This window comes from Vibrio sp. R12-SW3-ISO1 (genome assembly GCF_059834005.1).
This window is the reverse complement of the sequence record NZ_JCBDGK010000018.1, coordinates 230685-288355: the sequence shown is the minus strand read 5'-3', so window position 1 is coordinate 288355 and position 57671 is coordinate 230685. Positions and strand designations below refer to the sequence as shown.

The 57671-nt window shown below is 49.3% G+C and carries 51 protein-coding genes (2 of these 51 cut by a window edge); 16 read left to right on the top strand and 35 right to left on the bottom strand.

The features are described 5' to 3' along the window. The 5 genes from AC6R0R_RS06595 to AC6R0R_RS06575 form a co-directional block, all read left to right on the top strand. A protein-coding gene (locus AC6R0R_RS06595) for a PilZ domain-containing protein (protein ID WP_500626126.1) crosses the window boundary here: on the top strand, nt 1-43 show its 3' end. 524 nt of this gene lie to the left of the window's left edge; only the last 43 of its 567 coding nucleotides appear in the window; the start codon falls outside the window, past its left edge; it ends in the stop codon at nt 41-43. Nucleotides 44-51: 8 nt separating this feature from the next. Continuing rightward, nucleotides 52-3507: a transcription-repair coupling factor gene (mfd, locus tag AC6R0R_RS06590; protein ID WP_500626125.1), complete on the top strand. Its 3456-nt coding sequence runs from the start codon at nt 52-54 to the stop codon at nt 3505-3507. A gap of 99 nt (nt 3508-3606) precedes the next feature. After that, nucleotides 3607-4395: a peptidoglycan binding protein CsiV gene (locus AC6R0R_RS06585; RefSeq protein ID WP_500626124.1), complete on the top strand. Its 789-nt coding sequence runs from the start codon at nt 3607-3609 to the stop codon at nt 4393-4395. Nucleotides 4396-4428: 33 nt separating this feature from the next. Next, nucleotides 4429-4968: a GNAT family N-acetyltransferase gene (locus AC6R0R_RS06580; RefSeq protein ID WP_500626123.1), complete on the top strand. Its 540-nt coding sequence runs from the start codon at nt 4429-4431 to the stop codon at nt 4966-4968. Nucleotides 4969-5112: 144 nt separating this feature from the next. Beyond that, on the top strand, nt 5113-5385 hold the full coding sequence (locus tag AC6R0R_RS06575; protein WP_500626122.1) for a DUF4282 domain-containing protein: 273 nt from the start codon (nt 5113-5115) through the stop codon (nt 5383-5385). 65 nt (nt 5386-5450) lie between these two features. Here the strand turns inward: AC6R0R_RS06575 and AC6R0R_RS06570 are convergent, their stop codons facing one another. The 7 genes from AC6R0R_RS06570 to hinT all read right to left on the bottom strand — a co-directional run bounded on the left by AC6R0R_RS06570 (nt 5451) and on the right by hinT (nt 11546). Beyond that, nucleotides 5451-6740, bottom strand: coding sequence for an NAD(P)/FAD-dependent oxidoreductase (locus AC6R0R_RS06570; protein WP_334552508.1), 1290 nt, complete (start codon nt 6738-6740; stop codon nt 5451-5453). 390 nt (nt 6741-7130) lie between these two features. Beyond that, complete coding sequence (gene ycfP / locus AC6R0R_RS06565) at nt 7131-7670, bottom strand: alpha/beta hydrolase YcfP (protein WP_500626121.1); 540 nt, start codon at nt 7668-7670, stop codon at nt 7131-7133. A 106-nt stretch (nt 7671-7776) separates the two neighbouring features. Then, nucleotides 7777-8628: a phosphotransferase gene (locus tag AC6R0R_RS06560; RefSeq protein ID WP_500626120.1), complete on the bottom strand. Its 852-nt coding sequence runs from the start codon at nt 8626-8628 to the stop codon at nt 7777-7779. A gap of 21 nt (nt 8629-8649) precedes the next feature. Further along, the gene (gene lpoB, locus AC6R0R_RS06555; RefSeq protein ID WP_334552511.1) at nt 8650-9240 is read right to left on the bottom strand and encodes a penicillin-binding protein activator LpoB; all 591 of its coding nucleotides are present in this window, start codon (nt 9238-9240) and stop codon (nt 8650-8652) included. 36 nt (nt 9241-9276) lie between these two features. Continuing rightward, nucleotides 9277-9666 (bottom strand): YcfL family putative periplasmic lipoprotein, encoded by a 390-nt coding sequence (locus AC6R0R_RS06550; protein ID WP_334552512.1) that lies wholly within the window; start codon nt 9664-9666, stop codon nt 9277-9279. After that, the gene (locus tag AC6R0R_RS06545; protein WP_500626165.1) at nt 9663-10991 is read right to left on the bottom strand and encodes a COG3014 family protein; all 1329 of its coding nucleotides are present in this window, start codon (nt 10989-10991) and stop codon (nt 9663-9665) included. Before AC6R0R_RS06545 ends, AC6R0R_RS06550 begins: the two co-directional genes overlap by 4 nt. A gap of 204 nt (nt 10992-11195) precedes the next feature. Then, complete coding sequence (gene hinT / locus AC6R0R_RS06540; protein ID WP_500626119.1) at nt 11196-11546, bottom strand: purine nucleoside phosphoramidase; 351 nt, start codon at nt 11544-11546, stop codon at nt 11196-11198. A 232-nt stretch (nt 11547-11778) separates the two neighbouring features. Between hinT and AC6R0R_RS06535 the strand changes: the two genes are divergently transcribed. Both AC6R0R_RS06535 and AC6R0R_RS06530 read left to right on the top strand, forming a co-directional pair. Continuing rightward, nucleotides 11779-13770, top strand: coding sequence for a HAMP domain-containing methyl-accepting chemotaxis protein (locus tag AC6R0R_RS06535; protein ID WP_500626118.1), 1992 nt, complete (start codon nt 11779-11781; stop codon nt 13768-13770). A 139-nt stretch (nt 13771-13909) separates the two neighbouring features. After that, nucleotides 13910-15106 carry a DUF1887 family protein gene (locus AC6R0R_RS06530; RefSeq protein ID WP_500626117.1) on the top strand — a complete coding sequence of 399 codons (1197 nt, stop codon included), beginning with the start codon at nt 13910-13912 and terminating at the stop codon, nt 15104-15106. Nucleotides 15107-15184: 78 nt separating this feature from the next. On the opposite strand, the gene fadR is transcribed toward AC6R0R_RS06530, so the two are convergent. Then, the gene (gene fadR, locus AC6R0R_RS06525) at nt 15185-16024 is read right to left on the bottom strand and encodes a fatty acid metabolism transcriptional regulator FadR (protein ID WP_334552516.1); all 840 of its coding nucleotides are present in this window, start codon (nt 16022-16024) and stop codon (nt 15185-15187) included. A gap of 674 nt (nt 16025-16698) precedes the next feature. Between fadR and nhaB the strand changes: the two genes are divergently transcribed. Further along, a complete protein-coding gene (nhaB, locus tag AC6R0R_RS06520; RefSeq protein WP_487901129.1) occupies nt 16699-18288 on the top strand; it encodes a Na(+)/H(+) antiporter NhaB in 1590 nt (529 codons plus the stop codon). Nucleotides 18289-18398: 110 nt separating this feature from the next. Beyond that, on the top strand, nt 18399-18911 hold the full coding sequence (dsbB, locus tag AC6R0R_RS06515; protein ID WP_334552518.1) for a disulfide bond formation protein DsbB: 513 nt from the start codon (nt 18399-18401) through the stop codon (nt 18909-18911). A gap of 200 nt (nt 18912-19111) precedes the next feature. Here the strand turns inward: dsbB and AC6R0R_RS06510 are convergent, their stop codons facing one another. After that, nucleotides 19112-21988, bottom strand: a complete 2877-nt coding sequence (locus tag AC6R0R_RS06510) for a DNA translocase FtsK (protein WP_500626116.1) — start codon at nt 21986-21988, stop codon at nt 19112-19114. 170 nt (nt 21989-22158) lie between these two features. After that, on the bottom strand, nt 22159-22653 hold the full coding sequence (gene lrp / locus AC6R0R_RS06505; RefSeq protein WP_284190498.1) for a leucine-responsive transcriptional regulator Lrp: 495 nt from the start codon (nt 22651-22653) through the stop codon (nt 22159-22161). Nucleotides 22654-22809: 156 nt separating this feature from the next. Between lrp and ald the strand changes: the two genes are divergently transcribed. Beyond that, the gene (gene ald / locus AC6R0R_RS06500) at nt 22810-23934 is read left to right on the top strand and encodes an alanine dehydrogenase (RefSeq protein WP_500626115.1); all 1125 of its coding nucleotides are present in this window, start codon (nt 22810-22812) and stop codon (nt 23932-23934) included. Between the two features lie 114 nt (nt 23935-24048). Here ald and yfbV read toward each other — a convergent pair whose 3' ends face one another. After that, complete coding sequence (gene yfbV, locus AC6R0R_RS06495) at nt 24049-24501, bottom strand: terminus macrodomain insulation protein YfbV (RefSeq protein WP_500626114.1); 453 nt, start codon at nt 24499-24501, stop codon at nt 24049-24051. Nucleotides 24502-24846: 345 nt separating this feature from the next. Between yfbV and AC6R0R_RS06490 the strand changes: the two genes are divergently transcribed. Further along, nucleotides 24847-26043 carry an acetate kinase gene (locus tag AC6R0R_RS06490; RefSeq protein ID WP_334552522.1) on the top strand — a complete coding sequence of 399 codons (1197 nt, stop codon included), beginning with the start codon at nt 24847-24849 and terminating at the stop codon, nt 26041-26043. A 157-nt stretch (nt 26044-26200) separates the two neighbouring features. Beyond that, nucleotides 26201-28345 carry a phosphate acetyltransferase gene (gene pta / locus AC6R0R_RS06485; protein WP_487901124.1) on the top strand — a complete coding sequence of 715 codons (2145 nt, stop codon included), beginning with the start codon at nt 26201-26203 and terminating at the stop codon, nt 28343-28345. A gap of 62 nt (nt 28346-28407) precedes the next feature. On the opposite strand, the gene AC6R0R_RS06480 is transcribed toward pta, so the two are convergent. Continuing rightward, the gene (locus AC6R0R_RS06480; protein WP_500626113.1) at nt 28408-29679 is read right to left on the bottom strand and encodes an MgtC/SapB family protein; all 1272 of its coding nucleotides are present in this window, start codon (nt 29677-29679) and stop codon (nt 28408-28410) included. Between the two features lie 102 nt (nt 29680-29781). Beyond that, nucleotides 29782-30732, bottom strand: a complete 951-nt coding sequence (locus AC6R0R_RS06475) for a glutathione S-transferase family protein (RefSeq protein WP_500626112.1) — start codon at nt 30730-30732, stop codon at nt 29782-29784. A 409-nt stretch (nt 30733-31141) separates the two neighbouring features. Between AC6R0R_RS06475 and AC6R0R_RS06470 the strand changes: the two genes are divergently transcribed. After that, entirely contained in the window at nt 31142-31927 is a 786-nt protein-coding gene (locus tag AC6R0R_RS06470) for a hypothetical protein (RefSeq protein WP_487901121.1), read from the top strand. Nucleotides 31928-32016: 89 nt separating this feature from the next. Here the strand turns inward: AC6R0R_RS06470 and ptsG are convergent, their stop codons facing one another. The 14 genes from ptsG to yceD form a co-directional block, all read right to left on the bottom strand. Further along, nucleotides 32017-33447: a PTS glucose transporter subunit IIBC gene (ptsG, locus tag AC6R0R_RS06465; RefSeq protein WP_500626111.1), complete on the bottom strand. Its 1431-nt coding sequence runs from the start codon at nt 33445-33447 to the stop codon at nt 32017-32019. A gap of 444 nt (nt 33448-33891) precedes the next feature. Beyond that, a complete protein-coding gene (locus AC6R0R_RS06460) occupies nt 33892-34659 on the bottom strand; it encodes a TatD family hydrolase (RefSeq protein WP_500626110.1) in 768 nt (255 codons plus the stop codon). Beyond that, complete coding sequence (holB, locus tag AC6R0R_RS06455) at nt 34650-35612, bottom strand: DNA polymerase III subunit delta' (protein WP_500626109.1); 963 nt, start codon at nt 35610-35612, stop codon at nt 34650-34652. Before holB ends, AC6R0R_RS06460 begins: the two co-directional genes overlap by 10 nt. 1 nt (nt 35613) lies before the next feature. Continuing rightward, nucleotides 35614-36264, bottom strand: coding sequence for a dTMP kinase (gene tmk, locus AC6R0R_RS06450; RefSeq protein ID WP_500626108.1), 651 nt, complete (start codon nt 36262-36264; stop codon nt 35614-35616). Continuing rightward, nucleotides 36261-37277 carry an endolytic transglycosylase MltG gene (gene mltG / locus AC6R0R_RS06445; RefSeq protein ID WP_500626107.1) on the bottom strand — a complete coding sequence of 339 codons (1017 nt, stop codon included), beginning with the start codon at nt 37275-37277 and terminating at the stop codon, nt 36261-36263. Before mltG ends, tmk begins: the two co-directional genes overlap by 4 nt. Then, nucleotides 37274-38077, bottom strand: a complete 804-nt coding sequence (gene pabC, locus AC6R0R_RS06440) for an aminodeoxychorismate lyase (RefSeq protein WP_500626106.1) — start codon at nt 38075-38077, stop codon at nt 37274-37276. Before pabC ends, mltG begins: the two co-directional genes overlap by 4 nt. Before the next feature lie 84 nt (nt 38078-38161). Beyond that, the gene (gene fabF / locus AC6R0R_RS06435) at nt 38162-39406 is read right to left on the bottom strand and encodes a beta-ketoacyl-ACP synthase II (protein ID WP_334552533.1); all 1245 of its coding nucleotides are present in this window, start codon (nt 39404-39406) and stop codon (nt 38162-38164) included. Between the two features lie 91 nt (nt 39407-39497). Then, nucleotides 39498-39731 (bottom strand): acyl carrier protein, encoded by a 234-nt coding sequence (gene acpP, locus AC6R0R_RS06430; RefSeq protein WP_004406112.1) that lies wholly within the window; start codon nt 39729-39731, stop codon nt 39498-39500. Nucleotides 39732-40036: 305 nt separating this feature from the next. Further along, nucleotides 40037-40771, bottom strand: a complete 735-nt coding sequence (gene fabG / locus AC6R0R_RS06425) for a 3-oxoacyl-ACP reductase FabG (RefSeq protein ID WP_500626164.1) — start codon at nt 40769-40771, stop codon at nt 40037-40039. 26 nt (nt 40772-40797) lie between these two features. Beyond that, nucleotides 40798-41724 carry an ACP S-malonyltransferase gene (gene fabD, locus AC6R0R_RS06420; protein ID WP_500626105.1) on the bottom strand — a complete coding sequence of 309 codons (927 nt, stop codon included), beginning with the start codon at nt 41722-41724 and terminating at the stop codon, nt 40798-40800. 107 nt (nt 41725-41831) lie between these two features. After that, complete coding sequence (locus tag AC6R0R_RS06415; protein WP_334552535.1) at nt 41832-42812, bottom strand: beta-ketoacyl-ACP synthase III; 981 nt, start codon at nt 42810-42812, stop codon at nt 41832-41834. A gap of 5 nt (nt 42813-42817) precedes the next feature. Next, complete coding sequence (gene plsX / locus AC6R0R_RS06410; protein ID WP_334552536.1) at nt 42818-43858, bottom strand: phosphate acyltransferase PlsX; 1041 nt, start codon at nt 43856-43858, stop codon at nt 42818-42820. Nucleotides 43859-43867: 9 nt separating this feature from the next. Beyond that, complete coding sequence (rpmF, locus tag AC6R0R_RS06405; protein ID WP_014232495.1) at nt 43868-44038, bottom strand: 50S ribosomal protein L32; 171 nt, start codon at nt 44036-44038, stop codon at nt 43868-43870. Nucleotides 44039-44086: 48 nt separating this feature from the next. Then, entirely contained in the window at nt 44087-44611 is a 525-nt protein-coding gene (yceD, locus tag AC6R0R_RS06400) for a 23S rRNA accumulation protein YceD (protein WP_334552537.1), read from the bottom strand. A 149-nt stretch (nt 44612-44760) separates the two neighbouring features. On the opposite strand from yceD, the gene AC6R0R_RS06395 reads away from it, so the two are divergent. Further along, nucleotides 44761-45342 (top strand): Maf family protein, encoded by a 582-nt coding sequence (locus tag AC6R0R_RS06395; RefSeq protein WP_500626104.1) that lies wholly within the window; start codon nt 44761-44763, stop codon nt 45340-45342. 46 nt (nt 45343-45388) lie between these two features. On the opposite strand, the gene rluC is transcribed toward AC6R0R_RS06395, so the two are convergent. Further along, nucleotides 45389-46330, bottom strand: a complete 942-nt coding sequence (rluC, locus tag AC6R0R_RS06390; RefSeq protein ID WP_500626103.1) for a 23S rRNA pseudouridine(955/2504/2580) synthase RluC — start codon at nt 46328-46330, stop codon at nt 45389-45391. A gap of 571 nt (nt 46331-46901) precedes the next feature. On the opposite strand from rluC, the gene rne reads away from it, so the two are divergent. Further along, nucleotides 46902-49919, top strand: coding sequence for a ribonuclease E (rne, locus tag AC6R0R_RS06385; RefSeq protein ID WP_500626102.1), 3018 nt, complete (start codon nt 46902-46904; stop codon nt 49917-49919). Between the two features lie 256 nt (nt 49920-50175). Further along, nucleotides 50176-51735, top strand: coding sequence for a SulP family inorganic anion transporter (locus AC6R0R_RS06380; RefSeq protein ID WP_500626101.1), 1560 nt, complete (start codon nt 50176-50178; stop codon nt 51733-51735). A gap of 74 nt (nt 51736-51809) precedes the next feature. Here AC6R0R_RS06380 and rnd read toward each other — a convergent pair whose 3' ends face one another. From rnd to yoaA, 7 genes are all read right to left on the bottom strand, one after another. Beyond that, on the bottom strand, nt 51810-52925 hold the full coding sequence (rnd, locus tag AC6R0R_RS06375) for a ribonuclease D (RefSeq protein WP_500626100.1): 1116 nt from the start codon (nt 52923-52925) through the stop codon (nt 51810-51812). A gap of 110 nt (nt 52926-53035) precedes the next feature. Next, nucleotides 53036-54727: a long-chain-fatty-acid--CoA ligase FadD gene (gene fadD / locus AC6R0R_RS06370; protein WP_334552543.1), complete on the bottom strand. Its 1692-nt coding sequence runs from the start codon at nt 54725-54727 to the stop codon at nt 53036-53038. A 108-nt stretch (nt 54728-54835) separates the two neighbouring features. Beyond that, a complete protein-coding gene (locus tag AC6R0R_RS06365) occupies nt 54836-55693 on the bottom strand; it encodes an alpha/beta fold hydrolase (RefSeq protein WP_500626099.1) in 858 nt (285 codons plus the stop codon). Continuing rightward, nucleotides 55690-56226, bottom strand: coding sequence for a Slp family lipoprotein (locus AC6R0R_RS06360; protein ID WP_500626098.1), 537 nt, complete (start codon nt 56224-56226; stop codon nt 55690-55692). Before AC6R0R_RS06360 ends, AC6R0R_RS06365 begins: the two co-directional genes overlap by 4 nt. A 32-nt stretch (nt 56227-56258) precedes the next feature. Next, nucleotides 56259-56561: a chromosome partitioning protein ParA gene (locus AC6R0R_RS06355; protein ID WP_500626097.1), complete on the bottom strand. Its 303-nt coding sequence runs from the start codon at nt 56559-56561 to the stop codon at nt 56259-56261. Between the two features lie 38 nt (nt 56562-56599). Next, nucleotides 56600-57301 (bottom strand): tRNA (adenosine(37)-N6)-threonylcarbamoyltransferase complex dimerization subunit type 1 TsaB, encoded by a 702-nt coding sequence (tsaB, locus tag AC6R0R_RS06350; protein ID WP_500626096.1) that lies wholly within the window; start codon nt 57299-57301, stop codon nt 56600-56602. A gap of 23 nt (nt 57302-57324) precedes the next feature. Further along, on the bottom strand, nt 57325-57671 hold the 3' portion of the coding sequence (yoaA, locus tag AC6R0R_RS06345) for a DNA repair helicase YoaA (RefSeq protein ID WP_500626095.1). 1570 nt of this gene lie beyond the right edge of the window; the window shows 347 of its 1917 coding nt (coding positions 1571-1917); the start codon falls outside the window, past its right edge; its stop codon occupies nt 57325-57327.

The following is a 57671-nucleotide window of genomic DNA, read 5'->3' as shown; positions in this document are numbered from 1 at the left end:
ACAAAAGCTGCTGCGCCAACGCTCCATCAATCGAGAAAAATAACGACTGCTATGCCACAACTATCTTTATTGAACTTAGCATCAGCACAAGGTGCTGGGGACAAGAAACGGATTGGTAACCTCAAGGGCGCCAGCTTACCACTTGCGATTGCTGAGTTGGCGAATCAACACTCAGGCCATACACTGTTAGCCGTGCCTGATCCACAAACGGCGCTGAGACTACTACAAGAAATCGAGCAGTTTACTCGCGAGTCGGTCGCCCTCTTCCCCGATTGGGAAACCTTGCCTTACGACAGCTTCTCGCCCCATCAAGAAATCATCTCGGACCGCATAGCGCACCTGTATCAAATGCCAACGCTGAACGCGGGCATCACCATTGTGCCAGTGAACACCTTGCTGCAGCGCCAATCGCCGCGTGAGTTTTTGCTTGCCCACACCTTGATGGTCAAAACTGGAGACTTGTACTCACTCGACAAACTGCGCCTGCAACTCGAGAAGTCCGGCTATCGCCACGTTGAGCAAGTGTTTGGACCCGGCGAATACGCCAGTCGTGGTTCGATTTTAGACCTCTTCCCAATGGGCTCAAGCGATCCTTACCGAATTGATTTCTTTGATGATGAAATCGACACCATCCGTACCTTCGATCCAGAGAACCAACGCTCGATTGAAGAGCGCAAAGAGATCCGCCTGCTGCCAGCGCATGAGTTCCCCACTACCGAAGCCGCGATTGAAGATTTTCGCGTCCGATGGCGTCAGCGCTTTGAAGCGCGCCGCGAGCCCGAGTCTGTCTACATGCAAGTCTCTAAAGGTACTTGGCCTGCGGGGATAGAGTATTGGCAGCCACTCTTTTTCGATCACACCGAAACCCTGTTTGACTACCTACCAGAGGGTAGCCAACTGTTGACGGTGGGCAATATTGAGCAAGCCATCGATACCTTCTTAACCGATGTCGACTACCGCTATGATCAGCGCAAAGTTGATCCTTTGCGCCCGTTATTGCCACCACAAGAGTTGTGGCTGAAAAAAGACGAACTGTTTAGCCAATTTAAACCCCTTGCCCAAGTCGAGCTCTCTGTCGAGCCCATCACCGCCAAGCAAGGCCGAGCCAATGTAGACATTGAGCCTTTACCCGATCTCTTTGTGCAGCATCAGCACAAAGAACCTTTAGCCGCATTGAGGCATTTCGTCGAACACTATCGCGGTAAGATTGTCTTTTCGGTGGAGTCAGAAGGTCGCCGCGAGGCACTGCTTGAGTTATTGCAACGTATCAAGTTGCGCCCTGAACTTAAGCACAGTTTTTCCGACGCGCTAGAGAGTAAGGACAAACACACCTTAGTCATCGGCGCCTCTGAACATGGCTTTTTGTTTGGCGATGAGCAAGTCGCTCTCGTCTGTGAAAGCGACTTATTGGGCGATCGCGTCATACAGCGCCGCCGCAAAGATCGCAAAGCCACCAACAGCGATGCGGTCATTCGCAACCTAGCCGAATTGAAAGAGGGTCAACCTGTGGTACACATCGACCACGGGATCGGCCGCTACATCGGTCTGCAAACCCTTGAAGCAGGTGGGATGGTCACTGAATACGTGACGCTTGAGTACCAAAACGAAGCCAAACTTTACGTTCCCGTTGCCTCGCTTAACCTTATCAGCCGCTACTCTGGCGGTGCCGAGGATGGGGTGCCTCTGCATAAACTCGGTGGCGATGCTTGGAGCAAAGCGCGGCGTAAAGCCGCAGAGAAAGTGCGTGATGTTGCCGCCGAATTGCTGGATGTTTATGCCAAGCGCGAGCTCAAACCCGGGCATAAATTTGCCCTTGACCGTGAACAATATGCAACGTTTAAAGCGGGCTTCCCATTTGAGGAAACCGACGATCAAGCGATGGCGATTAACGCGGTACTGTCTGACATGTGCCAAGCCAAAGCGATGGATCGTTTGGTCTGTGGTGACGTTGGCTTTGGTAAAACCGAAGTCGCCATGCGTGCGGCGTTTGTTGCCACGGACAACGCCAAGCAAGTTGCGGTGCTCGTACCAACCACCCTACTGGCGCAGCAGCATTTTGAAAACTTCCGTGACCGCTTTGCCAACCTGCCGATTCGCGTTGAAGTGCTGTCGCGCTTTAAAACCGCCAAAGAGCAAAAGCAAGTGCTACAAGATGTCAAAGATGGCAAAGTGGACATTGTAGTCGGAACGCACAAATTGCTCTCAAATGATATTGTCTTCAACGATTTAGGCCTATTGATTGTCGATGAAGAGCACCGCTTTGGTGTGCGTCAAAAAGAGAAAATGAAAGCGATGCGCGCGGATGTCGACATACTAACGCTGACCGCAACGCCTATCCCTCGCACCTTGAACATGGCGATGAGTGGCATGCGCGATCTGTCAATCATTGCCACGCCACCCGCTAGACGCTTAGCGATCAAAACCTTCGTCCGTCAAAATGACGATGCGACGATTCGAGAGGCCGTGCTGCGTGAAATCATGCGTGGTGGTCAGGTGTACTTCTTGCACAACCAAGTCGAGACCATCGATAAAGTGGCGGCGGATCTTGAAAAGCTTATCCCGGAAGCGCGTATTACTACTGCACACGGTCAAATGCGTGAGCGCGAGCTTGAGCGCATTATGAATGACTTCTACCATCAGCGCTTCAACGTTTTAGTCTGTACCACCATCATTGAAACTGGTATCGACGTCCCGACAGCCAACACCATCATCATGGACCGCGCGGACAACCTAGGTCTTGCGCAGTTGCACCAATTACGCGGCCGTGTCGGACGTTCGCATCACCAAGCGTACGCCTACTTGCTGACCCCTCACCCTAAAGCCATGACCAAGGACGCCGTCAAACGTCTTGAAGCCATCGCCTCGCTGGAAGATTTAGGCGCAGGCTTCACCCTAGCCACCCATGACTTAGAGATCCGCGGTGCAGGTGAATTACTGGGTGATGAGCAAAGTGGCCAAATTCAATCGGTTGGCTTTACTCTCTACATGGAAATGCTCGAACAAGCGGTCGAGGCGCTCAAGGAGGGCAAAGAGCCTTCGTTGGATGATCTACTGCGCGAGCAAACCGAAGTGGAAATGCGCCTACCCGCCTTACTGCCGGATGACTACTTGCCTGACGTTAATACGCGCCTGTCGATGTACAAACAGATCGCCAGCGTCAGCAGTCAAGATGAGTTAGATGAGCTAAAAGTTGAGCTAATAGACCGTTTTGGTCCACTGCCCGATGCCACCAAAAACCTGCTTTCGGTAGCCGCGTTAAAAATTGAAGCGGCGCGACTCAAAGTGAAGAAGATCGAAGCGCATGAAAAAGGCGGTTTTATCGAGTTCTATCCGGATGCTGACATTAACCCCGTCTATCTGGTTAAACTACTGCAATCACAACCGCAAAAATTCGCAATGGATGGCCCAACCAAATTCAAGTTTACGCTACCATTAGTCGACAGACGCAAGCGAATTCAGTTTGTTAGTGATATGCTAGGCGAATTCAAGCAAAATCGACTGCCCTAAGCATTCGGCATCAGGGCTTGAATTAAGAAACAGCAATGCGCGCCGCTTGCGGACTATGAACAATTTTGAGGTACACGCTACCTCTTCAATGGAGTTGGAATGAAAAAGCTGATTACCCTGCTGCTTTTTTTCGTCGCGATGCCTTCTTGGGCCGAGCGTCAATTTGATATTGAAGTGATCATCTTTAAACGTGCCGTCAACCCAGAAATGACTGCGGAATCTTGGCCGAATAACCCGCCAGAGATCAGTCTTGAGCGCGCGGGCAAATTTTCTGATGCCAGTTTCAGAGCCAGTAAGCAGGTCACGTTACTGCCTTACTCACAGTATGAACTTGGTGAGCAAGTGCAAAAGCTGAAACGTCACGCGGGCTTTGATGTACTGATGCACACCGCTTGGCGTCAAGGCGACCAAGGCCGTTTCGGTGCGCCGGTGTTTCACATTCAAGCAGGAAAAGATTACTCCAATCAGTTTAATGTTGATGGCTCACCTGCGGGCAGTAATGCCACCTCCAGTGTCATTGATGGGGTAACCGAAGAGAGCATTCCAGCGCCGCTGTTTGAACTCGACGGTACGTTTCAAGTGTATGTTGAGCATTACCTTTACGCCGATATCGAGCTGGATTTAAAAGCGCCAAGCGTACGTGAAGTGGTTCTTGATGCACCGACCCAAACCAACGTTGCCACACAAGATGCTGCACAAGATAGTATGCAAGATAATGCTGTGGTCCAAGCGGGCTTGATGGAAGACATCACGCCAACCGTCGAAACCCAGGCATTCTTGAAGTCTTACCGTTTCGACCAAAAGCGCCGCATGCGCAGTACCGAAACGCACTACTTAGATCACCCTCTCATGGGCGTGATTATCCAAGTTCGCCGCGTCGCGCAGTAATCTTGTCAGCCCTCCTCGTGAGGGCTGTTGTTTATGTCACCCGATTACCAAATCATCACCCCGAACCTGCGACTTGGCTTGATTGACGCTGAGCATGCTGAGATTTTTCAGCATCTGATTGTGCACTCTGCAAGCCTGCACCAATGGATTGACTGGTGCCACCCCGAGTTCTCCCTAGAGGACGCAGAAGCCTTCTTGTTGCAAACCCGACTCAACTGGGTGAAATCTCAAGCCTACGGTTTTGGCGTGTTCCAACGCGCAACCGGCGCTTTGGTGGGCATGGTCGCCATCAATGAGCTCTACCACACCTTCAACATGGCGAGTATCGGTTATTGGATAGCCGATGAGTTCCAAGGCAAGGGCATCGGCCAAGAAGCGCTCAATACGCTGGTGGAGTTCTGCTTCGCCCAACTCAAACTGATCCGTGTCGAAATCGTCTGCGACCCAGACAACCTCCCCAGTCAACACCTCGCCATTAAATGCGGCGCAACACTGGAAGCTCGGGCGAAAAATCGCTTTGTCTTTCAAGGTCAGCCCAAAGAGGGGTTGGTGTTTTCGATGATTCCAGGTTGAGTTTAACCTCACCATAAAAGCAGTTAATTACTGATTAGCCAATAACTTACGCCAAATTCGTGTTAGACGTCAGACTATTTGACCTAGGTTGAGCCATAAACTGTGGCATGATTATTTCCTTTATCTATGAAAGGAAATCTAAGAATGGAATCGATATTTTCGTTTAAATCTATGCTCACTCCAAAGCTAGTCACCGGACTTTACTGGTTGCTGCTTCTCATTGCGATCATCTCTGGCATTGGAACCATGTTTAGTGGATACGGCGGTGTGACGTTTCAAACCTTTATGCTGGGACTGCTAACGATGATTGGCGGTGCGATTGGGGCTCGTATTTGGTGTGAATTGATGATTGTTATCTTCAAGATCAACGAAAATTTGCAGGCACTAAAAGAGGCAAAAGAAGAATCAAACGTCTAACACTGATTCGTTGAGTTCAAAACCGTATAAGAGAAGAGCGCCAATCGGCGCTCTTCTTGTTTTGATCAATGAAGCTTAAGGTTGGGTCTCAACACGCGGTTGATGCGGCCCATGAGGATGATGAGCGCGGTTTTGAACATCCCGTGTAGTGCCATTTGGTGTAGGCGGTAGAGCGAAATGTAAACTACGCGAGCGATACGGCCTTCCACCATCATTGAGCCTTTGGTGAGGTTGCCCATTAGGCTACCAACGGTCGAGAAGCGGCTGAGAGAGACCAGTGAACCTTTGTCTTTGTAGACATAAGGCTTGAGCTCTCGGCCGTTCATCTTCGCCACAATATTGGAAAACGCACAGCTTGCCATTTGGTGTGCAGCCTGGGCACGAGGTGGCACAAACGAGCCGTCTTCTTGCGTGCATTGCGCGAGATCGCCAATCACGAAAATGTCATCGTCACGCGTCGTTTGCAAGGTGCTTTTCACCACCAATTGGTTGATGCGGTTAGTCTCTAAGCCTGCAATGTCTTTAATGAAATCTGGCGCTTTGATACCCGCAGCCCAAACCATGATTTGCGCTGGGATTTTGTCGCCCTCTTTGGTCACTAGGCCATCTTTTTCCGCTTTGGTCACCATAGTCGCGGTGCGCACGTTGACGCCAAGCTTAGTCAACTCTTGATGGGCAGCACTTGAAATGCGTGGCGGCAGAGCCGGAAGAATACGCTCACCCGCTTCAACAAGGTTGACGTTGAGCTTGCTTGAGTCCAAGTCACCAAAACCATAAGTGCGCAACTCTTTCACTGCATTGTGCAGCTCAGCAGAAAGTTCAACACCGGTTGCACCTGCACCTACGATCGCGATATCCACGGTGCCTTGACCATTTTTCGCGTGCAGCTTTAAGAATTCATTGTTCATTTCGGTGCGGAAACGGTGCGCTTGCTCTGGGCTATCGAGGAAGATGCAGTTGTCACGCACGCCCGGGGTGTTGAAGTCATTGGAGGTAGAACCAATGGCCATCACCAGAAGATCGTACTCAAGCTCACGCGTTGGCATCAGCAGTTCGCCATGCTCATCTTTCAGCTCGTGCAGTGTGATCACTTTACGCTCGCGGTCAATGTCTTTGAGCGCACCCATTTGGAAATCAAAGTGGTGATTTTTGGCGTGCGCACGGTAGCTTAGCGCGTCCACACCTTCATCCAGTGAACCTGTCGCAACTTCATGCAGCAAGGGTTTCCACAAGTGGCTTGCCTTACGGTCAACCAAGGTGACTTGCGCACGGCCTTTACGACCCAATGTACGACCCAGTTTGGTAGCAAGCTCCAGGCCGCCTGCACCACCGCCTACAACGATAATTCGTGTCACAATAACGTTCCTCTAAATATAAATAATCATGATTCGAGCCGATTACTCAGCTCGAGAAAATTCTCTCTTGCCATGCGGTTACTCACCCTAACCGGTGCGTGATTCGCACTCTGGCATGACGTTTTCGGATATGAGGCTTGTTATTGGCGTTCAATAGCGGGCATTTTTGCCGCTCAACTCGTTTTTTGGGGCAAGTTTTTTACTTGCTCTCAATTTTTTTTGATATTTATCAAAAAATTTATAGTTAAGTCATTATATAGGGCAAAATCCGCCACGCAACAGGAGAATGTGATTATCTCACTTAACTTTGTAGGGATTAATGACAAGTGGTGACAAAAAGAGCGACAGGCATAAACCCTGTCGCTCTTGATGGTTAAGTGCTCGCGATGATTAGCGTTGTTTGAACGCTTTCATCGTCTGAAGGTGTTGAGAGATCTTTTTGAATTTGTGGCTCTGGGTGTCGTCCCAAATGATTTCGTAATACGGCGCTAACGCCTCGGCGGTTTGACTGTTGTCGTGAATTTCATCCTCTTTAGAGAGGATCACCAAACACTGGCCCGCATTTTTACTGCGAAACTCTGACACACATTTGGTCGCAATGTCTTCATACTCTTCAGGGCGGTCGATCCGGCCCTGCATGGTGCGCTCAGGATGAAGATTAGGATTAAACATCACCTGCTTGATGCCACACAAAAATCCAATACGCTCTGACCAATAGGCACCAAGACCCACACCGCAGATCAGTGGAGAGGTATCCTCCGACTGTTCAATCACTTTGTGCACTTCTTTGAGTAGATGCTGCATATCGTGTTTCGGGTGCAATGTGCTGTAGTTAATGAAACGAACATCGTCATCAATAAACTGCAACTGTAAGACTTTTTCGTGGTTACCTGGGCTTGTGGAGTCAAAGCCATGCAAATAAATAATCATTCTAATTCCCTCGAACCTAATACTTCCAACTCTACCACGACCAAATCTACCAGAAATAGTAGGGTTAACTTTTACTTTATCGATGCAAAACCACTAAACAGTGATCTTAGCTACAAAATAGACCTTCAAGCCGAGTCGCCTCGGTCAAATATTGCTCTTCCCCCCACAACTGATAAGCAAGAAGATACCAAAGCATCGCCATCATTTTTGCTCTGGGCTGCCAAGCCATGACGCCTTCGACCCAATCATCAATACCTTCTACCCCTCGTTTTTGACAGTAACGAAAAACCGCGTCTTGAGGGTCGTGCTGACACACGTCGATACTGAGTGTCAGATCCAGCCTAGGATCAGCGATGCATGCGTATTCCCAATCGATCACCGTGATGCCTTGCGTGGTGCGTACCATGTTGTACCCAGCCAAATCAAAATGACACAGTACATGGCCGACATCCGCCAGACTGGGCGCACGGCGCCACGTTTCGTACACGCCACGAATCGAGTCCGATTTGAGCGTGTCATCAATCAATATCCAGTAATGATCAACCCGTGCCGTATAGTTAAACGGCGCGACGGGAATACGTTGTGTGTTGGCTTGATGAACACTCACCATGGTATCGAGCAGATCATCAAACGGCAGGCTGTCTCTCAGCGGAATACCCTCGATCCAATCCACCAATAGCCCTTGTTCACAAATGTAATGCGGCTTAGGTGCGATGGGATTGTGTTCGAGTGCAGAGAGGATTTGATACTCTTGAAAGCGCGAGATGGAAAACGCTTTGGTGATGGGCGTACTCGGGCGCCATACGTAGGCGCCGCGATGAGTGACCACTTTCCAGCAACGGTTGGTCAGCCCGCCTGTCAACGTTTGAGCGTATTGGACGGGCTCAGGGAAGAACGGGGTGAGCGCAGTCAAAGAGCGATCAAGTTGACACGCTTCATGCCAAGACATCCTGGCCATAGATCACCTCTTCCCTTGTCATTACATACCTAGAAAGCTTTTTGACTCTTGTTTGCGGATCTCAGTCTCGTCTGCCCACTCAATCAAACCCGTTTCCAGATCCATCAGGCGCATGGTCATTTTGTAGTAGACGTCTTTATCACTACCGGCATTTTTGGCGATGCTCGATAAGTTACCGTACAACATGTATTGCGCCCCAACCATTTTACCGAACTGGATGGCGGTACTTTGGTTAACGAGTTCGTCGTTGTTTTGGAAGTTCAACTGTTCACGCACCGATTCCACGCGATCCATATCCACAAAGCGGAATTTACCTGAGTTGAGCATCTTAGTGCTGATGGTATCGGTAATGGATTCAGTATCGATGTGCTCACTGGTTTTGTTTTTGATGCGCTCAACAAAAACAATAGGGCGCGCATCACGCGTGATGGCCGCCACCGAGCCTGACATCATCATGCTATCGACCATTTCACCGGCAATTTTTTGCAAGTCAGTGGAACCAAAATCAATCGTGGTGGTTTCAACCGCTTGCGCGTCACCATAACTCACTTTGTTCGAACAACCGCCGAGAATCACAGCCAAGCCAAGTAATGCTATTACACTTTTCTTCATTTCTTGGTTCCTCATAAACCTTGAATTGTCATTAATTTATTGATTATTTTCACGAATTTGTAAACGGAAATGTTTGCCATTCGGGTTCACCGACACCTCAGACAAGGCCACCGTTTCAGTCCCGCGTAAGATGGATTGACGCCAAGGGCTAAGCTTAGTGTTGACCTCCAAGCCATTGTCGTCATACCAATAAAAGCGATACAGTACATTGAGGTCACCTTTCGACTGGTTGGTCATGCGCACAACCCCACGTGCATGCCCTTCTACCTCTGTTGTGGCGATGTCTTCAATTTTTAGATTGCCGGCTAAGACGTTATCGCCAAAGAGCACTTTGTGTGTCTCTCCATCGATTCTAAGACCTGCTGTGTTGTCTGCGCATCCGATCAGCGCCGTGGCCGCGAGGGCCGCTATAAGCCATTTTTTCATCGTATACTTCCTAGTTGTTTATGCCATATTGTAGCATTCTCTCCCTGACGAGAGATCCACACCAGTGCGGTGCGCCCCGCCGCGACATCAAACGGGTAGTCTTGGTTATTCACCCGAATAATCTGCGTTCCGGGCTCGACCACACGACTGCTGCTCGCAACATGACCCGGTAACGTTAACCAACTGCGGGTATCGGGTTGCTCGGTGAGCGTGTTCCAAATATTAAATACGAGATTGCCGACGTCATCGCCTTGTGTAGCCTCTTTTCGCAATTGATCTTTGGCCCAAACCCGTAGCGCTTGACGGATCACCATCGCGGTAATACGTTCCGATAAATCACGTTGGGCCATCGCATTGACATCGGTCAAGCGCGATTCCTTGAGCGGCGCTTGATTCAATGTAAGCGGTGTAAATCGCTCTGGCGAAGCAGGCGGGTAATACGGCAGAGCGATAGTATAGAAGGCCACATTGTTGCGACTGTCATACAAAGGCAAAGATTGCTTCCAACCTTGCAACGCCGTCACTATGCCTTGTTCATCGAGCACGATGACGCGCGCTTTGTCGCTCTCTAACAAACGGGCTTTACCGTATCGCTGCTCTAATTTAATTAGGTCTTCTTTCATGCTAAGGCGCGTCGCAACGCGCATGGTGCCATCTATGATTTGCTGATTGTCTGGCGCCACCGCGAGCGCGCGTCGATAGTCCACATAGGCGGCATTGAGGTCATTGTCTGCTTCATAAAGCAGTGCCGACAGATACAACAAATAGGCATTTTGCACCGCCGCCAAGGTTTTTCCGGCATCAGGGTAGTTCGACAGCACGCTGCCTAAATTGGGAGATAAGCCCTGCGCTTGCATATTGCTTTGCGCTTTCGCTAGCTCTTTTTCACGCTCTTGCTTGGCACGCTCTTGGACTTGATTGGCGCGTCGCATCTCAATCAACGCCCCTTCCAGTTGGTTTTGCTGTAGATAATTGAGACCAAGATAGAGGTGAAGAAAGCCCAACTCATAATCTGCGGGCTGATATTCGTTGAGATTGTCGTTCACCGCGAGTGAACTAACGCTAGTCAGAGTTTCACTGACCGACACCGTGGCTCTATCTTGCTGAGCGCGAACGGCTTGGTCACTCAACTCAAACGCCGCTTTACTATCGCTGTAGGTTTGATTGAGAAAGTGCACGCGCCCCTTTTCAAGGTTATCGAGAATATCGCCCGCCACAGAGTCAGGCAGCGCTTCTTGTGCGCGCTGATAATCCCCTCGCTGCACCGCTTGGTACACATCAGCATTTTGTGCGCTGTAATGACTAAACAGATTGCCAGCCGACATATTGGCACACGCCGTGATAACAAGGGTACTGGCGAGTAATGCACAACGTTGAATGTGGATGGTGAGTTGATTCGTAAAACGCACTCCAAGCCTCAAATCAGAATTTCAGATACCGATCTCACCGACATAAATATCAGTGAGACCTGCTCTCTGACACAAAGCGACGCAAAAAGTTCGCTTTGTGTCATGACTGTATCGCGTCGATTAACCCATCAACATCGGGCCAAGTGGACGGCCGCCGACTAAGTGCATGTGAATGTGGTAGACCTCTTGGCCACCGTGCGCGTTACAGTTAACGATCAGGCGGTAACCCTCTTCATCAATCCCCTCTTCTTTGGCCAACTTGCGAGCCACAGTAAATAGGCGCCCCATGACCGCTTCATCGGCCTCTGTGACATCGTTCACCGTTGGGATAAGAGTATTAGGAATGATCAAAATATGGCTCGGCGCGCGAGGGTTGATATCACGAAACGCGGTAACCAAATCATCTTGATAAACCACATCGGCCGGGATCTCTTTGCGAATGATTTTACTGAAAATGGTTTCTTCAGCCATGAAACTCTCCAGAAGGTATCGTTGAATTTTCAATGCCATCGAGTATGCGTCAAGCAAATCGAGATCACAATAAAAACAGTGTTCACATCATGTTGTGAGCATTTTATTGATACACATTTTCATTTTTGTATTGTGCGTCATAAAATGTGTGTCTCACTCTCCATACAATCAAACTCTTTTTGCTATTTATAGCGTTATAGTTTGAATTTTTGCCATAGTTAGGGAGAGATCTATGAAAGGCTCAGTGATAAGAAGAATGTACGCTGGCTTTGCACTGATCATTGTGATGTTCATCGTATCCACCATGATGACGTTGAACGGAATGCAGCAAATCCAATCCAATTTCGAGAGTGTCTCCAACACCTCACTACCTCTTGTTTCCAAAGCCAACGAAACCAGTGTCTCTCTGCTTTCTGCGGATAAGCTTTTCAAAGATTTTCTGACCACTCAGAGCTTTGAGCGCATGGAACAAATCGAAAGCCAATTCGATCAAGCACGTGTAGAATACAATCAAACCTTAGCTGCCCTTGAAAAGGCCAGTGCAAGCAAGCCAGAATTGGTCGCCAGCATGGCGGATCTTAAAGAGAAAGAGAGCAGTTACTTCGGAGAAGCCAAGCAAGCGATGGAAAACTATCGCTCGATGTTCGAGTCTCAAGCGCAAGTACAACAATCTTCTCGCCGTTTCCAACGCTTGCACTCTGAGCTGAGTGTCGGGATGAAAGAGTACGTCGATGACCAAAGCAGCATTTCAGTCAAAGTGATGGCGAAAAGCTACTTCATTAAGCTGAAAGACGCCGAAGTGATCACCTCTGACGCGCTCGCAAGTTCAGACACTGCGTTCGTAGCAGAAGCCGTTGCGAAAAACAAAAAAGCCGTAACGCACTTGAACTACGCCTACAACGGCCTATCCAATCAAATGCCTGAGTTGAAAAAAGCCTTTGATGAGTCGGTCAAGCAGTTCACGCTCGACATCGGTCAAAAAGGCGGTGTCCTTGATCAACACAGCAATTACCTTGTGGCAAAAGACGCGCTCTACGCCAACATTGCAAGCCTGACTGAGCAAGTGGATGCGACCATGGCGCTGCTGGCTACCTACAGCGAAGCGGCCCAAGCGGGTCTCAATGCCTCACTGGTTGAAGCAGAGCAAGTCTACAATCAAGGCAAGATTCGTTCACTGTTGATTGGTGCCATCGTGATTGCACTGGCATTGGGCATCGGTTACCACATCGCCCACAGTGTCCGCGAGCCACTCACGCGTATTCTTAGCACCTTGGAATACCTCACCAAAGGCGACATGACACACCGTATCGAAATCCGTTACAACAATGAGTTCAGCCGCGTCAGCGGTCACATCAACTCGTTGGCGGACAACCTGCACAATATCTTGGTGAAGCTCAATGATGCCTCGGATAACTTAACCAATACCGCTCGCACCAACCAAGAGACCTCTTCTCAAGCGCAATCGCAGCTTAATCAGCAGCGTGAACAAACGGCCAACGTCGCCACCGCGATGACTGAAATGGCCCACTCCGTTCAGGAAGTGGCCCAAAGTGCGCAAAGCTCGCAGAAGATGGTTGAGCAAGTGGAGTCGGCGTCGGAATCCGGTCGTCAAATCATGGGCACTAACATCACCACCATCAATCAACTTGAGACACGTCTAACGGAATCCGTTGATGCAGTCAAAGATTTGCAAACCATGAGTAGCCAGATTGGCAGTATTTTGGATGTGATTCGCAACATTGCTGAGCAAACCAACTTACTTGCGCTCAACGCGGCGATTGAAGCCGCGCGCGCGGGCGATCAAGGCCGAGGCTTTGCGGTGGTGGCGGACGAGGTTCGCGTGCTTGCGCAGCGCACTACTGAATCCACCAGCGAAATTGAAAACATGATCAGTAACTTGCAATCGAGTTCTGCTTCAGCCAACCAAGTCATTCAAAGCTGCATGGACGATATGGAGCTCTCGGTTGAACAAGCGTCCAACGCCAACAGTGCAATGGAAGAAATTCAGGGCTTGATCATGGAGATCAGCCAGATGAGTGGACACATTTCTCAAGCCGCAGCAGAGCAAAGTGAAACCACCTCAGACATTGCAAGAAACATTGAAGAGATTAACCTTATCGCCGACACCAGCTATCAGGCGATGGCGCAAATCGCTCAAACCAGTCATGACTTAAGTCAGCTTGCTGGTCAGCAAGGCGAACTGGTGCATCGATTCAAGCTGTAACGTAAAGATACGGTAAATTATTGACAGAGGGCGACCAATTATAACGGTTGCCCTTGTTTTTTCGGCAGATTGTCATTATATCGTGATTAGGCCTCACCCTTTTACTCTCCTTTTTGTGGGCCTGACATGAGGAATAACTATGACAGTTCATGTTGGCATCATCGACCAAGACCCGATTCGCTTGGTCACCCCCCTATTAGATAACCGCAGCATCAGTAACCACATCGTCTTTATTGGCGTCAATGCCCAGCGCACCCTATTCGACAGACTGAGTCATGTCTTGGCTAAGCGTGAGATTCACTCAGAGTTCTATGAAATTCCTGACGTTACTAATCCTTCTGAGATAAAGAAAACCGTTGCGGAACTGGCAGAGCGCCTTAAGCAAAGTGGTGAATCTGTGCGCCTTAACGCCAGTTGTGGTCTGCGTCATCGACTCCTGTCGGTTTACGAAGTGTTTCGCACCTTTCATTGGCCAATTTTTGTGGTTGAGCCCAACAGTGATCGCGTCTGCTGGCTCTACCCTGATGGCGTAGAAGACACGCAACTGCAAGATTGGATCACCATTGACGATTACCTTACGGTATTTGGCGCGCGCGGCGAATTTAGCCAACAAACGTTGCCGCCTCAGTTAGACCAAAAACTCTATGAGTTGGGTGAGCGCTGGGCGAGTAACGCCTTAGAACTTGGCCCAGGCCTTGCGACACTCAACTATCTCGCCACGACATGCCGCAAAGAACAGATCCTCAGTGTAGAGTTGTCGGAGAAGCAGCAAGGCTATCGTGAGCTCAAGATGCTGATCGAGGATTTGGTGGATGCCAACATCGCAACGTATGAGAACGGTGTGCTTACCTTTGCCAATGAAGATGCAAGACGCTTCTCCAACGGGGAGTGGCTGGAAACCCTAGTCCACAGCACGGTGCGCCAGATTCAACACAGCATGCCAACGATTCAAGATCACTCACTTAATGTGCAGGTGTATCGTGAGCTCGGTGAGCGTGAAGTGCGCAATGAGCTGGATGTCGCCTGCGTGGTCAACAACAAGCTCCATATCATTGAGTGTAAGACCAAAGGTATGCGTGATGATGGCGATGACACCTTATACAAACTCGAATCGTTAAGAGATTTGCTCGGCGGCTTACAGGCACGCGCCATGCTCGTCAGCTTTAGACCGCTGCGCTACAACGACATCACTCGAGCAGAAGATTTGGGTCTCGCGTTAATCGGCCCTGATGAGCTCAAGGACTTGAAAACCCATCTTACGACATGGTTTCAAGCCGCTGGAGGCATTGACGGACTCGACCTTAAGACAGGAGCAAACAGCCCTGCGGCTCGTTAAGCAGGGTTCTTGATACCAATGACACAAAAGCCGCGATGACAATCGCGGCTTTTGGCTTACTTAAGGTCGGCAGCGAGATTAGCTGTCGTCTTCAGTAAAATTGGTCGGTAGGGTTTGCTTCATCTGATTCCAGATCTGCGCGCTCTCCATCCCGTAATGACGCACAACCACCAAAATTTGTTCGCGGTTGCCCGTTTCGCATACCTCCAACAAATCACGGTAGAACTTGAGCGCTAAACCACGCGCCTGAGCACTTGAGAAGTAGTAGCTACCCACACGATCGTAAAGCTTCTTCAATCCATTAAAGATCAAGCCGTAAATCTGGTTACCTGAGTGGAAAGCAAGACGCTGGAAAAGCATGTAATCGTAGTAATTAAACGTTTTCGCAATCAACGTCGCTTGGCGTTTCTGCTCATCTTTTTCACCATCGTCTTTCACGTGTTGCAGAATCTTGTCTGAATACGGCGAGGAGGCAATAAAAGCATCCCAAGAGTCGGCCGCGAGCAAGGCTTCACAAGAGTCGATCACATTGTGAATGGTACGCTCTGAACTCTCTTTGTTTACTTTGAACGCATAGCGCATGAAGATAGGTGAGATGTTTGTACGTGCCGCAAGCAAATCTTCTACGATAGAGGTTGCGTTTTCAGCATCGAGCGTCATCAATGTATCAAGAATGTGTAACCCGGACGTTTCCATAAACTGGTTTACTTTAGTCGGCTTACCATGCTGAATGGTTAACCAACCATCACGAGCCAATCTTTGTAATACCTCACGCAACGTCGTACGTGTTACACCAATGAGTTCAGAGAGCTCTCGTTCGGCTGGGAGAATCGAACCCGGAGGGAAGCGCCCTTTCCAAATACTTTCGATAATGTATTTCTCTGCAAATCCTGCGGGACTCTTTGCCTTGATGACCATTAATTACTGTTCCAATTTTATATTTATCTGGGTCGAATGGAACTCATCATACCACTAGTTTTTGCCTAGCGAAAACAAACCACCAGTAAACGTGGCATGGATGCCATATAGAGTATTAACTCTAATTTGCTTTGGCGGTTTTAAGTGGTGTGGGGATTGTCAAAACCAATAAATTTTAACTTTACCTAACCTCACTTTCTCTGAGGCCTTATGAGCACTGCATTAATCACACAATATGAGTTTTTATTTTTGAAACTAACATTGTTATTTTGATGCAATATAATCCCATATTGTTGCTTATCAATTCAACTAAATGGCTAACTGCCATCAATTGCTGATTTTCACAACTATTATGCAAGCGTTACGTAACTTTGATCGCGTTTTTGAATAAAAGTGGACGGATACATTTATCAGATATCACTTAATCATTGACTAACAAGTTATCAACGGTAGAGTGGCGACCGAAGTAAGGAGTGCTTGTCTTTCTCAGGGAGTGACTTGGCAAGACCACATATTGATACTCAGGATGTTGTTTTTCTAAGTCGCTGTTGATTTGGCGTTACACGGCTGGACTATCTGCGCATGAGCCATCTGCGCATGACCCGCTGCGACGCTTACATTGAATTCGGGCACGTCTGTGTTAATTCAGTACAACAATAAAGAGTATTAATGTCATGCCGATGTCACTCGGAAACGCCTTCATCAAGAACTTTCTTGGTAAGGCACCGGATTGGTACAAAGTTGCCATCATAGCCTTCCTCATCATCAACCCGCTTGTGTTCTTTTTCATCGATCCTTTTGTCGCAGGCTGGTTGTTGGTCGCAGAGTTTATTTTCACCCTTGCGATGGCACTGAAGTGTTACCCGCTGCAACCCGGTGGTTTATTGGCCATTGAAGCCATCGCCATTGGCATGACCAGTGCGGATCAAGTCAAGCATGAGCTTGTCGCGAATATCGAAGTGTTGCTACTGCTGGTCTTTATGGTCGCAGGTATCTACTTCATGAAGCAGCTTTTGCTGTTTATCTTTACCAAAATTCTGCTCGGTATTCAGTCTAAAAGCATGTTATCGCTGGCGTTCTGTTTTGCCGCAGCGTTCTTATCTGCTTTCTTAGATGCATTAACGGTGATCGCTGTTGTCATCAGTGTCGCAGTTGGCTTCTACGCGATTTACCACAAAGTTGCCTCCGGTCAGGGTGGTCACGCGACCCATGACCATACGTCAGATGATCATCTTAACGACCTGACGCGTGATGACTTAGAGAACTACCGCGCCTTCTTGCGTTCGCTGCTCATGCACGCAGGGGTGGGTACGGCACTCGGTGGCGTGATGACCATGGTGGGTGAGCCGCAAAACTTGATCATTGCTGATCAGGCTGGCTGGCAGTTTGGTGAGTTCATTGTTCGCATGTTACCCGTTACTCTACCCGTGTTGATTTGTGGTCTCGCAACGTGTGTGCTCGTCGAAAAAATGAAAGTCTTCGGCTATGGCGCCCGCCTGCCTGACACGGTGCGTCAGATTCTGGTTGATTACGATAACGAAGAGCGTAAAAAGCGTACCAAACAAGATGTGGCTAAGCTTTGGGTTCAGGGTGTTATCGCGGTATGGCTGATTGTCGGCCTTGCGCTCCACCTCGCGGCAGTCGGCCTCATTGGCTTGTCTGTCATCATTCTGGCTACTGCGTTTACGGGCGTCATTGAAGAGCACTCGCTAGGCAAAGCCTTCGAAGAGGCCCTACCCTTTACCGCGCTTTTGACGGTGTTCTTCTCAATTGTTGCCGTTATCATCGACCAAGAGCTATTCAAGCCGGTGATTGATGCGGTATTGCACGTCGAAGATAAAGGCACGCAACTGGCGCTCTTCTATGTCGCTAACGGACTGCTTTCGATGGTATCTGATAACGTATTCGTCGGCACGGTCTACATTACCGAAGTGGGTACGGCGTTGATGGAAGGCGTGATCAATCGTGACCAGTTTGACCTGCTCGCAGTAGCGATCAATACGGGCACCAACTTGCCATCGGTTGCCACCCCGAACGGTCAAGCTGCCTTCTTGTTCTTGTTGACCTCAACGCTGGCACCTTTGATTCGTTTGTCCTACGGTCGGATGGTTATCATGGCACTGCCCTACACGATAGTGCTGGCGCTAGTTGGCTTTGCCGGTATTGTCTTCCTGCTTGAGCCAATGACCGCGTGGTTCTATGACGCCGGCTGGATCACGCATCACTCAGCAGAAATTATGCATGCGGTGACCAAAGGTCACTAATCGGCATCACGTTTGAATAATTTTTTATTGCGATAGAAACTTTTACACGCTAAAAAGCTCTGATTAGTCAGAGCTTTTTTCTTTTCTTTGTTAGGGATATTTCATTACTTATGCTTTCTTCGATTAAACAGTTTTCTCAGGGACGATTTGCTTGGCTACTGCTGTTTGGCTTGATTGTCGCGCTAGAGTTGTGTGCACTGTTCTTCCAGCACGGAATGGGCTTGGCGCCGTGTGTGATGTGTATTTATGAGCGCATCGCCATGCTTGGCGTCGCGGCCGCAGCGCTGATTGGCGCCATCAATCCACGTATTGCCGTATTACGTTGGCTAGGGCTCGCAGCGTGGGGCGGCAGTGCTTATAAAGGGCTGATGCTGTCACTAGAACACGTGGATTACCAGTTTAACCCTTCGCCGTTCTACACCTGTGATCTGTTTGTTCAATTCCCTGACTGGGCACCGCTCAACCAATGGGCGCCTTGGATGTTTGAAGCTTATGGGGATTGCAGCAAAATCGTATGGCAGTTTTTGACGCTCTCCATGCCACAGTGGCTCGTGGTTATCTTTGCTGCCAACCTGCTCGCGCTTGGTGTCATTGTTCTCTCTCAATTTGCCAAAGATAAATAACACCCATCACTCACTCTGAGCACACGAGTAAAAAAATGGCTTCCAAACGGAAGCCATTTTTTATGAGTCGTCTTTGTCGGTGCGACGCTGACTATGTCTCGAGAAACAATATGCAGAGTTACCATATGTAGAGTTACCATATGTAGAATAACTATATGTAAAGTGACCCTATATTAAGTAACAACGCATATTGCCCGCTATCAGTTCATCTCTCGACCCGGCTCTGGCGCCAAGACCTCTCGGTTACCGTTATGGCCTGGCGCGCTGACAATCCCTTGAGCCTCAAGCTGCTCGACAATTCGCGCCGCACGGTTGTAACCGATTTTAAATCGACGCTGAACGCCAGAGACTGAACCACGACGAGATTGCACTACGTGCTCGACCACTTGATCAAACAGAGGGTCCATCTCTTCATCACCTTCGGGCTTCTCGCCCGGTAGCAGCGCTTCTGGCCCTTGGTCACCGTTGGTGATCTCATCGATATAGTTTGGCTTGCCGCGTGCCTTCCAGTTGTTGACCACCGCATGCACATCATCATCTGAAGCGAATGCCCCATGGACGCGAATGGTGTGACTCGATCCGGAAGGAAGATACAACATATCACCCATACCCAGCAGTGACTCTGCACCACCTTGATCGAGAATGGTTCGAGAGTCCGTTTTGGTTGAAACGGTAAATGCAACCCGCGTAGGAATGTTCGCTTTAATCAAACCGGTGATAACGTCTACTGAAGGTCGCTGCGTCGCCAAAATGAGGTGGATACCCGCGGCGCGCGCTTTTTGTGCTAAACGCGCGATCAACTCTTCGACTTTCTTCCCGACCACCATCATCAGATCGGCAAATTCATCCACGATCACAACAATGTAAGGCAGCTTTTCGAGCAGCGGTGGGTGCTCATCCATACTGTCACCCGGTTGCCAGAGCGGATCATGGATTGGGTGGCCCGCATCTGCGGCCATTTTCAGCTTGTCGTTGAATCCTTTGATGTTCCTAACGCCCAGTGCAGACATCAGCTTGTAACGCCGCTCCATCTCGCCAACACACCAACGCAATGCATTGGACGCATCCTTCATGTCGGTCACCACTTCGGACAACAAGTGAGGAATACCTTCATAGACCGACAACTCAAGCATTTTCGGGTCAATCATGATAAAGCGGACGTCTTCTGGGGTCGCTTTATAGAGGATACTCAAGATCATGACGTTCACCCCGACCGATTTACCTGAGCCTGTGGTACCCGCCACCAGCACGTGAGGCATTTTCGACAGGTCCGCCACCACGGCTTCGCCTGCAATATCTTGACCAAGGACGACGGTCGTCGGTGATTTAGCGTTAACAAATGCTTGGCTGCCGACCACATCGGAGAAATAGACCGTCTGGCGACTCATATTCGGCAGTTCAAGGCCAACATAAGGCTTACCAGGGATCACCTCCACCACACGCACCGCCATCGCTGAGAGTGAGCGTGCTAAGTCCATCGATAAACTTGAGATGCGGCTTACTTTCACCCCTGGTGCCAAATCCAATTCAAAACGAGTAATCACCGGTCCTGGGAATATATCCACCACCGAGGCGGTGATTTTATAGTCCGCTAACTTAGATTCCACCAGACGAGCAATCTCCTCTAACGCATCGCGATCAATAAAGTTTTCTCGCTTCTCAGGGTGGTACAAAAGCTCGAGCGTTGGCATAGGCTCGGTCGGTTTCGGCAAGTTTTGATCTTGCTGAACCAAAAACGGGTTCTGAGACGCGACCACTTTGGCTTGCGCTTCCGCAACTAAGTTTTGCAGCGCGGCCGCATCTTCGTCTTGTGCTACATCGACGTCGCCCTCGTCATCATCTGTTGAGCCGCCCTGTTCATCAATAAACGCTTCGTCGGGTTCTTGTGGCGTAAAGCTTGGTTCAGGGTCGTCTTCGACCACATCAAAGCTGGAGATACGAGGTTGCTCATCCTCTTCAATATCAGGGAGTGGCGAATCATCACGATCGTGGAAAGCGGGCTCGTCTTGCCAAGGCGGCGCAAGCTCTTGCTCGCGCTCTTGCGACTGCAACTCGCTGGACGCTTGAGTCAAAATCGGTTCAGGGGCGTAATCGTTGGCGCTATTGGCCGCCGCATCGAGCTCTTCTATAGTGGCGCCAAGCTGCTTAACACGCAGGTTACTCTGCTCGTCATCCTCTTGCTCGTCGTAGTGATAAAGCGGCGACTCTGGCGCAGAGGTGGACGCTTGAGTGGCACTATTGTCCGGCATATGAATATTGTAGCGACGTGTCGCGGACTGAGGAAATCCTGCCTCGCTGACTGGCTCCTCACGCTCTGAATCCGCTTGGTTGGCAGGCGACGTGTTCATACCTTCTCGCGGCTTATGCTTTAATGAGTCAGATTGCGTCGCATCCGGTTCGGTCAAGGTCGGCGCAAACACCTGATCCTTCTCACCGCGCAGCTTATTGATCACCCAAGTGATGGCACCAATCGCCTGCTCGCCAATCCAATCCACGATCGTTAGCCAAGAAATCCCGGTCAACAGCGTAAAACCCGCGCCCCACAAAAACAGCAGCACTAGCGTGGTGCCTAGCACGTTGAGTGTCGGCAGAGCGAGACTGGTCAGCACATCACCGATAACGCCGCCCGATGAAAAGTACCAGATATCGTCGAAGTTGATGTCGGCAAGACCGCAACTGGTGAGAATCAATATAGTTAAGCCGAGTAAGCGTGTGCCCCAAAGCATAAAATCGAGCGGCTCATCTTCGCCTCGTTTACGAAACAGAACCCAGGCGGTCAGTGCGATGACCACTGGAATAGTGTACGCCAGTGAGCCAAACGTAAAAAACAGTGTGTCCGCGAGCCAAGCCCCGACAATACCACCGGCATTTTCAATCTCCATACCCCAGGCGGTTTGCGACCATGATGGATCGGCCGCACTGAAGGTCAGCAGAGCAACAGACAGTAAAATAGCGGCGAGGAAAACCACGATTAGGCTGCATTCTTGTAAACGCTCGGAACCGGAAAGGCGCGTCTTTTGACGATGGTCCCCAGTGTCGACGATGGTTTCGACTTTGTTTTTGGTTTCTCGGAACATAACCACTCTAACATACTGAAAAAAATAGCCCGAACAGCCAAGCTGCACGGACTATTGATTTAACCACATCGGCCTACAAAACCCAATTATGAAAAGTCAGAATATCGAAAGGGATTCTCACTTTGTCTCGCCTTCGCCCTGCATAGTCATTCCCATACTAGGCTTAGGGATTAACGAGTTTTGATCACCAATTGATTGGTTTGTTTCACTTCTTCCATAACCACGTAAGTACGTGTGTCATTAACACCGGGTAGACGAAGTAGTGTATCCCCTAGCAGTTTACGATAAGCACTCATATCCGAAACACGTGTTTTCAAAAGATAGTCGAAATCACCAGAAACAAGATGACACTCTTGGATGTCGTCAAGCTTCTGTACGGCTGCATTAAACTGTTCAAACACGTCTGGAGCACCACGGTTTAGCGTGATCTCCACAAACACCAATAGAGACGCGTCTAGGTACTGAGGGTTGAGCAACGCTGTGTACCCAGTGATGTATCCCTGACGCTCTAAGCGTCTTACACGCTCTAAACACGGAGTGGGCGAAAGACCGACTCGTTTAGACAATTCTACATTCGAAATTCGACCATCTTTTTGCAACTCATTCAGAATATTGCGATCGATACGGTCTAGATCCTTGGACGGCTTCTTATTGTTGTCTGCCATTTTTTATTCCACCTTATTACTTCCTTGCAAAAATTTATACTACAACTTCTTAATATACGGTATCAAATTTTATTACATCCTAACTATACTAGGCATTAATTCGACAGAATTACCCTAAGTACAGTTGATACAACCATTTATCGATAAGGAGTCAGGATGATCATTGGCGTACCAAAGGAAATTAAAAACCACGAATACCGTGTGGGCATGATCCCAGCCAGCGTCCGCGAGTTAGTCTCACAAGGCCACCAAGTGTTGGTTGAAACCAATGCCGGCGCAGGCATCGGTTTTTCAGACGATGATTACATCGCTGTAGGCGCATCCATTCTTCCTACTGCTGCCGACGTATTTGCGAAGGCAGAGATGATTGTAAAGGTTAAAGAACCTCAAGCTGTCGAGCGAGCCATGCTCCGCGAAGGGCAAATTTTATTTACTTATTTACACCTCGCACCAGATTTTCCACAAACTGAAGAGCTAATCAAGAGCAAAGCCGTCTGTATAGCCTACGAGACTGTAACAGATAATATGGGTCGCTTGCCACTATTAGCGCCAATGTCTGAGGTTGCAGGTCGAATGTCTATCCAAGCCGGTGCGCAAACCTTGGAAAAATCGCACGGCGGACGTGGTCTACTGCTAGGCGGCGTACCGGGTGTGGAGCCTGCAAAAGTGGTGGTCATCGGTGGTGGTGTGGTCGGTGCAAACGCGGCACGCATGGCCGTTGGTCTGCGCGCAGATGTGACTATCCTTGACCGAAATGTCGACACTTTGCGCCGCTTGGACGAAGAGTTCCAAGGCCGTGCAAAAGTCGTCTACTCAACCAAAGACGCCATTGAAAAACACGTACTTGAAGCGGATTTAGTCATCGGTGCGGTATTGATCCCTGGTGCAGCGGCGCCGAAGTTGGTCACTAAAGAGCACATTGCCAAGATGAAACCGGGCGCGGCGGTAGTGGATGTTGCTATCGACCAAGGCGGCTGTTTTGAAACCTCTCACGCGACCACGCACGCCGATCCGACCTACATTGTCGATGACGTAGTCCACTACTGTGTAGCGAACATGCCAGGTGCGGTTGCGCGCACGTCAACCTTCGCTCTTAACAACGCGACCTTGCCGTACATTGTCAAACTGGCCAATAAAGGCTATCGCCAAGCGCTAGTCGAAGACAAAGGCTTCCTGGAAGGATTGAACGTTATTCACGGTAAAGTAACTTGCCAAGAAGTGGCGGAAAGCTTTGACCTAGAGTACATCGATCCAGAACAAGCGATCGCGATGTTCAACTAAGCTTTAACAGCAATAACAAACAAAAGCGCTTGTGCCGAAACACAAGCGCTTTCTTTATTCTATTGATTCTAAGAAGTGGCTCTGGCCAAGCCGTACGGGTCAATACGAGAACGCTTAAAACCAACGCTCTAATGAAGCGCGATCTAGCTGTTTAAACGCGCGGTTCAGTAGACGCGCCAACTCTTTATAACGCGGACGAGATTTCATCGGCTCTAGCGCGCCTCCACTGTCGACAATTTTCTGATGGATTTCTCGATACCAGCCGGCCAACGCAGGAGGAAGTACAGTGTTCGAACGATTGCCGAGCCACCACATGCCTTGAATGGGCATACTGATGGCAAACAAGGCGATGATCACCGCCTGCGGCATAGCCTGATAGTTGTTGAACGCCATTTGAGTCAGCACACTGATGGCCGCAATCGCAGGCATGACCTTCACACCAAACCGAGTCGCCTTAATGATGCGCTGCTCTGGAAACAGCATGTTAAGCTCTTTGCGCATCGGCCAGATTTCCATGTATTTTTGACCGTCACGTAGGCTATGAATCAAACCGACTTTATTACTCATACGACTCTCTCACTGGTTTAGGCGACCAAATTAAAATTTAGTTGAAGAATTAAACTTTCTAAGTAAAAAATTGATAAAAGTTAATATTCTTTCAAAATTTTTTGTTATTATTCTCTATTATCGTTATCCTTCGCGGACCCACAATCTCATTGTTGCTGTTATTTACAATTTACGCAACTCTATGGGACCTATCTGCAAGGATGCAATGGTAACGTTCGGGAGACGTTACTGTCTCTTTATACGGAATTCGACGTTTTTTTGACCAAGATTAGTACGCAGCGAACCTCGTATCGTCTATTCTTGTGATTAATTTTTATCCTAACTGATTATTACAGGTAGTCACTCATGTCAAAGCTAGTTTTAGTTTTAAACTGCGGTAGTTCTTCTCTTAAGTTCGCTATTGTTGATGCAGCAAACGGCGACGAGCACCTAACCGGTCTTGCTGAATGTCTTCATCTTCCAGAAGCGCGTATCAAATGGAAGCTAGATGGCAAACACGAAGCACAACTTGGTGAAGGCGCTGCGCACGATGAAGCTCTTTCTTTCATCGTTGAAACTATTCTTGCTTCTAAGCCAGAACTTGCACAGCAACTGAAAGCGATCGGTCACCGTGTGGTACACGGCGGCGAGAAATTCACGCAATCTGCGCTTATCACTGACGACGTACTGAAAGGTATCGAAGACTGTGCAACGTTGGCGCCTCTTCACAACCCAGCAGCGATCATTGGTATTAAAGCGGCTCAAAAAGCGTTCCCTGGCCTACCAATGTCTGCGGTATTTGATACGGCTTTCCACCAGTCTATGCCTGAAGAAGCGTACCTATACGCACTGCCATACAACCTGTACAAAGAGCACGGTATCCGTCGCTACGGCATGCACGGCACATCACACCTATTCATCGCTCGCGAAGCAGCTGAGCGTCTAGGTAAACCGGCTGACGAATTGAACATCATCAACTGTCACCTAGGTAACGGCGCATCTGTGTGTGCAATCAAGAACGGTAAATCAGTAGACACCTCTATGGGTCTGACACCGCTTGAAGGTTTGGTGATGGGTACACGCTGTGGTGATATAGACCCTGCAATCATCTTCCACCTACACGACGCACTAGGTTACTCTGTTGAGCAAATCAACACTATGCTAACCAAAGAGTCTGGCCTACAAGGTCTAACTGAAGTGACGTCTGACTGTCGTTTCGTTGAAGACAACTACGGTCAAAAAGAAGAAGCAACGCGTGCGATGGACGTATTCTGTCACCGCCTAGCGAAATACGTAGCGGGTTACACTGCGACACTGGAAGGCCGTCTAGACGCGATCGTCTTTACTGGCGGTATCGGTGAAAACTCTGGCCCAATCCGTGAGATGGTATTGAACCGTCTAGGCGTATTCGGTATCGAAGTAGATGGTGAAGCAAACCTGAAAGCACGTTTTGGCGGTGAAGGCACCATCACAACTGCAGACAGCCGCATCCCAGCAATGGTGATTTCGACCAACGAAGAGCTTGTCATTGCCGAAGACACTGCTCGCCTAGCAGGTCTTTAATCAGATTCACCGGCTAGCCAAGTGCTAGCCGGTTTTCTAACTGAAGTCGGTCAATTACAGCTAACTGTGATGACCAAGGGGCACAACTGGCATTCTCCCTCTCTATCGTTTATGTCACTGTGCTTAACTCCCCCTAATAGCTAAAGGTACTCTACGAATGTCTCGTACTATTATGCTTATCCCTACCAGTGCTGGCGTCGGTCTGACCAGCGTGAGTATGGGTGTTCTTCGCGCTATGGAGCGTAAAGGCGTTAAAGTTTCTTTCTACAAGCCAATCTGTCAACCTCGTAGCGGTGGCGATCAACCGGATCTCACCTCGACGATTGTGGGCCGTAACAGCGATGTGAAAATCGGCCAGCCAATGCCGATGTCTGTCGCGGAAAGCTTGATCGGTAACGACAACATGGACGAGTTGCTAGAAACCGTCGTTGAACGTTACAACCAGATCAACAAAGATGCAGACGTAACCCTGATCGAAGGTCTTGTGCCAACGCGTAAGCACCCATTTGCCAACCAAGTGAACGCGGAAATCGCGGCCACATTGGGCGCAGAAATCGTGCTTGTCGCCACACCGGGTACCGATAACCCTGCGCAACTGAAAGAACGTATTGAAGTTGCGTGTTCAAACTTTGGTGGCACTAAGAACAAAAACATCTCTGGCGTGATCATCAACAAGCTCAACGCACCGGTTGACGAAGCGGGTCGTACTCGCCCTGATCTGTCTGAGATCTTTGATGACGCCGACAGCGCGAAGCAAAGCGAGCTAAAAGTGATGGAGATCTTCAACACTTCTCCTATCCGTGTACTGGGTTGTGTGCCTTGGAGCATCGATCTCATCGCGACACGCGCTATCGACATGGCAGAGCACCTAAAAGCAGACATCATTAACGCCGGTGACATCAACACTCGCCGCATTAAGAGCATCACTTTCTGTGCGCGCTCTTTGCCAAACATGATTGAGCACTTCAAACCGGGTTCACTGCTTGTGACTTCAGCAGACCGTCCTGACGTTATCGTTGCCGCATCACTGGCGGCAATGAACGGCGTCGACATCGGTGCTATTTTGCTGACCGGCGGCTATGACATTCCTAAGGAAATCGCAGGTCTCTGTCAGCCAGCGTTTGACACTGGTCTACCTATCTTTAAAGCACAAGGTAACACGTGGCAAACCTCATTGAACCTGCAAAGCTTCAGCATCGAAGTTCCCGCAGATGATAAAGAGCGTATCGAGTTCATCAATGAACACGTTGCTGGCCACATCGACGGTAACTGGATTGAGTCTATGACTGAAGGCACGCAAAAATCACGTCGCCTAAGTCCACCTGCGTTCCGTTACCAGTTGACTGAACTGGCCCGTAAAGCAGGCAAGCGTATCGTACTTCCAGAAGGCGACGAACCACGTACAGTGAAAGCGGCGGCCATCTGTGCAGAGCGCGGCATTGCTGAGTGTGTGTTGCTAGGTAACCCCGCTGAAATCCGCCGCGTCGCGGAGCAGCAAGGTGTTGAGCTTGGCGCTGGTGTGCAGATCATCGACTCAGACGCTATCCGTGAAAACTACGTTGCTCGTCTAGTTGAGCTTCGTGGTGCGAAAGGCATGACTGAAGTGGTTGCGCGTGAGAAGCTTGAAGACTCCGTATTCCTTGGCACCATGATGCTTGAAAACAACGAAGTCGATGGCCTAGTTTCAGGTGCGGTTCACACTACGGCGAACACCATCGTTCCTCCGTTCCAAATCATTAAGACTGCGCCGAATGCGTCTATCGTTTCGTCTGTGTTCTTCATGCTACTGCCAGACCAAGTACTGGTTTACGGCGACTGTGCGATCAACCCAGATCCAACGGCGGAACAATTGGCGGAAATCGCGATTCAATCTGCAGACTCTGCTGCGGCCTTTGGTATTGATCCTCGCGTTGCGATGATCTCTTACTCTACCGGTGAGTCTGGTAAAGGTGCAGACGTCGATAAAGTGCGTGAAGCAACACGCATTGCTAAGGAAAAACGTCCTGATCTAGTGATTGACGGTCCGCTACAGTACGACGCGGCGATCATGGAGAATGTGGCAGCGTCTAAAGCTCCGAACTCGCCTGTTGCAGGTAAAGCGACGGTATTTGTCTTCCCAGACTTAAATACAGGTAACACGACGTACAAAGCGGTACAGCGTAGTGCCGACCTTGTTTCTATCGGTCCAATGCTGCAAGGTATGCGCAAGCCGGTGAACGACCTATCTCGTGGTGCCTTGGTTGATGACATCGTCTACACCATCGCGCTGACAGCGATTCAAGCAGACCAAGAGCAGAAGTAATCACCGCTCTTGCATGACTCTTTTAAGCCCTCCAACTACTGGAGGGCTTTTTTATTTCCGTATTATTGCAAGCCATACATTACGGCGCCGAGCATAACGGCGCAGCTCATAACCGGCACCACTTTGTGCCATAGCGCCCGGCCACCAATGATGGCCACCATCGACATTTTTACTAACGTATTCACCGCCGCCGCAATTAAGATCGCCAGCGATGCCACCTCTACACTTAATATGGTCACGCTTTGTCTACCCAGCGCGAGAGAAATTGCATCGACATCCGTCATGCCAGAGATCCCCGCCAGGATCAGAACGCCCGATTCACCAAACCACTCAGTCAAGGCGTGCGACAGTAAAATGATCCCCGCAAGCACCAAACCAAACAGCAAGGCCGATTGCAACGCAAGTGGGTTACTTTGCTTGCTATTGGGTTCGACAGGCTCGATATGACAGCGGCGCCAAATCCACCATGCGGGCAGATAGAGTGCTGCCATCGTCACTAACGCTGGGTAAGCGATTTGCTCGACCAGTAAGGGGTTAATCACGCTTAGCACAATCAGTAAACGCGGAAACATGGTGCCACAACTGACTAATATGCCCGTCGCGAGTAAGCCGCTCAAATGCGGCTGTTCACGTGATAGATGAGAAAATTGCAATGTCAGCGCCGTCGATGAGCTCAATCCAGCAAACAGTGAAGTGAACAAGATACCCCGTTTGGTACCGCCAATTTTGATCGCAAAATAGCCCACAAAAGAGATGCTTGCGATCAACACCACCATCCACCAAATTTCATATGGATTGAGCGCCTTCCAAGGCCCAAAGGTTTGATTGGGCAGCAATGGCAATAAGACGATGGAGATCATCAATAGCCGCAGTGCCGCGTCCAATTCGTACTCTTGTAGACGTTGCAGGGCTTGGTGCAGTTCGCGTTTGTTATCAAGCACCACTGCCGTAATCACCGCCGCTGACGCAGCCAAGACAGCGTACCCCGAGACCGTGAGCGCGCCGAGAACAAAGGTCATCAGCAAGCTGACCACACCGGTAATACTGATGCTGGTGCTGTTTTTTTGCTGCGCGACAAACGCCACACAAGCAAGAATCACCAAGGCGACAAAAGCAAAACCAAGCAGTAAAGGGGAATAGACTTTGGCTAAAATCGTGACCAGCGCGCCGAGTACCGCTACGAGAGAGAAGGTTCGGATCCCTGCAACGCGCGTGCCTTCCGCATTATTGCGCATCACCCAGCCACGCTGTGTCCCAACAATCGCCCCAAGCATCAACGCAATCAAAAGATGCCAAAAGAGCTGCTCATCGCTGACGAGATGTTGTAACTCCATACGCCCTCCCACTTGCTAACGGTTCAATGTTAAGTGTAGGAACTAACGCAGATAATTCTGTGATAGGGCATAAAAAAACCCCGCTAAGTGCGGGGGATTAAGTTAAGCGCTGATGGCCTCTCGTCCGTGGGGAGAATCGAGGTCTAATTCTGGTCCTTTAGGTACCACTTGTGTGGGGTTGATCCCGGTGTGACTGAAATAGTAATGGCGCTTAATATGATAAAAATCTGTGGTCTCTTTGACCCCTTCCGCTTGGTACAACTCTTTTAGATAACCGTGCAAGTTCGGGTAATCTTCAATACGCTGCTTATTGCATTTAAAGTGGCCCACATACACAGCATCAAAACGAATCAAGGTGGTAAACAAACGCCAATCGGCCTCCGTTATCTGACCGCCCGCTAGGTAGCGATGACTCGCGAGATGAGTATCAAGCTTATCCAACGCAGAGAACAGCTTATCGTATGCTTCTTCGTACGCTTCTTGCGTCGTCGCAAAACCGCAGCGGTAGACACCATTATTGACGTTGGGGTAGATAAAATCGTTCCACTCATCAATCACTTCGTGGAGATGGTCTGGATAGTAATCGAGGGTATTGCCCGTCAAGTCGTTGAACGCATGATTAAACATACGGATGATTTCTGACGACTCATTGCTGACAATGGTGTTGTGCTTTTTATCCCACAAGACAGGCACCGTAACGCGCCCTGTGTAGTCGGACTTAGCCTGAGTGTAGATTTGGTGCAATCGCGTATGACCAAACAGCGGCTCAGGCAGCCCCATTTGCCAGCCTTCACTCATCATATCTGGGCAGACCACAGTGACATCAATATGAGGGTCCAGCCCTTTTAGGCGGCGAAAAATTAGAGTTCGGTGAGCCCAAGGACACGCGAGCGAGACATAAAGATGATAGCGCCCGGATTCCGGCGCAAAACGCGCGCCCTCTTTATTGACGACCCAATCACGAAACCCGGCGTCTTCGCGCACAAATTGACCGCCGTTTGATTTAGTGTCGTACCACACATCGTGCCACACGCCTTCAACTAGCTTTCCCATAATTCACCTTCGTTATTCTCGTTCACTGTAAAAACCTTGCTTTTACTATAGCGAGTTGATTCAAAATGGCAGCAAGGGAAATTAGACGAACTTGGTCAACATATTTGAATAACTGCCAGCAAACTTACTCATAACTGGTGGAGATAAATGAACGCAATCCTTTGACTCATCTATTCCTAGCCTCTCCACTATGAGCGCTGAAACTTGATATACCTTCCAGTAAATCGCAACAATTTCCATACCTCTTGCTAACGTCACGGAGAACATCACATTTCAATCAAGACATACATCTTCGATTGTTATGTGTGTAATAACCCCCTCTCTATGTTTCTCATTTTTTGATCTCATTAGGATACGTCGTAAGCGCCCTCTCCCTTCGCTGGCGCACAACAACGAAAAAGGTATAACGATGAAAAACACCACGATTTGTGCAGTGGCTCTGGCCCTCGCTTCTAGCCCAATTTTTGCTGCGGACTCGGATGAGTTGCACGCGTTCGATCCACGAAATACCCAATCTCGCATTGGTACTATGGTCAATACAGACAGCGGTGAGCTAAAGCTGTTTGCCGGCTATGGCGCTGCCAACCTTTACGATGCGGGACCAGAAGGCAAAACTCAAACCGTGCTCTTTGGTGAATACTTTACGGATACAGATAACATGCGTGCACGCATGGCGCATTTTGACAGTCGTGTGGGCGGGGTTTATATCGACTTGTATGGCACTAAGCTTGCGGACTCCTACACCGCAGGCTACATGCTGCCTCTGGAAGCCGCCAACGGCACCACAAAGTTTTTCCCTTCAGTGAATTACACTTATGTGGATGTCGACCTCAATAAAGCGGCAGGCCGCATCGCCAAAAACAGTGGCGGTAGCGTTGATGAGATTCAATCTGTGCTGCACTCTGTGGGGGCGAAAGATGCCCACTTAGCATCGGTCAACCTTTACGCCTTGCAGCCTTGGAATGACACCCACTACACCGTCATTCAAGCGATGGCTGGACAAGCTGTCGACGGTATTGATGACCTCAACTTTGTCGATTTGATGTGGGTTCAAGGTATGCAAGCGTATGTGAATGGTCAGAACATCAATATCTTTGTGGAAGGCCGCTATCACAATATTGAGACCGAAGTTCTAGGCCCTAAAAAGCGTAGCGAAGATGCGAAAATTTCATTGGGGATCGATTGGCGTTTCTGAGTGTCAGCCGTGCACATTTAATAACGCTAAGCCATAAAAAATGCCAGTCACTTGACTGGCATTTTTCTATCTATCGATGAGGGTAGGGATTATCCGTTGTTACGAATCCACTCATCCATATCTGTTTTAAGGTTGTCAGACTTAGTACCGAAGATAGCTTGAACACCACCTGCGACGACTACAACGCCTGCTGCACCCAATTTCTTAAGTTTGTCTTGGTCAACCACTTCTGTGTCAGCAACCGCAACACGTAGACGAGTGATACACGCGTCAAGACCTGTAATGTTTGCTTTACCGCCGAACGCTGCAACAAGCTCACCAGCCATGTCTGAACCAGACGCCGCCGCTTCAGCTTGAGTTTCGTCTTCACGACCAGGAGTTTTTAGGTCCATCGCTTTGATCACTGCACGGAATACTACGTAGTAGATTGCTGCGTAAACAAGACCAGTCGCGATCATGATACCCATCTTCTGAGCGTTGCCAGAAAGTACTAGGAAGTCGATCAAGCCGTGAGAGAATGATGTACCGTGTACGAAGCCGATAGTGTTAGCAACAACGTATGCAGAACCAGCAAGTAGAGCGTGGATTCCGTAAAGTAGTGGCGCAACGAATAGGAATGAGAATTCGATTGGCTCAGTAATACCTGTTAGGAATGAAGTCAACGCTGCTGACGCCATGATACCCATAACTTTAACGCGGTTCTCTGGCTTAGCAGAGTGTGCAATCGCGATAGCCGCTGCTGGTAGACCGAACATCTTGAACATGTAGCCACCTGCAAGCTGACCGAAGCCATTACCTTCTGCGCGAGACGCTTCATCTGCCACTAGGTAACATGTCAGTACGCCGTTTTGAGTTTCACCTGCTGCGTTCACACATTGACCTGCTTCGAAGAAGAAAGGTACGTTCCACACGTGGTGTAGACCGAATGGGATCAATGAACGCTCAACGATACCGTAGATACCGAATGCAAGTTGTGGGTTTTGCTCTGCAGCCCAGTGAGAGAACGCACCAATAGCTGAACCAATTGGTGGCCAGATGATAGACAGTACGATACCCAGTGCGATAGCTGCAAAACCAGTGATGATTGGCACAGCACGCTTACCAGCGAAGAAGCCAAGGTACTCAGGCAATTGAATGCGGAAGAAGCGGTTAAACGCCCACGCAGCCACACCACCGACTAGGATACCACCGAGAACACCCGTATCGATTTTCTCAACGCCCATCACGCCAGCCATAACGCTTAGTGTTGCCGTCATGATGCCGTAACCAACGATAGCAGCAAGGCCCGCTACGCCGTCGTTGTTAGTGAAGCCTAGAGCGACACCCACTGCAAATAGCAGTGCCATCTGGCCAAATACTGAACCACCCGCTTGTTCCATTAGGTTTGATACAATCTCTGGAATGAAACCAAGGTTGGCAGCACCAACACCAAGTAGGATACCTGCAACAGGCAATACTGATACTGGTAGCATCAGTGATTTACCTACTTTTTGCAGGTTAGCAAAAAGATTCTTAAACATGTTTATGCTCCTGAAAAGTTATAAGAATTATCGGGCACTAACGGCACACCCCCGCAGCCTTAAATGTTAGCACCCAAAGAAAATGTAACCACATATGACAGTATATTTTCTGCCTCTAAATATATCTTGATGGTGAACAAACTTTCTAGCGCGTTACGAAAATAAGTTTCAAACTACTAGATAGATCACAATAACGAAGCGCCAAACAAGGCCCTTATACCAACTTATCCCCATGAAAAATATGAACTTTTTATTGCACAACATTAATTTTATGGCGTAAATAAAATAGAATAGATTGTTATTTTATGTAACAAAATTACATTTAAACAAATTTTGTCTCGCATCTTCAACAGATTTGGTTAACACTGATTTGATGAGTCAGATACGTGACGCTTGTAACAAAAAAAAAGGGCCAGCGCCCCTTTTTTATACCGCCATTAATTTCTATCTTAAAAAAAGTTTTTTGAAGTTCGTCGTTGTGGCTGCGGCCACCTCATGTAGGCCGCAAGACTTAAGCTTCGCAATGTATGCGGCGACTTCAACCACATAGGCAGGTTCATTCTGTTGGCCGCGATGAGGGACCGGGGCCAAATAGGGAGAATCGGTCTCAATCAATAAGCGATCAAGTGGCAACGCTTTGACCACGTCTTTCAACTCCGTTGCTTGTCGAAACGTCACGATACCAGAGATGGAAATGTAAAAGCCTAACTCCATCGCTTGCTTAGCAAAGGTAAGATCTTCCGTAAAACAGTGGATGACACCACCGCATTTCTCTGCCTGTCCTGCTCTTAAAATAGCCAGAGTATCTTCTCGTGCGTTGCGCGTATGAATGATCAGCGGCTTATTCACATTGACCGCGAGCTCGACCTGCTGCTCAAAGCGCAGTTTTTGCAGGTCAGCGGTTTCAGGCTGATAGTGATAATCCAGCCCCGTTTCACCAATCGCGACCACTTTCGGATGACGAGCATATTCATGTAGGCGATCAAGGGCAAAGTCACTTTCGACGTCCAATGGATGAACCCCACACGACGCGTGTACGTTGTCATAAGGCTCAATCATAGCCAACATATCGGGAAACGAATCAAGCGTTACCCCCACCGAAAGCAACTCGGTGACGTTAGCAGCGTTGGCTTTCTCTATGACATCAGCCACATCATTATGTCGCTCTTGGTAATCAAGCTTATCCAGATGACAGTGCGAATCTACGAACATAATTCCTCTTTTAATGAGAACAACCAACTCATGATCAGTAACTCTGCGTTGAGCCCTGGGTAGTCACTCAGTTGATTAATAAGTTTAGTCAGTGATTGTGTATGTTGGTAGAGCTGCGCGTAAGACACTGTCTCAGCTAAACGCTGACAACCAGGTGTCATCGCCTCATCCCTCACTGAAAAATGAACTTTTTGTGCATCGGTCAGCAAGGTCCATAACCAGGGTAGAGACTCATCGGGCGCTTTCGCCAATTCCTTAGCAAGCTTCACCCCATCGTCTTGGCTGACCAAAAACGCAAGCAAGGCGGACTCTAGCTGCTGATACTGAGATTCCCCCCCCTGTTCAATAAACGCCAACGTATCGAGCGGGGAGTTCGCATGAATATGGGCGGCAAAGGCTGGCACCGCCTTTTGTGTGTGATGTGACAACCACTCTGCGACGTCGGTGGCACTCGGCGTATTGAGATACCATTGCTGGCAGCGACTGGTGATGGTGGCAAGCAGATGACTCTGACGGTGCGTCACCAAAAGGAACAGACAGTTTTCCCCTGGCTCTTCCAAGGTTTTGAGCAAAGCGTTCGAGGCGGACGTGTTCATTGCCTCAGCCGGCTCAATCACAAACAGTCGATAGCCACCAAGTTGGGACGATTCTTGTGCTAACCGGTTGCACTGCCGCACCTGTTCAACCGTGATCGCTTTGCCCTCTTTTTCAGGCACCACTCGATGAAAATCGGGATGGCTTTGCGATTGCATCAACTGGCAACCATGACAAAACCCACACGGCTCAGAGTGGTCGTGTTGGCACATCACTGCTCTTGAGAGTCTGTCCACCAACTGCTCTGCCCCCATGCCACTCTGTGCAATCAACATCGAGGCGTTGGCAAAACGTTGGTGTTCGAGGCTCGATTTCCACTCCGCCCAAAGCGGTGTTAACCAAGGGTACAGCTCATTCATACTAGGCGACGCCTTGCTCAGTCTGAGCCTCTAGCCAGCCTTTCAACGCCGCAGAGATATCAGCAGCCACTTGCTCTATAGATTGCTCAGCATTGATGATCAGAACCGTTGCATCATGGCGCGCGATCTCAAGATAGCGTGCGCGAGTACGATCGAAAAAACTCATGTCCATTTTTTCAATTCTGTCGAGTTCACCCCGACCACGCGCTCGCTCAAGGCCAACTCGAGGGTCGATGTCTAAGTACAAGGTCAAGTCGGGCTTAAAGTCGCCAAGCGTCGTCTGTTTGAGTGTTGACATCGTCTCAGCGGTAATCTGTCGGCCGCCACCCTGATAGGCTTGCGAGGACATATCATGACGATCGCCCACCACCCACTCACCTTTTTCCAAGGCAGGCTTAATGACATTTTCCACCAGTTGGACACGCGCGGCATACATCAACAGTAGCTCCGTCATGTCTTGCAGCACTTCACCCTCATGCTCTTGCTTGACCAAGTCACGTAACTTTTCAGCCAACGTGGTGCCACCGGGTTCGCGAGTTTGTTGAATCGAAGTGATGCCCGCCGCTTGTAACGTGGTCAATACGGCTTGAATCGCGGTGCTTTTACCCGCGCCTTCTAATCCTTCGATAACAATAAATTTTGCTTGTGTCATTGTTTACTTCTTAACTGTTTTAAATAGGCTCGGACCGCGCGGTTGTGCTCAGCCAATGTTTTTGAAAACACATGACCGCCGGTTCCACTGGCGACAAAGTAGTAGTAATCCCCATTCTCAGGGTTGGTCGCCGCTGCAATAGAGGCTTCACCCGGCATCGCGATCGGCGTAGGTGGCAGACCAAAAATGACATAGGTGTTATAAGGCGTGGGCGTACGAAGGTCTTTCTTACGTATGTTGCCGTCGTAGCTGTCGCCCATACCATAAATAACCGTCGGATCGGTTTGCAAACGCATACCTTTGTTGAGGCGATTAACAAACACTGACGCGACTCGCTCTCGCTCTTCTTCCACTGAGGTCTCTTTTTCAATGATAGAAGCAAGAATGAGGGCTTCATACGACGATTTCAATGGTAAATCACGCTGACGTTCTGCCCAGTGATAATCGAGCACCTGAGTGAGCTTACGCGATGCTCGCTCAAGAATATCCAACTCTGACGCTCCGAAGGTATAGTGGTAGGTTTCGGCTAAGAACATGCCTTCTAACTTCTCCACATCGAGCTCTAGCGCTCGGGCAATCTCCGCTTCCGTCATCTCTGTCGTATCATGCGTCAGATGCGGTGCTTGAGACAGCGCTTCACGCCACTCTTTGAACGTCGACCCTTCAACAAAGGTGATCGAAAACTGGTGCTCTTTACCCGACTTAAAAAGCAGCAACGCCTGACGTAGCGTCAGGCCAGGTTCCAACAGATAGGTGCCCGCTTTTACTTGAGTAAGCTCGGGATAAAAGCGTCGAACCAGCGGCGTTAAATCGCTCGGTTCGATAAGGTCGCTCTGAGTAAGGTCACTTAACACTCGCTGAAAGCTGGTACCGGTTTTAAGGGTAAAAATGCGTTCTTGTGTCATCGATAGGGGTTGATTGACGTACTCATTCACTTGGTTAGTGATGTAGCGGTAACCCGCAAAAGCAATCAACAATATAGCAATCAATAAATAGGTGATTTTCTTAATCACGAGGAAAGGTTCTCCTGAAATCGTCGAGTTTGTGGTCCAATGGTGAACATTTTATTCGAAATAGCGCTGACCGGTGCGACACCTAACAAAGCGTTGCAGATGAAGACCTCGTCGGCCTGTTCAATATCGCAGAGCGTGAATTGCCCCACTTCAATGTGCAATCCCATTGTCAATGCGCATTGAAGCACGCGCTCTCTCATTGTCCCCGCGACCCCCGCAAGAGTAAGGTCGGGGGTAAATAACGTGTCTTCGCGACACCAAAACAGGTTCGCCATCGTGGTTTCTATCACGAAGCCATCAATGTCGAGTGCCAAGCCATCTGCATAGCCTTGCTCGTCTAACTCTTGTTTGAGCAACACTTGCTCAAGTCGGTTGTTGTGTTTGTGACCGGCAAGGAGTGGGTTGTGGCCTAAACGCCGCTCGCACACGCCAAGTGCTACGCCATTCTGTTGCCATTGTTCATAATGGGCGGGAAATGGAAAGTGGCTAATAGTAACATTGGGTGTCGTGACGTGCGCAGGGCTATATCCGCGCCCACCTTCTCCTCGGCTGACATGCAGCTTGAGACCGGCTTTCGCTGCAGGCAATGACGCCGTTTCTAGCCATTGTCGTACTTGCTGCCAATCTGGGAACTCAATACCCAGCAAACTCAAGCACGCTTCCATTCTTGTCACATGGGCTGACCACCCCTCAATCTGACCATGGCGAGTCAGTATGGTCGTAAAGCAGCCATCACCATATTGAAACGATCGATCACTTAGCGCAATTGAGTCCGCTCTTTGTCCATTGACCCAAAACATCCATCCACCTTAGAAAACAAAACGGCTTAATACCGAAGCATTAAGCCGTTTTAACACAAATCATCCGACTACACGTAGCACGGTTTAGATCTTTTTGAACACCAACGAGCCGTTCGTACCACCAAAGCCGAATGAGTTACAAATCGCGTAATCCATCGATACTTCTTTCGCAGTGTGTGGCACAAGATCGATATCCTCTAACCCTTCTTCCGGGTTATCAAGGTTGATCGTCGGCGGCACAATTTGATCGCGCAAAGAGAGCACGGTGATGATCGCTTCTACTGAGCCCGCAGCACCCAACAAGTGTCCTGTCATCGACTTGGTTGATGACACTTTGACTTGTTTCGCGCCCGCTTCACCCAATGCACGGCGAATGCCTTTCACTTCCGCGACGTCGCCTGCTGGCGTCGATGTACCGTGTGCGTTCACGTAACCAACTTGTGTGCCTTCGATACCCGCGTCACGCATGGCCGCTTCCATTGCCAATGCACCGCCTGAGCCATCTTCACTCGGCGAAGTCATGTGGTAAGCGTCACCTGACATACCAAAGCCAACCACTTCAGCGTAAATTTTCGCGCCACGCGCTTTCGCGTGTTCGTACTCTTCTAGCACCATCATGCCTGCGCCATCACCAAGAACGAAACCGTCACGGTCTTTGTCCCAGGGGCGAGAGGCTTTTTGAGGCGCATCATTACGAGTAGACAGTGCTTTCGCTGCACCAAAACCTGCCATACCAAGTGGGGTGGACGCTTTTTCTGAGCCACCCGCCACCATCGCTTCGCAATCGCCATACGCGATCATACGCGCTGCATGGCCGATGTTGTGCAGACCAGTTGTACACGCCGTCGAGATCGCAATATTTGGACCACGTAGACCACGCATAATCGATAAATTACCCGCCACCATGTTAACAATGGTCGATGGGACGAAGAACGGACTCACTTTACGTGGACCTTTCTCGACCAATGCTGAGTGACCCGCTTCAATCAAGTCAAGGCCACCAATGCCTGAACCGATAGCGACGCCCACTCGTGCGGCGTTTTCTTCGTTAATTTCTAAGCCAGAGTCATCAAGAGCTTGAATACCCGCTGCGATACCGTACTGGATGAACAAGTCCATCTTACGTGCATCTTTCTTTGACATGTATTCTGTGCAGTCAAAATCTTTGACTAGGCCTGCAAAACGAGTTGAGAAATTTTCAGTATCAAAGTGCTCGATATTGACGATACCACTTTGACCAGCTAGCAGGGCTTTCCAAGAGGATTCTACAGTGTTGCCTACCGGTGACAACATACCCATGCCAGTGACAACAACACGACGCTTGGACACGATTTTATTCTCCGGGTTTGAAATGATTCTATGGGAGGTATAGAAGAGTTGATAAAACACAGGCGGCCAGTTGGCCGCCTGAGAGAGGGGTTTACTGAGCGCTGTTTACGTAGTCGATTGCAGCTTGAACAGTAGTGATCTTCTCAGCTTCTTCGTCTGGAATCTCAGTGTCGAATTCTTCTTCTAGAGCCATTACTAGTTCAACAGTGTCTAGAGAATCGGCACCTAGGTCATCAACGAAAGAAGCTTCGTTTTTCACTTCTGCTTCGTCTACACCTAGCTGTTCAACAATGATTTTCTTTACGCGTTCTTCGATGTTGCTCATTTTTTCTTTTCCTTTACAGATTTCGCTCAATGCGATGATTCCGTAGTTTATTCGAACTATTGAAAGTTGCAAGTGGGACCTTGCTGGTCAAACCACAATTTTAGCGATTTTAACCGAAATTCAATACATTTTTGACTTAAATCATGCACAAATCTTGTGCACTTCGCTGCCAATAAACACTGACTATAGGCTATTTTTATGACATTAAATAGCCAATTTGGCGACATTGGGTACAAATTGAAGATTCAGCAAAGTTTCGAGTGATATTTGATGTAAAAGTTCACTTTCACTTGCTAAAGCTCAATTTAAACCATGTACATCCCGCCATTTACGTGCAAAGTTTCGCCGGTGATGTATCCCGCTTCTGGGGACGCCAGAAATACCACTGCCGACGCAATCTCACGTGGGTCACCAAGACGACCCGCTGGGACGTTCGATAGTGTTGCCGCACGCTGATCGTCGTTCAATGCTTTGGTCATGTCTGTCTCAATAAAGCCAGGTGCCACGGTGTTCACTGTGATGCCGCGAGACGCAACTTCACGTGCCATTGATTTAGTAAAACCAATCACGCCCGCTTTCGCTGCCGCGTAGTTAGCCTGACCTGCGTTACCCATAGTGCCAACTACAGAACCAACGTTGATGATACGGCCATGACGCTTTTTCATCATGCCGCGCAATACCGCTTTTGACATACGGAAAATCGGCGTGAGGTTGGTATCGATGATGTCATTCCACTCATCATCTTTCATACGCATCAGCAAGTTGTCACGTGTGATACCTGCGTTATTCACTAGGATGTCAATCGCACCAAACTCGTCATTAATGGTTTTCAGGGTTGACTCGATGGAGTTCACGTCTGTGACGTTTAACGCGAGTCCTTTACCTTTGTCACCTAGGTATTCGCTGATCGCTGCCGCACCGCCTTCAGAGGTTGCAGTACCGATCACTGTCGCACCACGCTCAACCAATAGTTCAGCGATAGCACGGCCGATACCACGGCTAGCACCGGTAACCAGTGCGATTTTACCTTCAAGATTCATCATGTTTGTTGTTTCCTTTGAGTCGCTTATGACTTAGCTGCTTCGAGTGAAGCGACATCGTTAACGGCCGCGCCGCTAAGCGTTTTTACAATACGTTTCGTCAAGCCAGTCAATACTTTACCTGGACCAAATTCTAACAGTGATTCGACGCCTTGCTCGCTCATGAGCTGAACACTTTCCGTCCAACGCACCGGGCTGTAAAGCTGACGCACCAGTGCTTCTTTGATTTTCGCAGGATCGGTCTCTGCCACGACATCCACGTTGTTGATGACGGGTAAAGACGGCGTCTTGAACTCGATCTCTTCTAGTGCAACCGCCAGTTTATCCGCCGCAGGCTTCATCAGAGCGCAGTGAGAAGGCACAGAGACAGGTAAAGGCAACGCACGCTTTGCGCCCGCTTCTTTACATAAGGCGCCCGCACGTTCCACCGCCGCTTTACTGCCGGCGATAACAACTTGACCTGGCGAGTTAAAGTTAACAGGAGAGACAACCTCGCCTTGCGCTGCATCTTCACACGCTTGAGCAATCGCGGCATCGTCAAGACCGATAATTGCATACATAGCGCCCGTGCCCGCTGGTACCGCTTCTTGCATTAAGCGGCCGCGCAATTCAACCAGCTTGATCGCCTGCTGGAAATCAATCACACCTGCACACACAAGTGCAGAGTACTCACCTAAGCTGTGACCCGCTAGGTTGGCTGGCAGCTCTTGTCCTAGCTCTTGCCACACACGCCATACCGCAACCGAAGACGCTAGCAGCGCAGGCTGGGTGCGAAATGTCTGGTTAAGATCTTCCACTGGCCCATCTTGCACCAACGCCCAAAGATCGTAACCGAGTGCTTCTGAAGCCTCAGCAAACGTCGCTTTCACTACTGGGTATTGCTCGCCAAGTTCAGCCAACATGCCAACGGCTTGCGATCCTTGACCTGGAAATACGATAGCAAACTTGCTCATACTCTTTTCCTTAACTCAATTTCTTTTAAGACTTGATTCGGTTGCTCTTTCTGCTGTCAGAAAGAAAAGATGCCACTGCGGCATCTTCAATTTGAATTCTTGCGTGATTAAAACTTCACTAGGGCTGAACCCCATGTGAAGCCACCGCCAAAGGCTTCAAGCAGCAAGGTTTGCCCACGCTGAATACGCCCATCACGTACGGCTTCATCAAGTGCAGTCGGTACTGTCGCCGCAGAGGTGTTACCGTGCCTATCCAGTGTGACCACGACTTGATCCATCGACATCGCCAACTTCTTCGCGGTCGCAGAAATAATGCGAAGGTTCGCCTGATGTGGCACCAACCAATCCAGCTCGGTTTTATCCATGCCGTTTTGCTTGAGAGTTTCCGTCACGAGGCGAGACAACTGAGTCACCGCCACTTTGAAGACTTCATTCCCCGCCATGTGCAACCAGCTATTGATGTCATCACTGTGCTCAAAGTCACTGCTGATTTCTTCACGGCGATTAGGGTATTTCAAGCTCAGTAGATCGCCAAAGCGACCGTCGGCATTAATGGTGGTCGACAAAATACCCGGCTCATCACTCGCGCCTACGATAACCGCACCAGCGGCATCACCAAACAAGATCACGGTCGAGCGATCACTCGGGTCACAGGTTTTTGATAACGCATCAGCGCCGATCACCAAGATGTGTTTGCAATGACCGGTTTTGATGTACTGATCGGCCACCGACAGTGCGTAAACAAAGCCGGAACACGCCGCAGCCATGTCAAACGCTGGGCAGTGTTTAATGCCAAGCAAGGCTTGCACCTGACAGGCCGCTGATGGAAATGCATGTGAACCACTGGTGGTCGCAACAAGAATCATGTCGATGTCGTTCTTGTCAATGCCTGCCATCTCGATAGCATTTTTCGCCGCTTGGTAACCCATATCTGCGACGGTTTCATTTTCCGCAGCAATACGACGCTCTTTAATACCCGTGCGAGCAACAATCCACTCATCACTTGTATCTACCATTTTCTCTAAGTCTGCGTTTGAACGCACCTGAGATGGCAGGTAGCTGCCAGTACCTAAAATTTTGCTATACATGAAGACTAGTAATGCCTCTCTTGGGGTTGCTGATCGAACAGAACCGTTTCCAAACGATCACTAATACGGCTTGGTACTTGTCGTTTGACCTCGTGTAGTGCTTCACCAATGGCATTGATGACCGCGTCTACATCAGCACTTCCATGGCTTTTTATGACAATGCCGCGCAATCCTAGCAAACTTGCGCCGTTATACTGGTCGGGGTTCAGGGTTTTTAGCTCATTAAATAAGCCAGAAAATAATTTTCTTGCAATCCAACCCTTTATAGATGAGGCCATCATGTGTGATTTCAACTTATCGATAAAGAGTTGCGCTGTCCCTTCACAGGTTTTGAGGCAGATATTGCCCACAAAACCATCACAAACGACGACATCCGCGGCATCGCGTAACAATTGGTTGCCTTCAATATAGCCGACAAAATTGACCGACTGAGTCTGAGAAAGCATTTCAGCGCAGCGTTTAACAAGATCATTACCTTTGATCTCTTCAGCGCCGATATTGAGAATAGCGACTCGTGGCGGTTTACCCAAGTATTGTTCGACTAACGCACTGCCCATTACCGCAAATTGAAACAGCGAATCGGCGTCACTCGAGACATTGGCACCTAAATCCAACATCCAGGTTTTGCCGCCGGATGCCGTTGGCAACGCAGAAATTAACGCAGGACGTTCAATACCAGGTAAAAGCTTAAGCTTGAAGCGTGACAATGCCATTAACGCGCCGGTGTTGCCACCGCTGACACACGCATCCGCTTCAGCGTTGGATACCGCATCGATTGCCATCGCCATGGACGTATTCGCACTATTGCGCAGCGCTAGAGAAGGTTTTTCTGAGTTAGAAATGACTCGGTCACTGTGCACAACGCGTAACCGTGCGTTGGACTGAACACCAAGTTGGGAGAGTTGGGTTGTGATCATGTGCTGATCACCCAAGATGATCACTTTTAGCTCTGGGAAATGCGACAGTGCCTGCACGGCGGCAGGCACTGTAACGCGAGGACCGAAATCCCCGCCCATTGCATCAAGTGCAACGGTTATATTTTGCAAAGGTCAACCTTACTTGTTGATAACCTTCTTGCCGCGGTAGTAACCTTCAGCAGTCACGTTGTGACGTAGGTGAGTTTCACCTGAAGTTGCGTCAACAGAAAGTGCAGCTGTAGTTAGGGCATCGTGTGAACGACGCATACCACGCTTAGAACGTGTTTTACGGTTTTTTTGTACGGCCATTGACCCTACTCCTATGTTAGTTCTTAAAGTGTCTTGCTTACTAAAAAGTTAACGCTTTAAGCTTTTCAAAACATCGAATGGATTCGGCTTCTCTTCCACTACCTCTTCTGGAAGGTCACCAAACACCATGTTATCTGAATCAACGCTACAATCCGCTTCATCATGCATTGCTACTTGAGGCAAGTTGAGAATGAACTCGTCTTCAACTAACTGTATTAGGTCGACTTCACCGTACTCGTTCAGATCTACCAAATCGTACTCTTCCGGTGCGTCTTCTTCACTCTTCTCGCTATAGTATGGCGTGTAAGTGAATTCGACTTCGCACTCATGTGCGAAAACCTCATTACAGCGTTGACACTCTAAATCGACTTCGATGTTAGCTTTACCAGAGATAACAACAAGTCGCTGTTCATCCAACTCAAATGACAATGACACTTGAGCGTCGCGTTTAACGCCTTCGACCGATTCGCTTAAGCGCTTAAAAAGACTTTCTTGAATGATACCATCATAATCAAGACGCTTTTGAGCCGCTCTTGCGGGATCAACCGTTCGCGGTATTTTTACCTTTTGCATAGGGCGCGAATTCTATCTTCCAATTCATTTTGAGTCAAAGGAAAAGGAGAAAAAGTTGGACTTTTTTTCCTTTGCTCCACCAGAGCAATGATCTTAGCAAAAAGATCCTTTAAGCTCACCTAAATCAAACAAAACACTGATGATTTAAAATGCACTCTTACCCACTCGTCTTAGCGTCCACCTCTCCTTACCGTCAACTATTGTTGGAAAAACTCGGTCTCACGTTTAGCGCCATCGCACCAGACTGTGACGAAACACCACTGAGAAACGAATCGCCTCAAGCGTTAGTGGAACGTCTCGCAATGGGTAAAGCGCAAGGTTGTTCACTATCGCAGCCGAGCCTTGTCATCGGTAGCGATCAAGTGTGTGTGATTGACGGCGAAATTGTTGGTAAGCCCCATACACGCGAGTGCGCCATTGAACAATTGCGTCGGCAAAGCGGCCGTGCGATCTGTTTTTACACCGGCGTCGCCTTATTCAACAGTGCCACCCAAGCGCTACACACCCGCGTCGATACGTTTACCGTTCATTTTCGCACGCTCACCGAGCAGCAAATTGAACGCTATGTCGATAAAGAGCAGCCCTTTTATTGCGCAGGGAGTTTTAAAAGTGAAGGGTTAGGTATTGCGCTGTTTGAGCGCTTAGAAGGCAAGGACCCCAACACCTTGGTCGGATTACCCTTGATTGATTTGGTTGACATGCTTGAGCAAGAGGGCGTATCCGTCCTTTAGACTGACACGCACTCTTGTTACTCATCACACGCAGGAACCACCGGGGTTAGGACCTTAGCCCGGCTAACGCCTTTTCAAGCTTTGGCTCCATCGGCGCGCTGATCTCCATCCAATCTTGCGTCTGCGGATGGACAAATTGGATCGTCGCCGCATGTAAAAACAGGCGATCCAAACCGACTTGCCCGGTATAGGCATCAAACCGGCGATCTCCATATCGGTCATCCCATGCGATAGGATGACCTGCATATTGGGTGTGCACACGGATCTGGTGAGTGCGCCCTGTAATTGGACTGGCCTGAATTAAGGTAGCCTGTTCAAACTCTTCAATTATTTTAAAGCGCGTCTCAGACGCTTTGCCATTGGGGTTGACGCGCACAATGCTGTTTACTTCGTTTTTCAACAGTGGCGCATTGACCACTTTGCAACTGCGCTTCCATTTCCCCATCACGAGAGCAAAGTAACTCTTTTTGACGGTTTTCTCTCTAAATTGCGCTTGCAGGTGACGCAGTGCTGACCGTTTTTTAGCCACCAGTAAAATCCCAGATGTGTCGCGGTCGATACGGTGCACCAATTCCAAAAATCGAGCTTGGGGCCTCAATGCTCTCAACGCTTCAATCGCACCGAACTTCAAGCCACTGCCACCATGGACTGCGGTACCCGAGGGTTTATTGAGAATGAGTAAGTGATCATCTTCGAAAATGATCCTCTGCTCTAGCTCCGCCACCTTACTCAGCTTTGTGCTTGGGGCAATGTCTTCGGTTTTTTCTTCGACCGTCACCGGCGGAATTCGAACCAAGTCACCCGCTTGCAGTTTGTACTCAGCTTTGACCCGTTTTTTGTTCACTCGTACTTCGCCTTTGCGCAAAATGCGGTAAACCACACTTTTCGGCAGGCTTTTGAGTTGGTTGCGCAAAAAGTTATCAATGCGCTGACCAGCCATGTCGTCATCTATATCGACGAATTGGACTTTCGTTCTAATTTCGCTCATCGGGCTATTCTAACACTCTCATAACCGTGCTTGAAATCACATTTCCTCTGCAATTTAAACGCGGTTTTATCTCAAACAATGAGTCTCAGTTCTGCTACGGATACTTTTTAACCGTGGCATTTGCAAATCTGTATTAAAACCAAACTAATAACTTTAAATACAAGGTGTTATAAAAAACAAATTTTGATTTTTTAGCGTTTTATTATAAAGCAGATTGCTGTGTTTACTGGGTACTGCTATAGTTCACACCTGCAATAAATGATTTGGTTGCATTTTACACAAACCCAATCATCTTAGCGCAAGACGGTAAGTAGCCCGCTAATTTAGCAAAATGCAGCATACGGCGTAAGACATTTTCGACATTAGTAAAATTGTTGCCCTGCTTACTGCTCCATCACGTTTGAGTATCGACCGCTAATGATAGCGGCTTACACGCCAGCGCGTGTAAGACTGAAGTGCCCTGAGAGCATCCCTCCAGCCGGGAGGCTGCAACGACATAAGCCATGGGATCAGGCACCGTGATAGAGAAAAAAGGCAACAATATACAAAAGAATGACAACGAGATTTATCAATGAAAAGAATGTTAATTAACGCAACTCAAAAAGAAGAGTTGCGTGTTGCACTGGTTGATGGCCAGCGACTGTATGATCTAGATATCGAAAGTCCAGGACATGAATCAAAAAAAGCAAATATCTACAAAGGACGTATCACCCGCATCGAACCTAGTCTAGAAGCAGCCTTCGTTGACTACGGTGCAGAAAGACACGGTTTCCTCCCTCTCAAAGAAATTGCCCGCGAATACTTCCCTAACGGTTACACCTATCAAGGTCGTCCAAGCATTAAAGAAGTGCTAAAGGAAGGCCAAGAAGTGATCGTGCAGGTAGAGAAAGAAGAGCGTGGTAGTAAAGGCGCAGCCTTAACCACCTTTATCTCTCTTGCGGGTAGTTATCTTGTATTAATGCCAAACAACCCACGCGCGGGTGGTATTTCTCGACGCATTGAAGGCGACGAGCGTACTGAACTCAAAGCGGCATTGAGCACGCTTGAGCTTCCGCAAGGTATGGGACTGATTGTTCGCACCGCTGGTGTGGGCAAAAGTGCTGAAGAGTTGAAGTGGGACTTGAACGTTCTGCTTAACCATTGGGGTGCGATCAAACAAGCCTCTGATGCGAATCCAGCACCGTTCTTGATTCACCAAGAAAGTAACGTGATTGTCCGAGCGATTCGTGACTATTTGCGCCGCGATATTGGTGAAATCCTGATCGACAGCAACACCATTTACGAACGTGCACTTGAGCACATCCGTTTGGTGCGTCCTGACTTTGTCAATCGTGTGAAAAAGTACGATGGTGAAGTGCCACTGTTTAGCCACTACCAAATTGAAAGCCAGATCGAATCTGCCTTCCAACGCGAAGTGCGCCTGCCTTCAGGCGGTTCTATCGTTATTGACCCAACGGAAGCGTTGACGTCTATCGATATCAACTCGGCACGCGCGACCAAAGGTGGCGACATTGAAGAGACAGCGCTCAACACTAACCTAGAAGCGGCAGATGAGATCGCACGCCAATTGCGTTTACGTGATTTGGGTGGTCTAGTCGTCATCGACTTCATTGATATGACACCGGTGCGTCACCAACGTGAAGTTGAAAACCGTCTTCGTGATGCGGTTCGTATGGACAGAGCGCGCGTGCAAATTGGTCGTATCTCTCGCTTTGGCTTGCTAGAAATGTCTCGCCAACGCCTAAGCCCATCGCTTGCAGAAGCGAGCCACCATATTTGTCCTCGCTGTAGCGGTACAGGCGTGGTGCGTGATAACGAATCACTTGCCCTGTCAGTATTGCGCTTGATTGAAGAAGAAGCACTAAAAGATAACACTGCTCAAGTGTTGGCTGTGGTTCCTGTACCTATCGCTTCTTACTTGTTGAATGAAAAACGTCGCTCGGTGAACCACATCGAACGCATTCAAGAAGTTAAAATTACTGTGGTACCGAACTCTGACATGGAAACCCCTCACTTCGATGTGATTCGTGTACGTGAAGGTGAAGAGTTTGATCTGCTCTCTTATTTGCTACCACAAAAATTGGAAGCGATGAAGGAAGCAGAAGGCCGTGATGTTGCAGAAACAGAAGTAAAACCGAAGAAAATCGAAGAGCCTGCTCTTAAAGGATTTGCCTCGGCAACACCATCTGCACCAACGCCACCACCTGCTGCGCCAAAAGCGGTAGAGAAACCGGTTGAAGAGACTCCGGCTCAACCTGGCGTCGTCGCTCGCCTGTTTAAAGCGCTGGCCGGCTTCTTGTTTGGTTCTAATAGCCAAGCAGAGAAGAAAGAAGAAAAACCAGTCGAAAGCGAGCAGAAAGACAACGCGCGCAACAACAATCGCAACCGTCGTGGTCGCAATGACAATCGCCGTCGTAACAACAATCGTGATGAAAAACGCGATAACCGTGGCGACCGCCGTCGTAATGGCAACCGTGATGACAAGCGTCGCAATAACAACCGCGATGAAGTGGAGGCGACAGAAAACAACGCGACCACTGAGCGTAAGAGCCAGAACCGCAAGCCAAAGCAAGATCGCCGCAATACCAAGCGCGATGATGCCACAAAAGGCAATGCGAAAGTCGCGGAAGAAGGATTGAAGCTTGCCGCTGATGCCCAGCAAACTGAGCCTACCAAAGCGCGTGAAGAGAAAACTGAAAAAGTGAAAGAGCGTCGCCAGCGCCGCAAACTCACCAAACAGGTTCGCGTGAAAGATCAACAAGCTCAGGCCCAAGCCGATGCCAATGCTCAAGAAGCAAAAGCTGAGGCGGTTGTTGAGTCCGTCGAACAGACGAACGACACAGCGAATGAACAAGCTGAACAGCCTAAGCAGCGCCGCAACCGCCGCTCACCGCGTCACTTACGTGCAAGTGGTCAGCGTCGTCGTCGTGGACGTGATCGTCGCCCTAACCCGTTCCGCTTACGTAAAGGCGGTGTCGCGTCACCAGAAATGGCGATGGGTAAAGTGATGCCAAGCTACGGCATTACTAAACCTACTGCGAAGCCTAAAGTGGAAAAAGAGACCACAGAGGTAACAGTGACCCTTGGTGGATTTGCCTGCCCAGAAATGGCAATGGGTAAAGTGATCATTCGTCGCGAGCAACCTGTCCAGGCTCAAGCTGAGACCGTGCCTTCACCAGTGGAAGCCGAAGTGGTGAACGTCACTCCTGAGGCACCTAAAGCGGTCAAAGCCGAAACGGTAGAGGCTCCTGCGCCCGTTGCAGACAAGGTGGTTGAAGAGACCGTCGCGACGGAATCAGCGCCAGCAACACCAGCGGACGTCTCTGAGCCAGTGACCCCAGCTGTTGAACCTGTAGTTGAACAGGCAGAAGTCAAACCAGAACCTAAAGTGGTTAAGCCAGCGACGGCTTCTCCTCTGAAAGGGTTTGCTTCTGCGCCGATGGCTAAAGCCCCTGGCAGCGATGAAATGAAAGAGATTTCAGTGGTCGCCGCGCCTCTTCGTCAAGAGCGCTATCAGCCTAAAGGAGCCGGCAGTCAAGTCGCGCGCAACCAGGCAAGCGCAGCGATGGCAAAGCCACAAGGTTACTAATACAACCTTAATCCCTCAGTAAAACAGCCCCTTTTTGGGGCTGTTTTTTCTCTGATACACCCTCACTGTGTCACACGCCACATGCTACACTCTAGTCATTATTGAACTTAATCACACTTTTAGGTAGCATTCGCGGTCTCGAACTGAATTAACGTTTTAGCAACCCTTTCGATACCCATATCAAAAGTATCATCGCATTTTGCGCACTATGACGTCATTCAGACTAGGCCTAACTCATGAGCAGAACAAAATAAGTATGTTTGAATTTCCTCAATTTTCTAAGCACTCGGTGAAAAACGATGTGCTCTCTGGCCTAACGGTCGCCCTGGCTTTAGTCCCAGAAGCCGTCGCTTTCGCGTTTGTCGCCGGCGTTGACCCTATGGTTGGCCTTTACGCCGCCTTTATTGTTGGTTTAATTACGTCCATTTTTGGCGGTCGTCCAGGTATGATTTCAGGCGCGACGGGTGCCATGGCCGTGGTTATGGTTTCACTGGTTGCCAGTCATGGCGTACAGTATTTATTCGCTGCTATCATGCTTGCCGGCATCTTACAAGTCGCCGCGGGTATCTTTAAGCTGGGTAAATTTATTCGCATTGTACCTCACCCTGTGATGATCGGATTTGTGAATGGATTGGCGATCGTCATCTTCCTCGCTCAGTTAGGTCAATTTAAAGCCCCGGATATCAACGGTATGCTAACTTGGCTACCACAAGGTCAAATGATGCTGATGTTGGGCTTAGTTGCACTGACCATGGCCATCATCCATTTCTTGCCTAAAATCACTACAGCAGTGCCCTCTTCGCTCGTGGCTATCGTGACCGTCACCGCTTTGGTGGTGGGTTTAGACCTCGAAACACGTACCGTGGTTGACTTTCTTCGTACCATGTCTGGTGATGATGCTGCGACACTGGCGGGCTCACTGCCCACCTTCTCCATTCCTATGGTGCCGTTTACCCTTGAGACTCTGCAAATCATCCTGCCCTACGCCATCATTTTAGCAGCGATTGGCCTAATCGAATCGCTATTAACCCTGACGGTACTCGATGAAATGACCAATACTCGCGGTCAATCTAACCGTGAATGTATCGGCCAAGGTATGGCGAACATGACTTGCTCGGTCTTTGGCGCGATGGGTGGTTGTGCCATGATTGGTCAATCGATGATTAACGTCAATTCGGGTGGTCGTGGGCGCCTTTCCGGTATTGTTGCCGCAGTTGCCTTGCTGATGTTTATTTTATTTGCATCGGCTCTGATTGAGATGATTCCGCTGGCGGCTCTGGTTGGCGTCATGTTTATGGTTGTGATCGGTACCTTTGAATGGGCGACCTTCAAACTAGCACGCCGCGTACCAAAACAAGATTTCTTCGTGATTGTTCTCGTCACTGTGGTCACGGTATTGACTGACCTTGCCGTCGCCGTTGCGGTCGGTGTGATCGCGTCGGCCTTGATGTTTGCTTGGCAGCACGCCAAACACATTTATGCTGATACGCGCATCAATGACGAGGGGTCAAAAGAGTACAAGATTCATGGTCCGGTGTTTTTTGGCTCTACCGCCAACTTCCTCGAGTTGTTTAACGCACCAGATGATCCAAGTGATGTGATCGTCGATTTTGCCGACTCTCGCGTCACCGACCACTCAGCGATTGAGGCCATTGAAACCTTGGCGGATCGCTACGCGACCGTCGGTAAGACATTGCACCTGCGCCACCTCAGCCCAGACTGCCGTAAGCTGCTACATAAAGCCGGTAGCTTAGTGGAAATCAATGTCAAAGAAGACCCAAGCTACAAGGTGGCCACCGACGTCTTAGCAGGCTAACGGTCCGCTTTTTGTCGATAGCATTCAAACAGTAAGGGCTTCCACTTGGAAGCCCTTTTTATTAACCGCGATGATTACAGCAGTTGATTCAACTTGTCGCCCACTAACGACTTACGCCATCCTTGCATAACGTCCGGTAAGGCCGCAGGATCTCGGTCTTTTTTCCACACCCAAGTGATGATCTGATTGAGCTGTTTTTTTGAGGCAATGAATTCAGTCGCCAGACCTGAGCTTTGTCCAGCGTGCTTAACTTCATCCTTTAGACGTTTAAACACCTGCTTGTAGCCTGGTAAATCCATCAAACGTTCAATTTTCTCTGGGTACTCGTCGACTGGCGTCATTTGGGCTTCTTTCACCAACGAAATGAGTCGCGTAGCATGACGTTGCACGGATCTTGGGTCCATGCCTTCTTGCTCCATACGCTGCTTGTTTTGCAAACCCAGTCTCGCGACGTTGAGCAAATCATTTTCTTTAAACACAAAGTTTAACGCTAAGTCACGACGCAGCGCTTCTTTATAACGCCAAGTGGCCAGAGGCTTCAATATGGCCAGCTCTTTAGGTTTCAGTTGCCATGCGCCCTTGATGTCTAAATAAGCGTTAGCTGGATCGATACTTTTGATTCGCTTTGCGGCCAGCATTTCGCTCTCCTGCTGCGCTGCGTCCCACCAGCCTGCTTGAGTCACTGCATCAAGCAGTTTTTCATACAGTGGCAAGAGGTAGAACACGTCTGCCGCCGCGTAGTCGAGTTGCTTATCTGAGAGTGGACGAGCTAACCAATCGGTGCGTGATTCACTTTTATCGAGCTCTACACCTAAGTAGTGATCAACCAGGGCAGCAAAGCCGGTTGACAGGCCATAGCCGAGAAACGCCGCCATCACTTGCGTGTCTACCATGGGAAACGGCAAGCAATCGAAGCTATTGTTAAACACTTCTAAATCTTCACCACAGGCGTGGAGCACTTTCAGCACCGAGCTGTCTTTGAGCAGAGCCACAAACTCACTCATGTCATCAATCACGGTTGGATCGATTAATGAGAGCTGCTCGCCATCGAACAGTTGTATCAGCCCTAGCTGCGGGTAGAAGGTGCGCGTTCTGACAAACTCGGTATCGAGCATCACTACATCCACCTGGCGTGCTTGCTGGCAGATAGCGTTTAGTTGTTGGGTATCGGTAATGATTTGGTAATTCACAAAGGTCTCGCTACGCCTATAGAGTGGCGTTCTAGTTGCGGCACATAAAAAATGCCGACCATGGTTATGTCGGCATTCTAACATCAAAGCTTACGATCTGCTTAGCGAGTTTAGCTGTCGTGCTTGGCCAGATTCGCTTCGTTTTCCTCTCGCAGAACGCGACGTAAAATCTTACCAACGTTGGTTTTAGGTAAGTCTTCTCTGAACTCAACCAATTTTGGCACTTTATAGCCGGTCAGATGCTTACGACAGTGAGCAATCACTTCCTCTTTGGTGAGGCTTGGATCTCGCTTGACAACGTACACTTTGACCACTTCACCAGAGACATCGTGAGATTGACCGATTGCCGCCACTTCCAGCACCTTGCCATGCAGAGCAACCACATCTTCAATCTCATTCGGGTAGACGTTGAAACCGGAGACCAGAATCATGTCTTTTTTACGATCGACAATGTAAATCATGCCGTGCTCATCGAATTTGACGATGTCACCCGTTGATAACCAACCTTCGCTGTTGATCACCTCTTTAGTCGCTTCCGGACGCTGCCAGTAACCTTGCATCACTTGAGGGCCGCGTACTTGCAGCTCTCCAACCTCGGTGGTTGGTAATACCTGTCCGGCATCATCCACAATACGCACTTCCGTTGAAGGAACAGGCAATCCAATCGCACCTGTGTAGTCTTTCAAATCGTAAGGGTTTCCCGTTACTAGCGGCGAGCATTCAGTCAGACCATAGCCTTCAAGTAAGTGAATGCCCGTTGTCTTCTTCCATTGGTCGGCAACCGCGCGCTGCACCGCCATGCCACCACCAACGGCGAGCTTAAGCTTGCTGAAATCAAGTTCGTGGAAATCTTCATTGCTCACCAAGGCATTGAACAAGGTGTTCACCCCAGTGATCGCGGTGAAAGGGTGCTTTTGCAACTCTTTGACAAAACCTGGAATGTCTCTTGGGTTGGTGATCAACAGGTTCTGGCACCCCAGTTCAACAAACAGCAAACAGTTCACCGTCAGAGCGAATACGTGATACAGCGGCAGCGCTGTTACCACTAATTCACGCCCTTCTGTCAAGACAGGGCCGTAAGCACCTTTCGCCTGCAAAACGTTAGCAATCATATTGCGGTGGGTTAGGATTGCGCCTTTCGCCACCCCTGTAGTCCCGCCTGTATATTGCAAGAATGCAATGTCATCTCCCGACATAAACGGCTTCACGTACTGTAGACGACGGCCTTTGTGGAGGGCTTTGCGCATCGAGATCGCCCCAGGTAAGTCATATTTTGGCACCATGCCTTTGACGTACTTCACGACAAAATCGACCAAGGTACCTTTCGCTCGAGGCAGCATTTGCCCAAGGCTCGTCAACACCACGTGCTTAACAGGCGTGTTCTCCACCACTTGCTCAAGCGTACTGGCAAAGTTGGAGACAATCACAATCGCTTTGGCACCAGAGTCATTGAGCTGATGCTCCAACTCACGTGGCGTGTAAAGCGGGTTAACGTTGACGGCGATCAGCCCAGCTCGCAATACACCAAACAGGGCGACCGGATATTGCAGCAAGTTTGGCATCATCAACGCGACGCGATCACCCTTTTGCAACTTAAGATCGTTTTGTAGATAGGCGGCAAACGCTCGGCTGCGTTCCTCCAATTTACGGAAGGTCATCACCGACCCCATATTCACAAAAGCAGGTTGATCCGCGTATTTTTGTACGGACTGCTCAAACATCTCAACCAGAGATGGATACTGGTCCGGGTTAATGTGCTCAGGTACATCGCTTGGATAGCGTGACAACCAAGGTTTATCCACGTTAATACTCCTCGAAAAAACAGCGTGCGCGCGCCGATATCGTTATGTTGTTATTGGCCTATTACAGCACAGGCGCAGCGCCCGCGCACGGAAGACTCAAACACTTGTTTAAATTTTGTTAACTAAGCCAAAAATTAGGTCAGATACTCTAGAAGGATGCTCTAAATGGCAGTGATGTCCGCCCGAGATAGTGACAAACTCGCGCACCGGATTTGCCTCTGACGTCATAGGCTTCAAATGAGAAAAGCCTTGCTCTCCCAGCACAATGATCTGAGGGCAGACTATCGCATCGCGGATCGCTTGAGCATGCTGATGAGACATCCGGTAGAGGGAATCACTTTGCAAAGCGGTGTCATGGCGCCAAGCCCAGCCCTGTTCGGTTTGCTTAATTCCACGCAGCACAATCGGTGCAATTTGTGCCTCCGTCAGCGAGTTGACCGAGGCACGCCGGGCTATCGCCTCGTCCGCTGAGCTCATCAAACGCACAGGTTTACGACGAATACGTTGGCGGCTCAGTACCCCTTGACGCAATCTTGTGACCGCACACTCCGGCGTCTCCGCAAGCGGCCCATCGCCTTCAATCTGGACTAATCCAGCCACCTGTTCTGGAAACGCGGCACTATAGCAACTTGCGATCAAAGCACCAAGCGAATGTCCAACCAATACGGTTCTGTTTGGCGATAACTTAGCCAAAACTTGGTAAACATCGTCGATATAGTCATGAAACGAATAGAAATGAGGAGAGGCTTTATGAAATGAGTGCCCATGTCCAGGCAAGTCTACGGCGCACAAGTGGGCCTGAGGTAACTGATGCGCTAGTGCTATCATTACAGTAGTGAAACTGGCGGCGTTGTCTAACCAACCGTGCAAAAAAACGACCGAGACATCGGCCGTTTGTTTATCTCCTAGCTCAAGGGTGGCGACCTTGCCGCCGTCAATCTGGTAGTGGCAATGTTCAAACGTCATTTGACTTCCTGAATCACGCGCCCTTCTCTTGGTCGGTACCCCACATCACGACAGTAGTAGCCTCGGCAAGGGAACATATAGCTGCCAAAGTCATCCACAATCACGCGCTCTTCGATACGCCACAAGTGAAGGGTCGCTTGTTTCATCACAGGAAACTGATGTAAGTAATCACCTACTTTACCCTCTTCGACACCCGCAGATTGCCCCAGCGTCGTGATCAAGCGTCCTTGAGCTAAGCTAACAGGGTCCACAAAACCGGGCACATAGGCGACGTAGCGACCGTTGGGCTCTTGCGTGATGTCAGGCTTGCCACTACTTGAGATAGGCAGATTGACTATTTCTATCCGCGTTTGTGAATCCAGATTCTTCACGTCGGCAATCACGCCGCCAAGGCGCACAGGGTGAGATTGTGAGGCATCCCACTGTGCGTAATCTGTCACGAGCGCAGGGTCGTCATTCACTAGCTGTGTGGGCAGTGTGCTGCATGCCGTCATGAGAAACGTAGTCGCAAAAAGGAGTAGTGCTGATTTCATCGGAGACTCTTTATCGGAAAAAGGAAAGTGTGCTAGATATAGAGATCGACACCAAGCATCTGCGAGAGTTCATCTCGCTTCACCTGATGCATCACAGTCATATACTCTTCCATCGCTTTACGGCTCTTGCCTTCTGGAAGATCATATTGAACCTTCGCCCGTTCGACGTCAGATTCTGTGATGGGGCGAATAGTATTCGCAACGGCGTTTGCCACCTTGGTCGGCTGCGAAACCTCGTTACCCTTGCTTTGCTTGTTTACCCCCTGTTTTTTATTAGCTTTGTTCGCGCGATTCGGTCCGGGGACCGAAGGGGGTAAACCGTTTATAGACACCATACTATTCACTCATTCCGCTGTACGCTCACTGGGCAATATTATTCACGCCCAGGAAGCTTTTTCCATGCAACCGTATCGCGAAGATAAACAGGGCTGGCCTCTTCTGCACTGACACTGCGTCCCTCTCGCCACGCTTGTTCGGCCAAGATCACCATATCCTGCGCGTCTGGGAAGAGCAGATCACCCGCTTTCAGCGTTAATGGGAGTTCCGCCAGCGGCGCTTGATAGGTTTGCCACCCCGTCCCTGCCGTATGCCAGCACTGCGCATCAGAAGGCGTGCGTTGAACGAGCTCATCGGGAGCAATCACGCACTCTTCATCCACATTGGCCCAACTGCCATCTTCTTGACGCTGAAAACGTCCCCAATACACTTCACTCATACGAGCATCAATGGCGCACGCAACTTGCTCCGCTTGGTGGAGACGGTAGCTACCTTGAGCCATCGCGGCGAGTGTCGACACACCAATCATGGGCAGATCCGCACCAAACGCTAAACCTTGGGCAATACCAATGCCAATACGTACGCCAGTAAAACTACCCGGGCCTTGACCAAAGGCTAACGCGTCTAAATCTTGTAGCGTAAGCCCGGCTTCTTTTAGCACTTCATCGACCATAGGAAGAATCTTCTTGGTGTGATCACGCGGGGCGACTTCACTGCGAACAAACACTTTGTCGAAGGCTAATAGGGCCACAGAGCAGTTCTCTGTAGCGGTATCTAGGGCAAGAATTTTTGCGCTCATGAGGTTCTCTAAATCTAATTTCATTAATCTTTATTGGGCTGGAGGAACTGCTTTATCGCTTCAATATCCCGTGTACGAGGAATTGGAGGTAAACTGGCTAAGAACACGCCACCGTAATCACGTGTTACTAATCGATTATCACAAATGATTAGCGCTCCCTTGTCCGTTTTATCACGAATCAATCGCCCTACGCCCTGCTTTAAGGTAATCACCGCATCAGGAATTTGTACCTGTGCAAACGGGTCTCCCCCTTTTAACTGACAATCCTCAATACGTGCTTTAAGCAATGGGTCATCGGGCGCGGTAAACGGCAGTTTGTCGATAATAACACAGCTCAGCGCGTCGCCTCTAACATCTATCCCTTCCCAAA

Coding starts and splice junctions, on each gene's coding strand:
- mfd (WP_500626125.1), top strand. CDS start 52: ATGCCACAACTATCTTTATTGAACTTAGCATCAGCACAAGGTGCTGGG.
- AC6R0R_RS06585 (WP_500626124.1), top strand. CDS start 3,607: ATGAAAAAGCTGATTACCCTGCTGCTTTTTTTCGTCGCGATGCCTTCT.
- AC6R0R_RS06580 (WP_500626123.1), top strand. CDS start 4,429: ATGTCACCCGATTACCAAATCATCACCCCGAACCTGCGACTTGGCTTG.
- AC6R0R_RS06575 (WP_500626122.1), top strand. CDS start 5,113: ATGGAATCGATATTTTCGTTTAAATCTATGCTCACTCCAAAGCTAGTC.
- ycfP (WP_500626121.1), bottom strand. CDS start 7,670: ATGATTATTTATTTGCATGGCTTTGACTCCACAAGCCCAGGTAACCAC.
- AC6R0R_RS06560 (WP_500626120.1), bottom strand. CDS start 8,628: ATGGCCAGGATGTCTTGGCATGAAGCGTGTCAACTTGATCGCTCTTTG.
- lpoB (WP_334552511.1), bottom strand. CDS start 9,240: ATGAAGAAAAGTGTAATAGCATTACTTGGCTTGGCTGTGATTCTCGGC.
- AC6R0R_RS06550 (WP_334552512.1), bottom strand. CDS start 9,666: ATGAAAAAATGGCTTATAGCGGCCCTCGCGGCCACGGCGCTGATCGGA.
- AC6R0R_RS06545 (WP_500626165.1), bottom strand. CDS start 10,991: ATGTCGGCTGGCAATCTGTTTAGTCATTACAGCGCACAAAATGCTGAT.
- hinT (WP_500626119.1), bottom strand. CDS start 11,546: ATGGCTGAAGAAACCATTTTCAGTAAAATCATTCGCAAAGAGATCCCG.
- AC6R0R_RS06535 (WP_500626118.1), top strand. CDS start 11,779: ATGAAAGGCTCAGTGATAAGAAGAATGTACGCTGGCTTTGCACTGATC.
- AC6R0R_RS06530 (WP_500626117.1), top strand. CDS start 13,910: ATGACAGTTCATGTTGGCATCATCGACCAAGACCCGATTCGCTTGGTC.
- fadR (WP_334552516.1), bottom strand. CDS start 16,024: ATGGTCATCAAGGCAAAGAGTCCCGCAGGATTTGCAGAGAAATACATT.
- nhaB (WP_487901129.1), top strand. CDS start 16,699: ATGCCGATGTCACTCGGAAACGCCTTCATCAAGAACTTTCTTGGTAAG.
- dsbB (WP_334552518.1), top strand. CDS start 18,399: ATGCTTTCTTCGATTAAACAGTTTTCTCAGGGACGATTTGCTTGGCTA.
- AC6R0R_RS06510 (WP_500626116.1), bottom strand. CDS start 21,988: ATGTTCCGAGAAACCAAAAACAAAGTCGAAACCATCGTCGACACTGGG.
- lrp (WP_284190498.1), bottom strand. CDS start 22,653: ATGGCAGACAACAATAAGAAGCCGTCCAAGGATCTAGACCGTATCGAT.
- ald (WP_500626115.1), top strand. CDS start 22,810: ATGATCATTGGCGTACCAAAGGAAATTAAAAACCACGAATACCGTGTG.
- yfbV (WP_500626114.1), bottom strand. CDS start 24,501: ATGAGTAATAAAGTCGGTTTGATTCATAGCCTACGTGACGGTCAAAAA.
- AC6R0R_RS06490 (WP_334552522.1), top strand. CDS start 24,847: ATGTCAAAGCTAGTTTTAGTTTTAAACTGCGGTAGTTCTTCTCTTAAG.
- pta (WP_487901124.1), top strand. CDS start 26,201: ATGTCTCGTACTATTATGCTTATCCCTACCAGTGCTGGCGTCGGTCTG.
- AC6R0R_RS06480 (WP_500626113.1), bottom strand. CDS start 29,679: ATGGAGTTACAACATCTCGTCAGCGATGAGCAGCTCTTTTGGCATCTT.
- AC6R0R_RS06475 (WP_500626112.1), bottom strand. CDS start 30,732: ATGGGAAAGCTAGTTGAAGGCGTGTGGCACGATGTGTGGTACGACACT.
- AC6R0R_RS06470 (WP_487901121.1), top strand. CDS start 31,142: ATGAAAAACACCACGATTTGTGCAGTGGCTCTGGCCCTCGCTTCTAGC.
- ptsG (WP_500626111.1), bottom strand. CDS start 33,447: ATGTTTAAGAATCTTTTTGCTAACCTGCAAAAAGTAGGTAAATCACTG.
- AC6R0R_RS06460 (WP_500626110.1), bottom strand. CDS start 34,659: ATGTTCGTAGATTCGCACTGTCATCTGGATAAGCTTGATTACCAAGAG.
- holB (WP_500626109.1), bottom strand. CDS start 35,612: ATGAATGAGCTGTACCCTTGGTTAACACCGCTTTGGGCGGAGTGGAAA.
- tmk (WP_500626108.1), bottom strand. CDS start 36,264: ATGACACAAGCAAAATTTATTGTTATCGAAGGATTAGAAGGCGCGGGT.
- pabC (WP_500626106.1), bottom strand. CDS start 38,077: ATGTTTTGGGTCAATGGACAAAGAGCGGACTCAATTGCGCTAAGTGAT.
- acpP (WP_004406112.1), bottom strand. CDS start 39,731: ATGAGCAACATCGAAGAACGCGTAAAGAAAATCATTGTTGAACAGCTA.
- fabG (WP_500626164.1), bottom strand. CDS start 40,771: ATGAATCTTGAAGGTAAAATCGCACTGGTTACCGGTGCTAGCCGTGGT.
- fabD (WP_500626105.1), bottom strand. CDS start 41,724: ATGAGCAAGTTTGCTATCGTATTTCCAGGTCAAGGATCGCAAGCCGTT.
- AC6R0R_RS06415 (WP_334552535.1), bottom strand. CDS start 42,812: ATGTATAGCAAAATTTTAGGTACTGGCAGCTACCTGCCATCTCAGGTG.
- rpmF (WP_014232495.1), bottom strand. CDS start 44,038: ATGGCCGTACAAAAAAACCGTAAAACACGTTCTAAGCGTGGTATGCGT.
- yceD (WP_334552537.1), bottom strand. CDS start 44,611: ATGCAAAAGGTAAAAATACCGCGAACGGTTGATCCCGCAAGAGCGGCT.
- AC6R0R_RS06395 (WP_500626104.1), top strand. CDS start 44,761: ATGCACTCTTACCCACTCGTCTTAGCGTCCACCTCTCCTTACCGTCAA.
- rluC (WP_500626103.1), bottom strand. CDS start 46,330: ATGAGCGAAATTAGAACGAAAGTCCAATTCGTCGATATAGATGACGAC.
- rne (WP_500626102.1), top strand. CDS start 46,902: ATGAAAAGAATGTTAATTAACGCAACTCAAAAAGAAGAGTTGCGTGTT.
- AC6R0R_RS06380 (WP_500626101.1), top strand. CDS start 50,176: ATGTTTGAATTTCCTCAATTTTCTAAGCACTCGGTGAAAAACGATGTG.
- AC6R0R_RS06365 (WP_500626099.1), bottom strand. CDS start 55,693: ATGACGTTTGAACATTGCCACTACCAGATTGACGGCGGCAAGGTCGCC.
- AC6R0R_RS06360 (WP_500626098.1), bottom strand. CDS start 56,226: ATGAAATCAGCACTACTCCTTTTTGCGACTACGTTTCTCATGACGGCA.
- AC6R0R_RS06355 (WP_500626097.1), bottom strand. CDS start 56,561: ATGGTGTCTATAAACGGTTTACCCCCTTCGGTCCCCGGACCGAATCGC.
- tsaB (WP_500626096.1), bottom strand. CDS start 57,301: ATGAGCGCAAAAATTCTTGCCCTAGATACCGCTACAGAGAACTGCTCT.